This window comes from Burkholderia sp. RF4-BP95, from assembly GCF_001521985.1.
Taxonomy (GTDB): Bacteria; Pseudomonadota; Gammaproteobacteria; order Burkholderiales; family Burkholderiaceae; genus Burkholderia; species Burkholderia diffusa.
The window spans coordinates 1-56,984 of sequence record NZ_LOSX01000080.1; the positions used below are offsets into that span (position 1 = coordinate 1).

A 56,984-nucleotide genomic window follows, 5' to 3' on the forward strand; every position below is an offset into this window, starting at 1 on the left:
TGCGCCGTGGCTCTACAACCGCCCTCGACCGCACCGCTTCCCTTCTTCCTCCCGCGCTGCGTTTCCGTTAGCGCGAAGGAGGCGTGATTCTAAGCACCCACCCCGGTCTCCGCAACCCCTTTGTGAAAATATTTTGAAAAAGCCCCCGTGCGCTGCCGCGCACGGGGGCTTCGGGTTCACTGCACCGGGTGATCACGCTGGCGACCGACACCCGTCGCTCGCCAAGCACCACCCAGCCGCCGGCAAATCAGCGGTTCTTGAATACCGGCTTCCGCTTCTCGACGAATGCCGCCATCCCTTCCTTCTGATCTTCGGTCGCGAACAGCGAATGGAACAGTCGACGCTCGAAGTTGACACCTTCGGCCAGCGTCGTCTCGTACGCGCGATTCACCGACTCCTTGACCATCATGACAGCTGGCAGTGAAAACTCGGCAATCGTCGTCGCTGCGGCAATCGCTTCGTCGAGCAGTTTGTCGGCCGGCAGCACGCGCGATACGAGCCCTGCCCGTTCCGCCTCGGCCGCGTCCATGAAGCGCGCCGTCAGGCACATGTCCATCGCCTTCGCCTTGGACACCGCGCGCGGCAGACGCTGCGTGCCGCCTGCGCCCGGCATCACGCCCAGCTTGATCTCGGGCTGGCCGAACTTGGCCGTATCCGCTGCGAAGATGATGTCGCACATCATCGCGAGCTCGCAACCGCCGCCAAGCGCAAAGCCCGCCACGGCAGCAATGATCGGCTTGCGGATCTCGCGGACGCTCTCCCAGTTACGGGTGATGTAGTCGCCGCGATAAACATCCATATAGGAATAGGTCGCCATCATGCCGATGTCGGCCCCCGCCGCGAACGCCTTTTCGCTCCCCGTCACGACGATCGCGCCGATCGCGTCGTCTGCGTCGAACGCTTTCAGCGCAGCACCCAATTCATCCATCAGCGCATCGTTCAGCGCATTTAGCGCCTTCGGACGGTTCAGCGTGATCAGCCCGACTCGCCCCCGGGTCTCCACCAGGATGTTCTCGTAAGACATCTATTTCTCCTCGATCAATGAAATGAGAAACGCCTCGCACATGCGAATAGTTTGATGCTACCATTCTCCGACCAACCGGTCGGTTAATTAATCGATCCAACCCTTCCCTACGTCCATTAGGCCGCCGTCATGACCCATGCACTGTTCACGAAGCACGAAGACACGCTGAAACACGCCCTCGCCGCCATCGAGAGCCGCGGGTACTGGAGCCCGTTCGCGGAAATGCCGAGTCCCAAAGTGTACGGGGAAAGCGCCAACGCAGATGGCGAAGCGGCGTTCAAGGCACACCTCGGCAACACGTTCGTGCTCGACCAGCCGGCGTCCGCTGGAACCGTCGGCGCTGAGCAGTCGCCGTACGGGATCGCGCTGGGCATCCGCTATCCGAAATCGACACCCGACGAACTGATTGCCGCGGCCGCTAATGCCCAGCGTGCATGGCGCGAAGCCGGCCCGAGCGCCTGGATCGGCGTCAGTCTCGAAATCCTCGCACGGCTGAATCGCGCAAGCTTCGAGATTGCCTACAGCGTAATGCACACGACGGGCCAGGCGTTCATGATGGCGTTCCAGGCCGGCGGCCCGCACGCGCAGGATCGTGCGCTCGAAGCGGTCGCCTACGCCTGGGACGAGTTGCGCCGCATCCCCGCAGATGCACACTGGGAGAAGCCGCAAGGCAAGAACCCGCCTCTCGCGATGCACAAGCGTTATACGATCGTCCCGCGCGGCACCGGCCTCGTGCTCGGCTGCTGCACGTTCCCGACCTGGAACGGCTACCCCGGTCTGTTCGCCGACCTGGCGACCGGCAACACGGTGATCGTCAAACCTCATCCGGGCGCGATCCTGCCGCTCGCGATCACGGTCCGCATCGCCCGCGACGTGCTGCGCGAAGCCGGTTTCGATCCGAACGTCGTTACGCTCCTCGCGACCGAGCCGAACGACGGCGCCCTCGTGCAAGACCTCGCACTGCGTCCTGAAATCAAGCTGATCGACTTCACGGGCAGCACGCAAAACGGCACGTGGCTCGAACGCCATGCCCATCAGGCACAGGTGTATACCGAGAAGGCCGGTGTCAACCAGATCGTGATCGACTCGACCGACGACCTGAAGGCCGCGGCCAAAAACATCGCGTTCTCGCTGGCGCTGTACTCCGGCCAGATGTGCACGGCACCGCAGAACATCTACGTGCCGCGCGACGGCATCCGGACGGCGGACGGCCATGCAAGCTTCGACGAAGTCGCCCAGGCGATCGCCGTCTCCGTGCAGAAACTGACCGGCGACCCGGCTCGCTCGGTCGAACTGATCGGCGCGATCCAGAACGACGGCGTGGCCGCGCGCATCGACGACGCCCGCAAGCTCGGTCGTGTGCTCGCCGACAGCCAGACGCTCCAGCATCCGACGTTCGCCGATGCTCGCGTGCGTACGCCGCTCGTGCTGCAGCTCGACGTGGCCGACCGCGCGAAATTCACGCAGGAGTGGTTCGGCCCGATCTCGTTCGTCATCGCGACCGACTCGACCGCGCAGTCGCTCGATCTCGCCGGCGAAATCGCCGCGGAACATGGTGCACTGACGCTCTCCGTCTACAGCACCGACGACAAGGTCCTCGACGCTGCGCACGATGCAGCGGTGCGTGGCGGCGTCGCGCTGTCGATCAACCTGACGGGCGGCGTGTTCGTCAACCAGTCGGCCGCATTCTCCGACTTCCACGGCACCGGCGCGAACCCGGCCGCCAACGCGGCGCTCGCCGATCCGGCGTTCGTCGCCAACCGGTTCCGTGTGGTGCAAAGCCGCGTCCATGTTGCGCCGAAGGCCGTACCTGCGGAAGCCGGCCAGACGGCATAACCCGAATGGCCGACGTGCAAACGCCATCACGTTCTCTACCATGAACGAATCCGCCAACCGGCGGGTTCGTTGCACATCGACATCCCCATGACCGACGCCTACATCTGCGACGCGATTCGCACCCCCATCGGCCGCTACGGCGGCGCCCTGAAAGACGTTCGTGCCGACAATCTCGGCGCGGTGCCGCTCAAGGCGCTCATCGAACGCAACCGCAACGTCGACTGGTCGGCAATCGACGACGTCGTCTACGGCTGCGCAAACCAGGCCGGCGAGGACAACCGCAACGTCGCGCGCATGTCCGCGCTGCTCGCGGGCCTGCCGACCGCCGTGCCGGGTACGACGCTGAATCGGCTGTGCGGCTCGGGCATGGACGCCGTCGGCACCGCCGCGCGCGCGATCAAGGCGGGCGAGGCCCGCTTGATGATCGCGGGCGGTGTCGAAAGCATGACGCGCGCGCCCTTCGTGATGGGCAAGGCCGCCAGCGCATTCGCGCGCCAGGCCGACATCTACGACACGACGATCGGCTGGCGTTTCGTCAATCCGCTGATGAAACAGCAATACGGCGTCGATTCGATGCCGGAGACGGCCGAGAACGTCGCTGTCGACTACGACATCAGCCGTGCCGACCAGGACCTGTTCGCGCTGCGCAGCCAGCAAAAGGCCGCACGTGCGCAGCAAGACGGCACGCTCGCCGAGGAAATCGTCCCGGTGACGATTCCGCAGAAGAAAGGCGACGCGCTCGTTGTATCGCGCGACGAACATCCGCGCGAAACGTCTCTCGAAGCGCTCGCGAAGCTGAAGGGCGTCGTGCGACCGGACGGCTCGGTAACGGCCGGCAACGCGTCGGGCGTCAACGACGGCGCATGCGCCCTGCTGCTCGCCAACGCGGAAGCTGCCGATCAATATGGGCTGCGCCGCCGCGCACGCGTCGTCGGCATGGCAACCGCCGGCGTCGAACCGCGCGTGATGGGGATCGGACCGGCGCCGGCCACGCAGAAACTGTTGCGCCAGCTCGGCATGACGATCGACCAGTTCGACGTGATCGAGCTGAACGAAGCGTTCGCCTCGCAAGGTCTCGCGGTGTTGCGCATGCTCGGCGTCGCCGACGACGATCCGCGCGTGAACCCGAACGGCGGTGCGATCGCGCTCGGCCACCCGCTCGGCGCATCGGGCGCTCGGCTCGTGACCACGGCGCTTCACCAACTCGAGCGTACGGGCGGCCGGTTTGCGCTCTGTACGATGTGCATCGGCGTCGGCCAGGGCATCGCGATCGCCATCGAGCGCGTGTAACCGACGCGCCGCGCGCCTATAACGAAGTCATGAAGGAGACACTGCATGTCATATGAGGCGATCCAGCTCGATATCGATCAGACTGCCCGCGTGGCCACGATCACCCTCAACCGCCCGGACAAGCTGAACAGCTTCACGCGTGCGATGCACCGCGAACTGCAGTCTGCGCTCGATGAAGTCGAAACGGCCGGCGCACGAGCGCTGATCCTGACGGGTGCGGGGCGTGGCTTTTGCGCAGGCCAGGACCTGGCCGATCTCGACTTCACGCCTGGCGCGTCCACTGACCTCGGCACGCTGATCGACGAGCATTTCAATCCGCTGATTCGTCGCCTGCAACGCATGCCGGTTCCGGTGATCGCCGCCGTCAACGGCACGGCGGCCGGCGCCGGCGCGAATCTCGCGCTCGCCTGCGACATCGTCTTCGCAGCACGCTCGAGCAGCTTCATCCAGGCATTCGTCAAGATCGGGCTCGTGCCCGATTCCGGCGGGACATGGTTCCTGCCGCAACGCGTCGGCATGGCACGCGCGCTGGGGCTCGCCTTGACCGGCGACAAGCTCGGCGCCGAACAGGCCGAACAATGGGGCTTGATCTGGCGTGCGGTCGACGACGATGCGCTCGCCGTGTCGGTCCGTCAGCTCGCCAATCAGCTCGCGCAGCAACCGACGCTCGCGATCGCGTCGATCAAGCAATCGATGCGCGACAGCGTCACGAATACGCTCGACCAGCAGCTCGACCTCGAACGCGACCTGCAGCGCAAGCTCGGCCAGTCGTACGACTACGCGGAAGGCGTGAAGGCGTTCATCGAGAAGCGTGCCCCGCGCTTCGAGGGGCGTTGACATGACCACCGCCAACGACACGCTCGACCCCGACGCGCTCGCCCACGCGACGGCACGGGCCATGTACGACGCGGACGCCTGCAGCCGCGCGTTCGGCATGGAAATCGCCGAAGTGCGCGCCGGCTACGCACGTCTGCAGATGCGCGTACGGCCGGAATTCCTGAACGGACATCAGACCTGCCACGGCGGCATCATCTTCACGCTCGCCGATTCGACGTTTGCGTTCGCGTGCAATTCGTACAACCTGAATACCGTTGCGGCTGGCTGCTCGATCGAATACCTGCGTCCCGTATACGGTCACGACCTGCTGACGGCCGAAGCGATCGAGCAGACGCGCAGCGGCCGGTACGGCATCTACGACATCCGCGTCACGAACCAGACAGGCGAAACGGTCGCGATGTTTCGGGGCAAATCGGCCCAGATCAAGGGCACGGTGCTGCCGGAAGAGCATTGACGTCCACGGCTCGCTCATAACAATCACTGGAGACAGGCATGACTACCCCGCTACCGCTCGAGCCGATCGAGACCGCCTCACGCGACGAACTGACCGCACTGCAGCTCGAACGCCTGAAGTGGTCGCTCCGGCATGCGTACGACCACTCCCCCGTCTATCGCCGCAAATTCGACGAAGCGGGCGTGCATCCCGACGACCTGAAAACGCTCACGGATCTGTCGCGCTTCCCGTTCACGACCAAGAGCGACCTCCGCGACAGCTACCCGTTCGGAATGTTCGCGGTGCCGCAGGACCAGATCTCGCGCATTCACGCGTCGTCGGGCACGACCGGCAAGCCGACCGTCGTCGGCTATACGGCGCGCGACATCGACACGTGGGCCAATCTCGTCGCGCGCTCGATCCGCGCGGCCGGTGCGCGGCGTGGCGACAAGGTCCACGTCAGTTATGGATACGGCCTGTTCACCGGCGGGCTCGGCGCACACTACGGTGCCGAGCGTGCGGGCCTGACCGTGATCCCGTTCGGCGGCGGCCAGACCGAAAAGCAGGTGCAGCTGATCCAGGATTTCCGGCCCGACATCATCATGGTGACGCCGAGCTACATGCTGTCGATCGCCGACGAGATCGAGCGCCAGGGCCTCGATCCCGCACAAAGCTCGCTGCGCATCGGCATCTTCGGCGCTGAGCCGTGGACCAACGACATGCGCGTGGCCATCGAGCAGCGGATGGGCATCGACGCGGTCGACATCTATGGGCTGTCCGAAGTGATGGGCCCCGGCGTCGCATCGGAATGCGTCGAGACCAAGGATGGCCCGACCATCTGGGAAGACTACTTCTATCCGGAAATCATCGACCCCGACACCGGCGAAGTGTTGCCGGACGGTGAACTCGGCGAGCTGGTCTTCACGTCGCTGACGAAGGAAGCGCTGCCGATCATCCGCTACCGGACGCGCGACCTCACGCGTCTGCTGCCCGGCACCGCCCGCACGATGCGCCGGATGGAAAAGATCACCGGGCGCTCGGACGACATGATGATCGTGCGGGGCGTCAACGTCTTCCCGACGCAAATCGAAGAGCAGCTGCTGAAACAGCGTGCGCTCGCGCCGCACTATCAGATCGTGCTGACGAAGGAAGGTCCGCTCGACGTGCTGACGCTCAATGTCGAGCCGTGCCCCGACACTGCCCCCGACACGGCGGCAATCCATGCGGCGAGACAAGCGCTCGCGCACGACATCAAGTCGCTGATCGGCGTAACCGCCGTGATCAACGTGCTGCCCGTGAACGGAATCGAGCGTTCGGTCGGCAAGGCGCGCCGCGTGATCGACAAGCGCAAGGGCTGATACTCGCCCATCCCCCCGCTACCCGACCGCCGCCCGCAACAGCAATCGCGAAGCAAAAAAACAGCCCGACCGGCCAACGCCGATCGGGCTGTTTCACTTCGATGCCCGGCTACACGCATACGCCGGCACCACCGCGCATCACGAATTCGGGAACAGCAGCCACATCCGGCCGATCTGCTTCATCCGTCCGGCCTGGTCGCCGGCGTCGTCGCCCAGCCCCCAGAAATAGTCGGCCCGCACGCCGCCCTTGATCGCGGAACCCGTGTCCTGTGCGAACACGAGCCGGTTCATCGGCGTATTCGTCAGCGGACGCGTGGTCTGCAGGAATACCGGCGTGCCGAGCGGGATCGACGACGGATCGACCGCGATCGAACGCTCCGCCGTGAGCGGCACGCCAAGTGCGCCGATCGGGCCGTCCGCGCCGCCGTGCGGTGCATCTTCCTTGGTCGGCATGTCGCGGAAGAACACGAATCGCGGATTCGTGTCGAGCAACGCGTCCACGCGAGTCGGGTTCGCCTTCGCCCACGCCTTGATGCCCTGCATCGTCGCCTGTGCGGGCGTCAGCTCGCCGCGATCGAGCAGCCACTTGCCGATCGAGCGATACGGCTGGTTATTGGTGCCGCCGAAGCCGACCCGCATCACCGAACCATCGTCGAGCAGCACGCGCCCTGAACCCTGCACCTGCAGGAAGAACGCCTCGATCGGATCGTCGACCCACACGAGTTCGTTGCCGTTCAGGATGCCCGCCCGCTCGAGCTGCGCGCGAGCGGGCAGCGCGGCACCGGCGCGATAGCCGGCCGGCCAGCGGTACAGCGCGTACTGGTAAGGGCCGCGACGCACGCGGGAGCCGTGCAGCAGCGGCTCGTAATAGCCGGTCACGAGCCCGTCGAGCGTGCCGTCGGTATTCGCCAGCTGAAACGGCGTGAAATACGTTTCGAAGAATGCACGCGCGCTGCCGACGTCGAGCTCGTCGAGGCGATCGGCAGCCGCGCAGGCGCGCTGCCATGCCGGCTGGCGCGCGAGCCGCGCGCAGTTCTGCCGCAGCGCGGCCGTCGCGCCGATCAGCGAATCGTCCTGCCACCCCGGCACCTGCTGCCACGCCACCGGCGTAAGCCGCTTCGCGGCAACCTGTCCCGGCACGATCGCCGCGCCGGTCGGCGGCTTCAGCGCCGACGTCCGCGTCGGCGCGCCGCCGCACGCGGCAAGCAGCGCTGCCGTCGCGACCGCCGCAACCCAGCCGGCCGCCCGGGGCCCAAACCACATACAATGTTCGTTCTTGATGGAAACCGCCATGTCAGATTTTCTCGACCAATATCCGATGCTCATCTTCGCGCTCGAGGCTTTCGTAGCGCTTGCCCTGCTGATCTTCATCGTCGTGTGGACGTCGTCGGGCAGGAAGAAGCACGCCCGCGGCAACGACCGCCAGCCGCGCTGACCGGCCCCGCACGCTCAATGCAGCGTGCGCGGCATGTGCAGCGCGAATTCGTCGACCGGCGCGTCGAACCGCTCGCCGTCCTCCGCCACGCAGAAGTACGCGCCACGCATCGTGCCGACCGGCGTCGCGATCACGGCCCAGCTCGTGTATTCGAACTGTTCGCCCGGCTGCAGCAGCGGCTGGTGCCCGACGACGCCGAGCCCCTTCACTTCCTGCACGTGGTTTTCGCTGTCCGTAATGATCCAGTGACGCGCGATCAGCTGCGCCGCGACCTGCCCGGTATTGCGGATGGTCAGCGTGTACGCGAATGCGTATTGACGTCGATCGGGGTCGGATTGTTCCGGCAAGTAGCTGGTTTTCACCGAAACGGTGAACTGATACTGACTCATGGTGTTTCCGCTGTAGGTAACCGCCCGCGCCGACTCGAGCGGCGGGGCCGCGGGCGCGCCGCACTGGTTCGGCATTCTATGCGGAATCGGGCCGCAACCGCACGGCCCGTCGCCGCGCACCGGGTCGCCTGACGGTAGAATGGCGGTTTTGCGCCGCAGCGTCCCCGCTCCCCTGTCATGACTCAATTCCGCATCGCTCCCAGCATCCTGTCGGCCGACTTTGCACGGCTCGGCGAAGAAGTCCGCAACGTGGTCGCCGCCGGCGCCGACTGGATTCACTTCGACGTGATGGACAACCATTATGTGCCGAACCTCACGATCGGCCCGCTCGTCTGCGAGGCGATCCGCCCGCACGTGCAGGTGCCGATCGACGTGCATCTGATGGTGCGCCCGGTCGACCGGATCGTGCCCGATTTCGCGAAAGCCGGCGCGAACCTGATCAGCTTCCACCCGGAAGGCTCCGACCACATCGACCGCACGCTGTCGCTGATCCGCGATCACGGCTGCAAGGCCGGCCTCGTGTTCAACCCGGCGACGCCGCTGAACTATCTCGATCACGTGATGGATCGCCTCGACTTCGTGCTGCTGATGTCGGTGAACCCGGGCTTCGGCGGCCAGTCGTTCATTCCGGAAACGCTGAACAAGCTGCGCGAAGCGCGCGCCCGCATCGACGCATACACCGAGCGCACCGGCCGCGAGATCCTGCTCGAGGTGGACGGCGGCGTGAAGGCCGACAACATCGCGGAAATCGCGGCGGCCGGCGCGGACACCTTCGTCGCGGGTTCGGCGATCTTCGGCAAGCCCGACTACCGCAAGGTGATCGACGAGATGCGCGCCGCGCTCGCCACCGTCGAGCGGAGCTGACGCCGTGGCCGATTCCTCGCTGGCCGGTCAGGCACCGGCCGCAGCCGACGGCACGATCCGTTTCGCGAGGCCGCGCATCGACGCGGCGCTGATCGACCTCGACGGCACGATGGTCGACACGGCCGACGATTTCACGGCCGGGCTGAACGGGATGCTCGCGCAGCTCGGCGCGCCGGCCACGTCGCGCGACGAGGTGATCGGCTACGTCGGCAAGGGCTCCGAGCACCTGATCCAGAGCGTGCTGAAGCCGCGCTTCGCGCCCGACGAGGCGCACGCGCGCTTCGACGACGCGCTCGCGATCTACCAGACCGAATACGCGAAGATCAACGGCCGCCACACGCGCCTCTATCCGGACGTCGCAACCGGCCTCGACGCGCTGCGCGCAGCCGGCATCCGGCTCGCGTGCGTGACGAACAAGCCGCACCGCTTCGCGGTCGAGCTGCTCGAGCAATACGGGCTGATCGATCGATTCGGCGTCGTGCTCGGCGGTGACAGCGTCGCGCGCAAGAAACCCGATCCGCTACCGATGCTGACGGCATGCGACGCGCTCGGCGTCGCGCCGGACGCCGCCGTCGCGATCGGCGACTCGGAAAACGACGCGCTGGCGGGCCGCGCGGCGGGGATGGCGACGCTGACGGTGCCGTACGGCTACAACCACGGCAAAGCTATACAAACGATAAATTCGGATGGTATAGTCGATTCGTTGCTGGTCGCGGCCCGCGCGATTACCGCGCACAACGCCGGCCGGCCAACCATCTGATTATTTCTTCCATCCGCATGTTTCTGAATAAAAAACGGAGTCTGAGCAGCATCGACCGGGGAGCCTGGCCCTGGCGTCGCTGGTCGCGCTAACCTCTTCGATGAGGTACGCTGAGGCACGTCTTCAGCGCCGTTTTTTATCTCGCTGCGCATCCGCGCGCCGATCGTCGCACCACCTCGAGTTCTACCGCGTCCGAACGCTTGCGTTCAGGATCGGCCGCAGGCTCGCGACGTTCACGCCCGGAGTGCCGGCCGGCAACAGGCACTTCTCGATCGACCGCCCTTTCGCCGACGGCAACCCGCGCAGCGTCAAGTGATCCCTGGCGCACTCCGCCGCTCGTCCCGAACAGGACCGGAACATGACCGAACTCGAATTCCAATCGCTGGCGAACGAAGGCTACAACCGCATCCCGCTGATCGCGGAAGCGCTCGCCGACCTCGAAACGCCGCTGTCCCTCTACCTGAAGCTGGCCCAGCCTGAACGCGCGGGCGCCAACTCGTTCCTGCTCGAGTCGGTGGTCGGCGGCGAACGCTTCGGCCGCTATTCGTTCATCGGCCTGCCCGCTCGCACGCTGGTGCGCACCCGCAACGGCGTGTCCGAAGTGGTGCGCGACGGCCAGGTCGTCGAGACGCACGACGGCGACCCGTTCGAATTCATCGAGTCGTTCCAGGCGCGCTTCAAGGTCGCGCAGCGCCCGGGCCTGCCGCGCTTCTGCGGCGGCCTCGCCGGCTATTTCGGCTACGACGCGGTGCGCTACATCGAGAAGAAGCTCGCGAACACCGCGCCGCGCGACGATCTCGGCCTGCCCGACATCCAGCTGCTGCTCACCGAGGAAGTCGCGGTGATCGACAACCTCGCCGGCAAGCTCTACCTGATCATCTATGCGGATCCGGCCCAGCCCGAGGCTTATACGAAAGCAAAGCAGCGCCTGCGCGAACTGAAGCAGCGCCTGCGCACGACCGTGCAGCCGCCGGTGACGTCGGCGAGCGTGCGCACCGAGACGTTCCGCGAGTTCAAGAAGGAAGACTATCTGGCCGCCGTGCGCCAGGCGAAGGAATACATCGCGGCCGGCGAACTGATGCAGATCCAGGTCGGCCAGCGGCTGACGAAGCCGTACCGCGACAATCCACTGTCGCTGTATCGCGCGCTGCGTTCGCTGAATCCGTCGCCGTACATGTATTACTACAACTTCGGCGATTTCCACGTGGTCGGCGCGTCGCCGGAAATCCTGGTGCGCCAGGAAAAGCGCGGCGACGACCAGATCGTCACGATCCGACCGCTGGCCGGCACGCGTCCGCGCGGCAACACGCCCGAGCGCGACGCGGAACTCGCGACCGAACTGCTGAACGATCCGAAGGAAATCGCCGAGCACGTGATGCTGATCGACCTCGCGCGCAACGACGTCGGCCGCATCGCGGAAATCGGCTCGGTGCAGGTGACCGACAAGATGGTGATCGAGAAGTACTCGCACGTGCAGCACATCGTCAGCTCGGTCGAAGGCAAGCTGAAGCCCGGCATGACGAACTACGACGTGCTGCGCGCGACGTTCCCGGCCGGCACGCTGTCCGGCGCGCCGAAGGTGCGCGCGATGGAACTGATCGACGAGCTCGAGCCGATCAAGCGCGGGCTGTACGGCGGCGCCGTCGGCTACCTGTCGTTCTCGGGCGAGATGGATCTCGCGATCGCGATCCGCACGGGCCTGATCCACAACGGCAACCTGTACGTGCAAGCGGCGGCCGGCGTCGTCGCGGACTCGGTGCCCGAATCCGAATGGCAAGAGACCGAAAACAAGGCGCGCGCGGTGCTGCGTGCGGCCGAACAGGTCCAGGACGGCCTCGATAGCGACTTCTGACCGGAGACTGACCATGCTGCTCATGATCGACAACTACGACTCGTTCACCTACAACCTGGTCCAGTACTTCGGCGAACTGGGCGAGGACGTGCGCACGTATCGCAACGACGAAATCACGCTCGACGAGATCGCGCGCCTGAACCCCGACACCATCTGCCTGTCGCCCGGCCCGAGCAACCCGCAGCACGCGGGCATCACGCTCGACGTGCTGCGCGAATTCGCGGGCAAGAAACCGATCCTCGGCGTCTGCCTCGGCCATCAGGCGATCGGCGAAGCCTTCGGCGGCCGCGTCGTGCGCGCGAAGACCATCATGCACGGCAAGGTGAGCCGGATCGAAACCGACTGCCGCGGCGTGTTCGCCGATCTGCCGAAGCATTTCGACGTCACCCGCTACCATTCGCTCGCGATCGAACGCGAATCGCTGCCCGACTGCCTCGAGGTGTCCGCGTGGACCGACGACGGCGAGATCATGGGCGTGCGTCACAAGACGCTGCCGATCGAAGGCGTGCAGTTCCACCCGGAATCGATCCTCTCCGAGCACGGCCACGCGCTGCTCGAGAATTTCCTGAAGCAGAATCGCGCAACGGCCCGCGCGACCGCGCCGGCAGCCTGACGGGAGACACACGATGACGATTACCCCGCAGGAAGCGCTGCAACGCACGATCGAACACCGCGAGATCTTCCACGACGAGATGCTGCACCTGATGCGGCTCATCATGCGCGGCGACATGTCGCCCGTGATGGCGGCCGCGATCATCACCGGGCTGCGCGTGAAGAAGGAGACGATCGGCGAGATCGCCGCCGCCGCGACCGTGATGCGCGAATTCGCGAACCACGTCGAAGTGCAGGACAACTCGAACTTCGTCGACATCGTCGGCACGGGCGGCGACGGCGCACACACGTTCAACATCTCGACCGCGTCGATGTTCGTCACGGCCGCGGCCGGCGCGAAGGTCGCGAAGCACGGCAACCGTGGCGTGTCGAGCAAGTCCGGCAGCGCCGACGTGCTCGAGGCGCTCGGCGTGAACATCGACCTGCAGCCCGACCAGGTTGCCGCGTCGATCGCCGAAACCGGCATGGGCTTCATGTTCGCGCCGAACCATCATCCGGCGATGAAGAACATCGCGGCCGTGCGCCGCGAGCTCGGCGTGCGGACGATCTTCAACATTCTCGGCCCGCTGACCAATCCGGCCGGCGCGCCGAACCAGCTGATGGGCGTGTTCCACCCCGACCTGGTCGGCATCCAGGTGCGCGTGATGCAGCGCCTCGGCGCGCAGCACGTGCTGGTCGTGTACGGCAAGGACGGGATGGATGAAGTGTCGCTCGGCGCCGCGACGCTCGTCGGCGAATTGCGCGACGGCGAGGTGCACGAATACGAGATCCATCCGGAGGACTTCGGCCTGCAGATGGTGTCGAACCGCACGCTGAAGGTGGAAAATGCCGAGGAATCGCGCACGATGCTGCTCGGCGCACTGGACAACCAGCCGGGCGTCGCACGCGAGATCGTCACGCTGAACGCGGGCACCGCGCTCTATGCGGCCAATATCGCCGAATCGATCGCGGACGGCATCCAGCTCGCCCGCGAAGCGATCGCGAGCGGCAAGGCGCGCGCGAAAGTCGACGAACTCGTGCGTTTCACGCAGCAGTTCAAGCGCTGACTCCCTTTACGAATCAAGCAGGAACCCACATGAGCGACATTCTCGACCGAATCATCGCCGTCAAGCGCGACGAAGTCGCGGCGGCCATGCGCAGCACGCCGCTCGAGGCACTGAAACTGGACGCATCGACGCGCGACCTGCGCGACTTCGTCGGCGCGCTGCGCGCGAAGCAGGCGGCCGGCAACGCGGCGGTGATCGCCGAAGTGAAGAAGGCGAGCCCGTCGAAGGGCGTGCTGCGCGAGCATTTCGTGCCGGCCGACATCGCGCGCTCGTATGCGGCCCACGGCGCCGCGTGCCTGTCGGTGCTGACCGACGAGCAATTCTTCCAGGGCAGCGTCCGCTATCTCGAGGAAGCGCGCGCGGCCTGCACGCTGCCGGTGCTGCGCAAGGACTTCATCGTCGATGCGTACCAGATCCTCGAAGCGCGCGCGATGGGCGCCGACGCGATCCTGCTGATCGCCGCCGCACTCGACACGCCGCTGATGCAGGACCTCGAGGCGTATGCGCACTCGCTCGGCCTCGCGGTGCTGGTCGAAGTTCACGACCGCGACGAGATGGAACAGGCGCTGACGCTGAAGACACCGCTGCTCGGCATCAACAACCGCAACCTGCGCACGTTCGAGACGACGATCCAGACCACGCTCGACATGCTCGACATGATTCCGGCGGACCGCATGGTCGTGACCGAGTCGGGCATCCTGTCGCGCACCGACGTCGACACGATGCGCGCGGCGAACGTGAATGCGTTTCTCGTCGGCGAGGCGTTCATGCGCGCCGATCAGCCGGGCGAGGAACTCGCGCGGATGTTCTTCTGATGGCGATCGAAAGGGAAATCAAGCTCGCGCTGCCGGCCGGCGAGGCCGATGCGGCGCGGCGCTTTTTCGAGACGCTGACCGGCGAAGCCGGCGATGTCATCGCGCTCGCGAACGTCTACTACGACACACCCGATCTCGCGCTGGCCCGTTCGAAGAGCGCGGTGCGCGTGCGCCGCACGCCGCATGGCTGGCTGCAGACGTTCAAGACGGTCGGCAGCGCGGAAGCCGGCCTGCATCGCCGCCATGAATGGGAGTTGCCCGTCGCCGGCGATGCGCTCGAAATCGATGCGCTCGTCGCCGCGTGCGACGTGCCGAACGCTGCCACCGCGCTGCGCGACGCCGCGCCGGCGCTGCACGCGCTGTTCCGGACGGATTTTTCGCGTACGCTGTGGCGCATCGCAATCGGCGGCGCAACCGTCGAGGCCGCGGTGGACGTCGGCGAGATCGTCGTCCAGGCGGAAAACGATACGCGCCGCGAACCGATCAGCGAAATCGAACTCGAACTGATCGACGGCCCGGAAGCGGCGCTCGCGACACTTGCCGCCGAACTGCAGCAAGCGCTGCCGGGCCTCGCCCCCGAAAACATCAGCAAGGCGCAGCGCGGCTACCGGCTGCGCGCGCAATAAACCCGCATCACGCATGGCAACCCGCAAGACTCTCCGCACGCCGCAACAGGCGTCGCTGTTCGACGATCCCGTGCCCGAAACGGCGCAGGACGATGTTTCCGCCCCGGCGCCCGCGCCGGCCGCGGCCGGGCGCAAGCCCGCAAGGAAGGCCGCGGCAACCGCCCCGGCTGCCGCGGCGCCGCAGCCCGCTGCCGCGCACGTCCCCCACCTCGCCGCGCAGTTCGACGCGCTGCCGGCCGTCTGGCGCGACGTGCTGAAACCCTTCACCGACAGCGACGCGTATGCACCGCTGTGCCGCTTCGTCGACGACGAACGCGCGGCCGGCAAGACCGTCTACCCGACCGACGTGTTCCGCGCGCTGCGCCTGACGAGCCCGGACGACGTGAAGATCGTGATCCTCGGCCAGGATCCGTACCACGGCGACGACCGCGGCACGCCGCAGGCGCATGGCCTGGCTTTCTCGGTGCCGCCGGCCGTGCGCACGCCGCCGTCGCTGCGCAACATCTTCAAGGAAATCGCCGCGAATTTCGGCCACGACACACCGCGTCACGGCTGCCTCGATACCTGGGCGCGCCAGGGCGTGCTGCTGCTCAACACCGTGCTGACGGTCGAGCGCGGCGCGGCCGCGAGCCACGCGAGGCGCGGCTGGGAGCAATGCACGGACACGCTGATCCGCGAACTCGCCAGCCGCCATCGCGGCCTCGTGTTCATGCTGTGGGGCGCGCATGCGCAGGCGAAGCGCGCGCTATTCGATGCGAGCGCGCATTGCGTGCTCGAGGCGCCGCATCCGTCGCCGCTGTCCGCGCACCGCGGCTTCCTCGGTTGCCGCCACTTCGCGCTCGCGAACGACTATCTGGTCGAGGCGGGTCGCGAGCCGATCGACTGGCGCCTGCCGGAGGTGGCCGAAACGCTCGCGTAGCCGTTCCGCGTTCGGCTTCCCGCTTTCGTCTGCATCATGCGAAAACGCCGCGCCCCTTTCAGGACGCGGCGTTTTTTGTCTGGCGACGCAGCGGGTGCAACGCACCCGCATCGGCCTTACGCGGCAGCGATCGCTTCGCGGGCGCCGGCAAGCGCGGCGCTTTGCGCATCCGGCCCGAGATTCAGGCCTTCCGCGTGGATGAAGCTTACGTCGGTCAAGCCGATGAAGCCGAGGAACGTGCGCAGGAACGGCGTCTGGCTGTCGTTCGGCGTACCCAGGTACTTGCCGCCGCGCGCCGTCACCACGTGAACCTTCTTGCCCTTGACCAGGCCTTCCGGGCCGTTCTCGGTGTAGCGGAACGTGACGCCTGCGCGGGCGATCCAGTCGAAATACGTCTTCAGTTGCGACGAGACACCGAAGTTGTACATCGGTGCGCCGATCACGATGATGTCGGCGGCCTGCAGTTCGGCGATCAGTGCATCGCTCTTCGCGACGATCGCATTCTGTTCCGCGCTGCGCTGGTCGGCCGGCGTGAAGAATGCGCCGAGCACCGATTCGTCGAGGTGCGGCAGCGCGTCGGCCAGCAGGTCGCGAACCACGACGTTCGCGCCCGGGTTCGATTGTTGCAGCTTTGCCGTCAGTTCGTTGGCCAGCAGCGTGGATTGCGCACCTTGCGAGCGCGCCGCGGAATTGATTTGCAGAATGGTCGTCATGTCAGGCTCCGGTTTGGTTGCGCTTCGGTAGCGCGAGTGACGCCATTGTGCGTGGCCGCATGGTCGCGAAAAAGCGGGCTCAAGGCGACGGATTGTTGCAACAGCAGAACAATCATTGATCGCGCCCCGAAACCCGCTCGCGCATGCTCAGCCCTTCAGCCAGGCTTCCCGGGCCTTGTGCGCGGCAGCCGGCTTGGCGGCCGCCGTCAGCCGGTAGCGCGCGACTTCCGGGCCGTCGAGCTTCAGCTTCGCGGTCCGCAGCTCGTCGCGGCGGAATGCATGCACCTCGACCTTGTCGCCCGGGCGGTAGCGTGCGAGCAGCGTATCGAGGTTCGTGCCGGTGACGCGCAGCCCGTCGAGCGCGATCAGCGTGTCGCCGGCCGACAGCCCCGCACGACGCGCACCGCCGCCTTCATATACCGCCGCCAGCGTGCAGTCCGCGCCGCCGCGCAGGCGCGCGCCGATCGTCGGCTTCGCAGCCGCGCCAGGCGCGACCTCGGGCGCGAGCGTCACGCCGAACGGCGCGAACAGGTCGGCGAGCGGCAGGTCGCGCGTGCCGTGCACGGCGTCGGCGAACAGCCGGCCGAGCGCGACGCCCGTCGCTTCCTCGATCAGCGTCTCGACCTCGTTTTCCTCGACGCCCGCCTGCTTGCCGCGATAGAACTCGCGTCCGTAGCGTTGCCACAGCAAGCGCATCACGTCGTCGAGCGACTTGCGATTGCGCGTCTGCGCGCGGATCGCGAGATCGAACGCGAGCGCGACGAGCGAACCCTTCGTGTAGTAGCTGACGATCGCGTTGGTCGCGTTCTCGTCCTGGCGGTAGTACTTGATCCACGCATCGAACGAGCTTTCCGCGACGCTCTGCTTCAGCCGCCCCGTGCCGCGCAGCACGCCGCCGACGGTACGGCCGAGCGCCGCGAAATATTCGTCCTGCGACAGCAGCCCGCTGCGCACGAGCATCAGATCGTCGTAATAGGACGTGAAGCCCTCGAACAGCCACAACAGCGACGTGTAGTTTTCGCGCGCGAGGTCGTACGGCACGAACGCAGCCGGCTTGATGCGCTTCACGTTCCACGTATGGAAATACTCGTGGCTGCACAGGCCGAGGTACGTGCGATAGCCTTCCGTCGTTTCCGGCCGGCCCTTCACCGGCAGATCGGTGCGGTTGCAGATCAGCGCGGTCGACGCACGGTGCTCGAGGCCGCCGTAGCCGTCGCTGACCGCGAGCGTCATGAACACGTAGCGGTCCATCGGCGCCTTCTTCGATTTCGGCTCGAACAGCGCGATCTGCGCCTCGCACACGCGCTTCAGGTCGGCGCGCAGCCGCTCCATGTCGAGCTGCGTCACGCGCCCGGCGATCACGATGTCGTGCGGCACGCCGTGCGCGTCGAACGTCGCCAGCGCGAATTCACCGATCGTCACCGGATGGTCAGTGAGTTCGTCGTAGTTCGACGCGCGGTACGCGCCGAACCCGTAGCGCCGGGTGCCGCGCGCCTCGGGCAGCGACGTACCGACGCGCCACGCGCGGAACGCCGGGCCCGCCGGTTTCGCGATGTCGACCTCGCACGGCGCATCCTCGCGGCCGGCAACGCTCAGGAACACGGCCGTGGCATTGAAGAAGCCGCCCGATTCGTCGAGATACGCGGAGCGGACCGACAGGTCCCACGCGTACACGTCGTAGCGCAGCGTCAGCGCGCCGTTCACCGGCGCGGCCTGCCACGTGTTCTTGTCGGTTTTCGCGATCCGCACCTTGCGGCCCGCATCGTTGAACGCGGCAAGCGTCACGATGTTGCGCGAGAATTCGCGCACGAGGTAGCTGCCCGGAATCCACACCGGCAGCGAGAAGCGCTGGCCTTCGGGATCGGGATCGGCGACCGTCACCGACACTTCGAACAGGTGCGCGGCAAGATCTTTCGGGGCAATCGAATAACGGATCGGCTGGGTCATCGTGGGATTCGGACGAAAATCGGACGGAATACGGCGGCGGAAACGACGAGAGGCGCCGGCTGATGTCGCGGGCGCCCCTCGCTGGCCGGGCCATGCGGCCCGGCGTGTCGGTCGGTTACTTGCTCGACGCGAGCGCCTGGTTCAGCTGATCGGCCGACACCGCGCCCGGCAGGCGGCGGCCGTCGGGCAGGAAGATCGTCGGCGTGCCGGTGACGTTCATCCCGCGACCGAGCGCGAGGTTCTTGTCGAGCGCGGTCGTGTCGCAGGTGCCGGCGCCGGTCGGCACGCGATGGTCGAGCATCCAGCCTTCCCAGGATTTCGCGCGGTCGGTCGCGCACCAGATCGCCTTCGACTTCGCGGTCGAATCGGGCGACAGAACCGGGTACAGGAACGTGTAGACGGTCACGTTGTCGATCGACTGCAGCGTCGTCTCGAGGCGCTTGCAGTACGGGCAGTTCGGATCGGAGAACACCGCGATCTTGCGTGCGCCGTTGCCCTTGACAACCTTGATCGCGTTCGCGAACGGCAGGCTCGCGAAGTCGATCTTGTTGAGGTCGGACAGGCGCGCGTCGGTCAGGTTCTTGTGCGTCTTGGTGTCGACGAGATCGCCGAGCAGCACGTAGTCGCCGGCGGCATCGCTATAGATGATCTGCGTGCCGAGGTTCACTTCGTACAGGCCCGCGACCGGCGATTTCGACACGCTCTTGATCGGTGCGTCGTTGCCGAGTCGCGCTTGCAGCGTGGCTTTCAGCTTGTCGGTGGTCTGGTCGGCCTGCGCGGTGCAGCCGAGCGTCGCCATCGTGACGGCCAGCGCCAGCGATGCGATGCGGATCGTTTTTTTCATCCTGTAGTTCCTTCAGCTCAATCGGAGTGCACGTCACAGTGTACGCCGTAACGGAACCCAGTCCGACAGGCCGAAGGCGCGAAGGTTCGATCAGCCGAGCGCGGCCGACACGAGCCAGCGCTTCACGAGCGGTTGCGCACCGACGAACGCCATGCCCGCGTTGCGCACCGCCTTCGCAAGGGCGCCAGGCACCGCGAACAGCCGCTGCAGCCCGTCGGTCGCGACCATCAGCGCGCGGATGTCCTCGCGGCGCGAACGCTCGTAGCGGCGCAGCAGCACCGTGTCCCCGAGGTTGCGGAAGCTCTCCTTGTTCGCGATCGCATCGGCGAGCGCCGCGACGTCGCGCAGCCCAAGGTTCATCCCCTGCCCCGCGAGCGGGTGAATCAGGTGCGCGGCATCGCCGACGAGCGCGACACGCGGGGCGATCAGCTTGTCGACGGTCTGCAGCGCGAGCGGGAAGCCGGCCGCCGGCGTCACGCATTCGAGCGCGCCGAGCTGGCCGTGCGACACGCGCTCGACTTCGGCCGCAAGCTGCGCGGGATCGAGCGTGAGCAGTTCGTCCGCGTGCGCGGTGTGCGCGGACCACACGAGCGATACGTGACCGTCCGGCAGCGGCAGCAACGCGATGATCTCGCCTTCGTGAAACCACTGGCAGGCCGTCTCGCGGTGCGGCAGCGACGCCTTGAAGTTCGCGACGACGCCCGTCTGCCGGTAATCGCGCCGCTCGACCTTGGCCCCCATTTGCGAGCGCACCCACGAATGCGCGCCGTCCGCGCCGACCACGAGGTCCGCTTCGAGCACCTGGCCCGACGACAGCGTGAGCACCGCTGCGTCGTCGCGCACGTCGAAGCCCTGCGCGCGCGCATCGAACCACGTGAGGTTCGGCTGGAACCGCAGCGCGGCGTCGAGCGACGTCTCGATCAGCGACGATTCGGCGATCCAGGCGAGTTGCGGCACGGAAGCCTGGTACGCGGAGAAATGCAGTTCCGCGTGCGCATCGCCGTATACGCGCATGTCGTAGACCGGCGCGAGCCGGCCATGGTCGAGCGCCTGCCAGACCCGCAGCCGCTCCAGCAATGCCTGCGAGCTGGACGACAGCGCGTAGATGCGCGTGTCGAACGCGAGATCGGCGGGGCGCGGCGTGGCCGGCTGGGCGAGCAAGGCGGTCTTGTAGCCGGACTGGGTCAGCGCGAGCGCGGCCGTCTTGCCGACGAGCCCGCCGCCGACCACGGCGACGTCGAAGGTGTGGTGGGCAGTCATGGCGGGCATTATAGCTGCGGGGCCAATCCCTTACGCGGCCGGACTTTGCGGGAAATCAGCATAATCGCGGGCCGGCCCGGCAGCGCGGCGGCCCGTCGCATCGGGCATTCGGGGGAAGGCCGGAAACCGGGGCGTCGGCGCGGTACAATAGCGCCTTTGAACGTCGGCCCGCCGCGCCCCACGCGCCGGCCGTCCCTATTTTCCCGCGCCGCCGTGCCCTGTCCGGCCGCGCCGCCTTACCCGTCCGAAGGATTCCATGAGTCTCAAATGCGGCATCGTCGGCTTGCCCAACGTCGGCAAGTCCACCCTGTTCAATGCGCTGACCAAGGCCGGCATCGCCGCCGAGAACTACCCGTTCTGCACGATCGAACCGAACGTCGGCATCGTCGAGGTGCCGGACACGCGCCTGAAGGCGCTCGCCGAGATCATCAACCCCGAGCGCATCGTGCCGGCCGTCGTCGAATTCGTCGACATCGCGGGCCTCGTCGCGGGCGCGAGCAAGGGTGAAGGCCTCGGCAACCAGTTCCTCGCGAACATCCGCGAAACCGATGCGATCACGCACGTCGTGCGTTGCTTCGAGGACGACAACGTCATCCACGTCGCCGGCAAGGTCAGCCCGATCGACGACATCGAAGTGATCAACACCGAACTCGCGCTCGCCGACCTCGGCACCGTCGAGAAGGCGCTCACGCGCTACTCGAAGGCCGCGAAGTCGGGCAACGACAAGGAAGCGGTGAAGCTCGCCGCGGTGCTCGAAAAGGTTCGCGCGCATCTCGACCAGGGCAAGGCCGTGCGCGGCCTCGACCTGTCGGACGACGAGCAGGCGCTGCTCAAGCCGTTCTGCCTGATCACCGCGAAGCCGGCCATGTACGTCGCGAACGTGAAGGACGACGGCTTCGAGAACAACCCGCACCTCGAAGCGGTGCGCAAGTACGCTGAAAGCGAGAATTCGCCGGTGGTCGCGGTGTGCGCGGCGATCGAAGCGGAAATCGCCGATCTCGACGATGCGGACAAGGAAGCGTTCCTCGCCGACATGGGCATGGAAGAGCCGGGCCTCGACCGCGTGATCCGCGCGGGCTTCAAGCTGCTCGGCCTGCAGACCTACTTCACCGCGGGCGTGAAGGAAGTGCGCGCGTGGACGATCCACATCGGCGATACCGCGCCGCAAGCGGCCGGCGTGATCCACACCGACTTCGAGCGCGGCTTCATTCGCGCGCAGACGATCGCATTCGACGATTTCGTCGCGTACAAGGGCGAACAGGGCGCGAAGGAAGCCGGCAAGATGCGCGCGGAAGGGAAGGAATACGTCGTGCACGACGGCGATGTGATGAACTTCCTGTTCAACGTCTGATACGTGCAATGCCGATGCCGTGCGATACGCGCGGCATCGCGCGATGCGCATCCGGCACGAAAAGCAAATGGGCCGATCGGCAAATGCCAATCGGCCCATTTTTCATCCACGGACTTGCCCGTCGGCCAAAGACGAGCACCCTGCCCGCCTTCGGATCGTCACGTCATCACGTCGCCGACACCCGCCGCCCCGAACCTGCGCGCGCATCGCGACCGCGCTTGTTCAACCACGAAGCAAACAGCACGAGCAGCGCGAGCACGGCCGTCGCACCGACTTCCATCCGGCGTTCCTCGCTGACGAACATCACGGTCAGCGTGCCGCAGATGAACAGGATCACCGCCCACGTGAGCCACGGGAACAGCCACATCCGCAGCGTCAGGTCGGCGCCGCCCGATTCGAGCGTCTTGCGCATCCGCAGCTGCGAGATCGCGATCACGAGATACACGAGCAGCGCGATCGCGCCCGACGTCGCCAGCAGGAAGCCGAATACCTGCTCCGGCATCAGGTAGTTCGCGATCACGGTCAGGAAACCGAATGCGGTCGATGCGAGCACGGCCGCGCGCGGCGTGCCGGTCGAATCGGTGCTGTGCAGGAACGCGGGCGCGTCCTTGCGCTTCGACAGCGAGAACAGCATCCGCGACGCGGTGTACAGCGCGGAATTCAGGCAGCTCGCGACCGACACGAGCACGATCACGTCGATGATCGCCTTCGCGTTCGGAACGCCGATCAGCTCCATCGCGCGCTGATACGAGCCGTGCTTCGGCAGCAGCGGATCGTTCCACGGCACGATGGCCGCGACGACGAGGATCGAGCCGAGATAAAACAGCGTGATACGCCAGATGACGGAGTTCGTCGCACGCACGATCTGGCGTTGCGGGTTGTCCGACTCGGCGGCCGCGATCGTCACGATCTCGGTGCCGAGGAACGAGAACATCGTCGTCAGCATCGCCGCGAGCACCGCGCCGGCGCCGTTCGGCATGAAGCCCTGGTGCGCGAAGAGGTTCGACACGCCCGATACGGCCGGCGCGGGCACGATACCGACGATCGCCGCGCCGCCGATGCACAGGAACACGACGATCGCGACGACCTTGATCAGCGCGAACCAGAATTCGAATTCGCCGTAGTTCTTGACCGAGAAGAGGTTGGTGATCGTCAGCAGCAACGTGATGCCGAGCGCGAAGATCCAGGTCGCGACGCCGGGGAACCACGCATTGAGAATGGTCGCGGCGGCCGTCGCCTCGATCGGGATCACGAGCACCCAGAACCACCAGTACAGCCAGCCGATGGTGAAGCCGGCCCAGTGACCGATCGCGCGATCGGCATAGGTCGAGAACGAACCGCTGTCCGGATGCGCGACGGCCATCTCGCCGAGCATGCGCATCACCAGCACGACCAGGACGCCCGCGATCGCATACGCGAGGATCGAAGCCGGGCCGGCTTCCGCGATCGCGTGGCCGGAGCCGACGAACAAACCGGCCCCGATGACGCCGGCAATCGACATCATCGTCACGTGACGCTGCTTCAGACCCGTGCCGAGGCCTGTGTTGCTTCCACTCATGTGTCTCTCTCCAAAAAACGGTTCCGATATGACCGGGTGTCGCGTGAAGGCGGCGCGGGATTTGTCGTTGTTGAATCCGGCAGCCCGCCACGCATGCGCGGCACGCGGGCAGGGAGCCGGATCGAGCCTGTTCCGGTCGGTGCGCGACGCAGTCTGCGAAGCTGCGGGTGCGATGCGGCACATGGGGCGCCGGCGCATCGCGTGCGCCCTTTCCGTCGGCTGTCGGTCAGCCGCCTTCGAAGCGAAGGAGTGTAAGCATCAAACGGTTCTTGACTAAGAACCAATTGAAGAATTTCGATGGAACCACTTGTTGCATCGACGCGAACCGATGCAACGCTTGGTCCGGCTCGGCGTCCGCTTGCGCGGCGCCGGATGGGGAAATGTGCGGTGAGACACGCCCGCGCGACATCGCAACGAACGCATTCCGTCAACGAGGCTTGCGCGCCGCGCAGGCGCTGCGCCGGATGCTCAGGTCGCGCCGCCCGGCCCTGCATCCCGCCATTTGGCCGGCACGATCGCGTGCCATTCTCGCAGGAGCAGGTTTTTCACGGCGTCAGGATGCGCGGCCGACAGGCGCACCAGCACGATCGGCCAGCCCGCATAGTGGTCGGTCACGTAATACACGTCGGGCTCGGATTCGATCAGCCACGCGCGCTCGTCGGGGCCGACGCCCTTCACGACGAGCGTGTCGCCGTCCTCGCGCAGGCGCGCGAGCATCTTGCCCTTCACCCTGAGTGCGGGCGTGCCGTACGACGTGCCCTCCTCGACACCCCGCCATGCCAGCGCGATCCGCCGAACTTCATCGAATGTCACGATGCGCCTCCGCCCGTTGGTGATCGACGTCCCGGACAACGTAGCGGAAATCGTGGTGGACGCCTAGCCGAGCGGCGTCCGGCCTCGCGCCCGGCGACGCGCGTCTAGCGGCCGGCCGCGTGCGCCGCCACCGGCGCGCGACCGGTGGCCGCAACGATCGCGAACGCGATCGCATTCGCGGCCGCGCTGGCGAGGATCGGCACGAGATAGCCGCCGCCCGCGTCGTAGATGAAACCGGCGGTGGCAGGCCCGATCAACGTGCCGAACGCGACGCTCGTGTACAGCATGCCGATGATCGCGCTCACGTTGCGGCCGCCGAAGTAGTCCATCACGACGGCCGGCAGCACGGCGACCCAGCCGCCGTAGAACACGCCGAACACGAGTGCGAACGCGGCCAGCGTCGCGACGCTCCCGGCGCCGGCCCACGCGACGAGCGCGGCCGCCATGCCTGCGAACATCGCGAGCAGCGACGCGCGGCGGCCGAAGCGGTCGGCGACGCCGCCGAGGAAGAAGCGCCCTGCCGTGCTGCCGACACCGATCGCGCCGAGCAGCAGCACGGCCGTCGACGGCGCGACGCCATGATCGAGCGCGTACGGCACGAGATGCACGAACGGCACGAACACGCCGAACGAGCAGACGAGGCATGCCGCATACAGGCTCGCGAACGGCCGCGACGTGACGGCTTCGCGCACGGTCGCGCCGGCAGGCGCGGACGAAGCGGCACCGGGCAGCCCGTCGCCCGATTGCGCACGCGCCGCATCGCCGTCGGGCAGCAATCCGCGCCCGCGCGGATCGTTCTCGATCAGCAGCGACATGCCCGCGCCCACGACCACCGCGATCGCCGCGAGGGTGACGTACGCGCCGCGCCAGCCGACGTGCGCGATCAGCGCGGATGCGAGCGGCGGCATCACGAGCGTGCCGACGCCGATCCCCGCGACCGCGAGCCCCGACGCGAAGCCGCGCCGCCGCACGAACCAGCGTTGCACGGCGCCGACGGCCGGCACGTACGCGCAGCCGACGCCGAGGCCGACACCGAGCCCGTACGCGACATAGACCTGCAGCAGCGTATGCGCGGCACCGGCCGCCGCGAGACCGGCGGCCGTCAGCAACATGCCGGCGACGGCGAGCCGCCGGGAGCCGAAGCGATCGGCAAGCGGGCCGCTGACGATGCCGAAGCCGAAATACAGGAAGCCGGCCAGCGAGAACACGAGCGAGATCTGCCCGCGCGATGCCGCGAAATCACGCTGCAGCGATTCGACGAACGCGCTGAACGTGTATGCACTGCCGAAGCCGACGAACGTGACGGCGAACGCCGCCGCCACCACATACCAGCCGTAGAAGACGCGCGATGCGCGCAGGCCGCTCATGACGATCCTCCTCTCAGGTTCCGCCGGACGCCGCACGGCGCCCGGATTGCCTCATGGATATAGTTGAACTATGTTGATCGCATCGACAGCGCAAAACCCGCTCACGACGATACGATCCAATGCAACAACGGTACTCGTGCATGCTCGTCGCCTCAAACGATATTTCGTCGGTCTTTCGATTTAGAAAAACTCAATGATCCGTTCCCGCCTGCCACCGCTCAACGCGTTGCGTGCGTTCGAGGCGGCCGCCCGCCACCTGTCGGTGAAATCGGCGGCCGAGGAGTTGTCGGTCACGCCAGGTGCGGTGAGCCAGATGATCCGCACGCTCGAGGCGCACCTCGGCGTACAGCTGTTCGAGCGCGTGAATCGCGGCATCCTGCTGACCGCCGCGGGCCGCGACTACTTGCCGCCCGTGCGCAACGCGTTCCGGCAGATCGCCGACGCGTCGCAGCGCGTGTCGGGTGCCGCCGACAGCAGCGTGCTGACGGTGAGCGTCACACCCTTTTTTGCGTCCGCGTGGCTCGTGCCGCGCCTCGCGCAGTTCCGCGACGCGTGCCCGGGCGTCGACCTGCAGATCGTCACGAGCCACGCGCTCGCCGATTTCTCGCGCGACGGCGTCGACGTCGCGATCCGTCACGGTCTCGGCCGCTACATCGGCCTCTGCAGCGAACGGCTGCTGACCGTGGAGATCGTCGCGCTCGCGGCGCCGGCACTCGTCGCGCGGCTGGGCATGCCGGCCACACCCGCCGACCTGGCCGGATGGCCGCATCTGCACGACGCCGAGCGCAAGGGCTGGCACATCTGGTTCGACGCGCAGCGAATCGCCGATTTCGGCCCGCCGCGCGGCCCCGCGTTCGACGATTCCGGCCTGTTGCTGCAGGCGATTCTCGCCGGCCAGGGCGCCGGCCTGCTGCCGGCGGCGATGGTGCGCAACGAGCTCGCGAACGGCCGGCTCGTGCAGCTTGCCGACGTCGCGTGGCTCGACGATTTCGCGTACTACCTCGTCTATCCGCCGCATCATGCGGAGCGCGCGAAAGTCGCCGCGTTCCGCCGATGGATTCTCGAGGCCGCGCTGGCCGACGGAGCGGCGTCGATGACCGGCGCGGCGTAGCGTCGCTGCCCCGCAGGGCGGCGACGACGATCTTCGGCCGATCGGCTAACATGCGGCCCGCAACCGACAACGACATCCGGAGAGCGACCATGCCTGCCCTGCTTCGCCGCATGATGCGCATCGCGACCCTGTCGGCCGCGCTGTTCGTCGCGTGCGCCGCCCTGCCGCCCGCGGCGCATGCGTATCGCGCGTCGCCCGGCTACGCCAACGAGGCCGACCTCGACCGGCACGACACGTACCGCAATCGCGACGGCGACACCGTCCATGCGCCGGCCCACTCGAAATCGGGCCGCGTGCCCGAGGGCGCGAGCGCGCGCTGCCGCGACGGCACGTACAGCTTCAGCCGCCATCGGCGCGGCACCTGCTCGGGGCACGGCGGCGTCGCCGCGTGGCTGTGAACGCGGGTCGGCCGGATGGCCTGCGCGGTGCCAGCGGCAGCCGGCGGCGAAGTACAATACGCGTTCGCGCCGCCAACCTGCGGCGACACCGCCGCGCCCCGCGCGGCACGCTCCGTACCGAATCACCCGACGCCACGCACGCCCGCGCGCTGCGCGGCAGTCTCAACCCTTTCTGACTTTCACACCCAAATGGCCCAATACGTTTTCACGATGAACCGGGTCGGCAAGATCGTGCCGCCCAAGCGCCAGATCCTGAAGGACATCTCGCTGTCGTTCTTTCCCGGCGCGAAGATCGGCGTGCTCGGCCTGAACGGCTCGGGCAAGTCGACGCTGATCCGCATCATGGCGGGCGTCGACAACGAAATCGAAGGCGAAGCAACGCCGATGCCGAACCTGAACATCGGCTACCTGCCGCAAGAACCGCAGCTCGACCCGACGAAAACCGTGCGCGAAGCCGTCGAGGAAGGCCTCGGCGACCTGTTCCAGGCGAACAAGAAGCTCGAGGAAATCTACGCCGCATACGCGGAACCGGACGCCGACTTCGACGCACTCGCGGCCGAGCAGGCGAAGTACGAAGCGATCCTCGCGTCGAGCGACGGCGGCAGCCCCGAGCAGCAGCTCGAAGTGGCCGCCGACGCGCTGCGCCTGCCGGCCTGGGACGCGAAGATCGAGCACCTGTCGGGCGGCGAAAAGCGCCGCGTCGCGCTGTGCAAGCTGCTGCTCGAGAAGCCCGACATGCTGCTGCTCGACGAACCGACCAACCACCTCGACGCCGAATCGGTCGACTGGCTCGAGCAGTTCCTGGTGCGTTTCCCGGGCACGGTCGTCGCCGTCACCCACGATCGCTACTTCCTCGACAACGCCGCCGAGTGGATTCTCGAACTCGATCGCGGCCACGGCATTCCGTGGAAGGGCAACTACAGCAGCTGGCTCGACCAGAAGGAAGAGCGCCTGAAGCAGGAAGAAGCGTCTGAATCGGCGCGCCAGAAGGCGATCAAGAAGGAGCTGGAGTGGGTGCGCCAGAACCCGAAGGGCCGCCAGGCGAAGTCGAAGGCGCGTATCGCGCGCTTCGAGGAGCTGAACAGCCAGGAATACCAGAAGCGCAACGAAACGCAGGAAATCTTCATTCCGGTCGGCGACCGCCTCGGCAATGAAGTGATCGAGTTCAAGAACGTCAGCAAGTCGTTCGGCGACCGCCTGCTGATCGACAACCTGAACTTCAAGATTCCGGCCGGCGCGATCGTCGGCATCATCGGCCCGAACGGCGCCGGCAAGTCGACGCTGTTCAAGATGCTGACCGGCAAGGAACAACCGGATTCGGGCGAAGTCGTGATGGGTCCGACCGTGAAGCTCGCGTACGTCGACCAGAGCCGCGACGCGCTCGACGGCTCGAAGACGGTGTTCGAGGAAATCTCGGGCGGCGCCGACGTGCTGACGGTCGGCAAGTACGAAACGCCGTCGCGGGCATACATCGGCCGCTTCAACTTCAAGGGCGGCGACCAGCAGAAGATCGTCGGCAACCTGTCCGGCGGCGAACGCGGCCGCCTGCACCTCGCGAAGACGCTGATCTCCGGCGGCAACGTGCTGCTGCTCGACGAACCGTCGAACGACCTCGACGTCGAAACGCTGCGCGCGCTGGAAGACGCGCTGCTCGAATTCGCGGGCTCGGTGATGGTGATCTCGCACGATCGCTGGTTCCTCGACCGGATCGCGACGCACATCCTCGCGTTCGAAGGCGATTCGCAGGTCACGTTCTTCGACGGCAACTACCAGGAATACGAAGCCGACAAGCGTGCGCGCCTCGGCGAGGAAGCCGCGAAGCCGAAGCGTCTGCGCTACAAGCCGATCAGCCGCTGAACGGCGCGGCCCGTGCACCCGGCAGCGCGGCAACGCGGAGCCGGATGCGGAAAGCGGCCGCTGCCGGCTCGGCAAAACAAGAAAGCGGGCTCAAGGCCCGCTTTTTTTGCATCCGTCTGACGTCGTCTGCCGGGAGACTACGCGAGCGCGCCCAGCTCGCGCAAACGCGCCTCGGTCGCGGCCGCGCTCGTGTGATGAATGCCGTGCCAGCCGAGCGCCGTCGCGGCCGCCGCGTTCTTCGCGTTGTCGTCGATGAACACGAGTTCGTGCGGCGCGATGCCCGGCAGGAACGGATCGATCCGCGCATGCATTTCGCGGTAGATCGCCGGATCGGGTTTCACGAGCTTCACGCGGCCGGACACGACGATGTCCTTGAAGCGCCGCAGCACCGGGAAGTTGTCCCACGCATACGGAAACGTCTGCGCGGACCAGTTGGTCAGCCCGAAGAGCGGCATGCCCTGCGCATCGAGCCGGTCGACCAGCGCGGCGCCTTCGTCGAGCACACCGCCGATCATCTCGTGCCAGCGCGCGTAAAACGCGCGGATCAGCGCCTCGTGCGCCGGAAACTTCGCGACGAGCTCGCTCGTTCCTTCGTCGATCGTCTGCCCGCCGTCCTGGCGGATCACCCAATCCATCGCGCACACGTGCGTGAGGAACCAGCGGCGCTCGGCTTCGTCCGGAATCAGTTGCCGGTACAGATACTCGGGGCTCCAGTCGATCAGCACGCCGCCGAAATCGAACACCACCGCCTTGATCGTCATGCGAACTCCGTGGCGAGCACGTCGGCAAGCGGACGCGGCGTCACCGAATTGCCCGACAGCGTATTGTTTTCCCACACGAAGTGGTGATGCGCGACGATCTGCGCGGCCGACAGGTGCGTGCGCTCGTTCGTCGTGTGCAGGTCGGACACGACGGTCGTCCGGTAGCCGAGCAGTGCCGCGCGGCGCGCGGCCGAATCGACGCAGAACTCGGTCGCATAACCGCAGATCAGCACCGAGCGGATGCCGTGGCCGTCGAGCTGCGCGGCGAGCGGCGTGTCGTGGAACGAATCGCTCATCTGCTTGCGGATGCGCCAGTCGGCACGACCGACGATCAGTTCCTCATGCAGCGCCCAGCCTGGCGTGCCGGGCACGATATCGTCGTCCGCGTCGCCGTCGTGCTGCACGAAGCACACGGGCGCGTTCGCCGCGCGCGCCGCCGCCGTCAGCCGGTTGATGCCCGACACGACGTCGTCGAGCCGGTACGCGGGCCGCGCCCGCTGCACCAGTCCGCGCTGCATGTCGATCACGATCACTGCGGTGTCTGCCATCGGTTGCCCTCTCGATCATGGTCCGGCCGTCGCGCGGCCGTTGTCGCTCGTTGCGCGTCGCGTCAGATCGGCTGCGTGCGCGCGTCGAGCCACGCCTTCGCGTCGCCGCTCACGTGCCGGCCGACGCGCTCGCGCACGGTCGCGTGATACGTGTTCAGCCACGCGCGCTCTTCTTCATGCAGCATCTCGACCAGCACGCAGCGCGTGTCGATCGGACACAGCGTCAGCGTCTCGAACGCGAGGAAGTCGCCGAACTCGGTCTGCCCGCCCGCGCGGTTCACGACCAGGTTCTCGATCCGGATGCCCCATTTGCCGGGCCGGTACACGCCCGGCTCGATCGACGTGATCATCCCCTCTTCCATCGCGGTGTACGGCTCGGCCGGCGCGTAGTGCGAGATGACCTGCGGGCCCTCGTGCACGTTCAGGAAGTAGCCGACGCCGTGGCCGGTGCCGTGGCCGTAGTCGAGCCCGGCCGCCCACATCGGCGCGCGCGCGATCGCGTCGAGCATCGGCGAGCGAATGCCGCGCGGGAAACGTGCACGCGACAGCGCCATCATCGACTTCAGCACGATCGTGAAATCGCGGCGCTGCAGGTCGCTGACCGTGCCGACCGGCACGACGCGCGTGATGTCGGTCGTGCCGGTCGTGTACTGGCCGCCCGAATCGACGAGCAGCAGGCCGTCGCCGGCGATCGTCGCGTGCGACTCGGGCGTCGCGCGATAGTGCGGCATCGCGCCGTTCGCGTTGAAGCCGGCGATCGTCGCGAAGCTCGGCGACACGTAGCCGGGGCGCCGCGCGCGCGCGGCCGTGAGCTGCTCGTCGATCGTCAGCTCGGTGATCTTCTCGCGGTTCACCGCCTGCTCGAACCACGCGAAGAATTCGGCGAGCGCGGCGCCGTCGTGCTCCATCGTCACGCGCACGTGCTCGATCTCGGCGGACGTCTTGCGCGACTTCGCGAACGTCGACGGGTTCACGGCCTCGACCAGCTTCACGCCGGCCGGCACGGCCTCGAGCGTGCCGAACGTCACGCGGCGCGGGTCGATCAGCAGCGTCGCGCCGTCGGGCAGCGCCGCGAGCGCCGCGCGCGCGGCGTCGTACGCGCGGACCTCGACGCCGTCCCGCGCGAGCGACGCGGCCAGCGCCGGCGACACCTTGCCGTCGGCGACGAACAGCGTCGCGCGGTCGGCGCCGATCATCGCGTGCGCGACGAACACGGGGTTGAAGTTGACGTCGGCGCCGCGCAGGTTGAACAGCCACGCGAGATCGTCGAGCGTGGACACGAAATGCCATTGCGCGCCCTGCGCGTGCATCGCGCGCCGCACTTCGGCGAGCTTGCTTGCGCGCGTCGTGTCGGCCTGCGGCGCCACGTGCTCGAACACCGCGTCGCCCGGCAGCCCCGGGCGCTCCGGCCAGATCGCGTCGAGCAGGTCGAGATCGGTGCGCAGCGCGATGCCGCGCGCGCTCAGCGCGGCCGTCAGCGCGCGTGCCGCCGCGACGCCGAGCACGGCACCGTCGACGCCGACCGTCGCACCGGCCGGCACGTTCTGCGCGAGCCAGTCGACATGCGGCGCGCTTTGCTGCCCGCCCGTCATCTTCATCAGCTGGACGCCCGTGCCGGCGAGTTCCGCCTCGGCCTGCACCCAGTAACGGCTGTCGACCCACAAGCCCGCGAAATCCGCGGTCACGACCAGCGTGCCGACCGAGCCCGTGAAACCGGACAGCCAGCGGCGCGCCTGCCAGCGTTCGGGCAGGTACTCGGACAGGTGAGGATCGGCGGACGGCACGAGATAGGCGGCCAGGTCCTCGCGGACCATCGCGCCGCGCAGCAGCGCGAGGCGAGCCGGCACCGACGAGACTTCGGGGAGACGGGCATTCATGATTTCACCTGAGAGCTTTCAGCGACGGGCAGACACCGCGACCGTCACGGCTACGGCGAGGAACGCGACACCGGTGCAGATCGGCCATTCGAGCGTTTCGCCATCGTAAAACAGTCCAGAGAGATTGCCGGCCATGCGCGCGGCGCCGGCGCCTGCGATGCCGACGAGCACCGCGATCCACCATGCCGGCCGGCCCGTGCGCCGCATCGGATGCAGCCACCGGCCGAACAGCCCGACGGCCGCTCCCAGGACAAGGATTCCAAACCAGTTCATTCGACGCCTTCTATAAATTCAGATTCGTCCCATAGGCGTGAACGTTGCCAGCGACTAGCATCGATTCATCCATGAACCCGAGACCAGCCGGGCGCCGCGAACATTCGAGTGTAGGGGCCGACCCGACGTTATGGCAAGCGCGCACCGGCAGCCGTATTGAAGAAATCCTCATGCGAATCGCCCTGATCGATCCGGAGGCACGTCATGCTGCGCTCCTGAACCGCCTGCTCTTCGCCGGCGGTCACGTGTGCCACGCGTTTCCGTCCAGCGCCGCGTTCTTCGAGTGGCTCGCCACCGATACCTGCGACATGCTGATCACCGGCAACTGGGCCGGCGATCAGCCGGCCGAGGAAGTCATTCCGCGTGCGCAAGCGATCCTGCCCGGCCTGCCGGCCATCGCCGTGATGCAACTGCCGCGCGAAAGCGAAGTCGTGTCATGCCTGCACGCGGGCGCCGACGACTGCCTCGTGCGCCCGGTGAGCGGGCCTGAGCTGCTCGCACGGGTGAATGCGCTGAGCCGGCGCGCCGGCGTCCGGCGACCGCCGAATCGGTCGCGCGAAATGTACGGCGAATACGCCTTCGATGCGACCCACGGCCTCGTGCGCTTCGGCGACGTGGTCGTCGCGCTCACGCCGAAGGAGTTCCGCTTCGCGCAACTGCTGTTCGCGAACCTGTCCCGGCCCGTGTCGCGCGCCCATATCCTCGAAACCGTGTGGGCCCGCCGCCGCGACATGAAGTCGCGCACGCTCGACACGCACGCGTCCCGGCTGCGCAGCAAGCTGCAGCTGCTTCCGGAGCATGGCTACCGGCTTCTGCCGCTCTACGGCTACGGCTATCAGCTCGACCGCGTGCCGATCGAGCCCCCAAATTCGAGGCCACGCCACGCTGATGCCCGGTATGCCGCGAGTGAGGAAATCACCGAAACGCTATAATATGCGGCTAAACGATAGCCCTCGATATGCAACTCCTCACGATCGGAATCAACCACCACACTGCGCCTGTCGCCCTGCGCGAACGCGTGGCGTTTCCGCTCGAGCAAATCAAGCCGGCTCTCGTCACGTTCAAGAACGTGTTCCTCGGCCCCCAGGCGCCCAACGCGCCCGAAGCGGCGATCCTCTCCACCTGCAACCGCACCGAACTCTATTGCGCCACCGATGATCGGGCCGCACGCGAGGGGGCGATTCGCTGGCTGTCGGAGTACCACCGGATTCCGGTCGACGAGCTCGCGCCGCACGTCTATGCGCTGCCGCAGTCGGAAGCAGTCCGGCACGCATTCCGCGTCGCGTCGGGCCTCGACTCGATGGTGCTCGGTGAAACGCAGATTCTGGGCCAGATGAAGGACGCGGTGCGCACCGCGACGGAAGCCGGCGCGCTCGGCACCTACCTGAACCAGCTGTTCCAGCGCACGTTCGCCGTCGCGAAGGAAGTGCGCGGCACGACCGAGATCGGCGCGCAGTCGGTGTCGATGGCCGCCGCCGCCGTCCGCCTCGCGCAGCGCATCTTCGAAAAGGTTTCGGATCAGCGCGTGCTGTTCATCGGCGCCGGCGAGATGATCGAGCTGTGCGCGACGCACTTCGCCGCGCAGAGCCCGCGCGAGCTCGTCGTCGCGAACCGCACGGCCGAACGCGGCCAGCGGCTCGCCGAACGCTTCAACGGCCGTGCGATGCCGCTGTCGGATCTGCCCGCCCGCATGCACGAATTCGACATCATCGTGTCGTGCACCGCGTCGACGCTGCCGATCATCGGCCTCGGCGCGGTCGAACGCGCGGTGAAGGCACGCCGCCATCGGCCGATCTTCATGGTCGACCTCGCGGTACCGCGCGACATCGAGCCGGAAGTCGGCAAGCTGAAGGACGTGTTCCTCTACACCGTCGACGATCTCGGCGCGATCGTGCGCGAAGGCAACGCATCGCGCCAGGCCGCGGTTGCGCAAGCCGAGACGATCATCGAGACGCGTGTGCAGAACTTCATGCAGTGGCTCGACACGCGTAGCGTCGTGCCGGTGATTCGTCACATGCATACGCAGGCCGACGCGCTGCGCCGCGCGGAAGTCGAGAAGGCGCAAAAGCTGCTCGCGCGCGGCGACGATCCGGCGGCCGTCCTCGAAGCGCTGTCGCAGGCGCTCACCAACAAGCTGATCCACGGCCCGACGAGCGCGCTCAACCGCGTGAACGGCGCCGACCGCGATTCGCTGATCGACCTGATGCGCGGCTTCTACCAGCACGCGCCGCGCTCGAACGACCAGTCCGGCCACTAGCGCCGGCCGGTTGCCCTGCCGCCGGCCGCGAGCCGGCCTATCCTTTCCGAATACCCTTGCCCGGGAGCGCCGCTCCACACCATGAAGACGAGCATGCAACGCAAGCTCGACCAGCTGTCTATCCGGCTGGCCGAACTGAACGACCTGCTGAGCCGCGAAAACGTCACGGCCGACCTCGACCAGTACCGCAAGCTGACGCGCGAACACGCGGAACTCGGCCCGGTCGTCGAGCAGTACGCGCTGTGGCGCCAGTCGCGCAGCGACGAGACGGCCGCGCAGGAACTGCTCGCCGATGCGTCGATGCGCGATTTTGCCGAAGAGGAAATTCGCAGCGCGCGCGAACGCATGGTTCGCCTCGAAGGCGAATTACAGAAGATGCTGCTGCCCAAGGACCCGAACGACGACCGCAACATCTTCCTCGAAATCCGCGCCGGCACCGGCGGCGACGAATCGGCGCTGTTCGCGGGTGACCTGCTGCGCATGTACCTGCGCTTCGCGGAACGTCAGCGCTGGCAGGTCGAGATGATGTCGGAGAGCCCGTCGGACCTCGGCGGCTACAAGGAAGTGATCGTGCGGATCGCGGGCCAGGGCGCGTACTCGCGCCTGAAGTTCGAATCGGGCGGCCATCGTGTGCAACGCGTGCCGGCGACCGAGACGCAGGGGCGCATCCACACGTCCGCCTGCACGGTCGCGGTGATGCCGGAAGCCGACGAGATCGGCGAGGTCGAGATCAATCCGGCCGACCTGCGGATCGACACGTTCCGCGCGTCGGGCGCGGGCGGCCAGCACATCAACAAGACCGATTCGGCGGTGCGCGTCACGCACATCCCGACCGGGATCGTCGTCGAGTGCCAGGACGATCGTTCCCAGCACAAGAACAAGGATCGCGCGCTGAAAGTGCTCGCCGCGCGCATCAAGGACAAGCAGTATCACGAGCAGCACGCGAAGGAAGCGGCGACGCGCAAGAGCCTGATCGGCTCCGGCGACCGCTCGGAACGGATCCGCACGTACAACTTCCCGCAGGGCCGGATGACCGACCACCGGATCAACCTGACGCTGTACCGGCTCGAGGCGCTGATGGACGGCGATCTCGACGAACTGATCGGCGCGCTCGTCACCGAACACCAGGCCGAACTGCTCGCGTCGCTCGGCGACACTGACTGAGGTCGCGATGCCCGACACCACCGCCGACGAACTGCTGCGCGCGTCGCCGCTCGACCCGGTCGATGCGCGCGTGCTGCTCGCATACGCGCTCGGCTGGACCCGCACGCAGTTGATCACGCGCGGCGACGCCCCGCTCGAGCCGGCCGCGATCGCGCGCTACCGCGCGCTCGAAGCGCGCCGCGCGGCCGGCGAGCCGGTCGCGCAGCTCGTCGGGATGCGCGAATTCTTCGGCCGTCCGTTCGACGTGACGCCCGACGTGCTGATCCCGCGCCCGGAAACCGAACTGCTCGTCGAAGCCGCGCTCGACGCGATCGACGGACGGCCGCATCCGGCGGTGCTCGATCTGGGCACCGGCAGCGGCGCGATCGCCGTGTCGATCGCCGCCGAACGGCCCGATGCGCGCGTGTGGGCGCTCGACCGTTCGCCGGCCGCGCTCGAAGTCGCGCAACGCAACGCGAACAAGCTGCTCGACGCGCGCCGCCCCGGCGGCCCGCTGCACTGGCAGCAGAGCGACTGGTACGCCGCGCTCGATCCGCTGCTCGCGTTCGACGCGATCGTCAGCAACCCGCCGTACATCGCGCAGCACGATCCGCACCTCGCGCAGGGCGACCTGCGGTTCGAGCCGCGCGGCGCGCTCACCGACGATGCCGACGGTCTCAGCGCGATCCGCACGATCATCGCCGGCGCCGGTGCCTATCTGAAACCCGGCGGCACGCTGTGGATCGAGCACGGCTACGACCAGGCCGAAGCCGTGCGCGCATTGCTCCTGTCACGCGGCTTCATCGCGGTCGAATCGCTCGCCGATCTGGCCGCGATCGAACGCACGACGGGCGGCCGCCGGCCCGGCTGATGGCCGGCCCGCCCGGTTGAAATCCGCTATCATTTCGTTCTAACGCCCCGCAAACGCAAGGTCAGTCATGGACACCCAACAACGTATCAAGCAAATCGTCGACGAAAACCAGGTCGTGCTCTTCATGAAGGGCAACGCACAATTCCCGATGTGCGGCTTCTCGGGCCGCGCCGTGCAGGTGCTGAAGGCCTGCGGCGTCGACCAGTTCAAGACGGTCAACGTGCTGGAAGACGACGAAATCCGCCAGGGCATCAAGGAATTCTCGAACTGGCCGACCATTCCCCAGCTGTACGTGAAGGGCGAATTCATCGGCGGCTCGGACATCATGATGGAGATGTACCAGTCCGGCGAACTGCAGCAACTGTTCGCCGCCGCGTAACGTCCCCTTCCCGATGGCATCTCCCAGCGCGCCGCCACGCCGGCTGATCGTCGCGATCACCGGCGCCACCGGCGCGGTCTATGGCGTGCGGCTGCTCGAACTGCTGCGCGCCGCCGGCGGCGTCGAAACGCATCTGCTGGTTTCGAACGCCGGCTGGCTCAATATCCAGCATGAACTGAAGCTGTCGAAGGCCGAGGTCGAAAGCCGGGCGGATGTCGTGCATTCGGTGCGCGATGTCGGCGCGACGATCGCATCCGGTTCGTTCGCGACCGACGGGATGGTGATCGCGCCCTGCTCGATGAAGACGCTCGCGAGCGTCGCGCATGGCCTGTCGGACAACCTGATCACGCGCGCGGCCGACGTCACGCTGAAGGAACGCCGCCGCCTCGTGCTGATGGTGCGCGAAACGCCGTTCAACCTCGCGCATTTGCGCAACATGACCGCCGTGACCGAAATGGGCGGCATCGTGTTTCCCCCGCTGCCCGCGTTCTACGCGATGCCGAAGACGATCGAGGAACTCGTCGACCAGACCGTCACCCGCGTCCTGGATCTGTTCGCACTCAGTGCACCGATGACGACGCCGTGGGCTGGCATCCGGCCGGCGGAGTAAGCCGCTCGACACGGCGCTTCGGCGCCGTTCTTCATGCATCTTCGCCGATTCAGCCGCCTTCCCGCTCGATCCGGCAATCTCAAGCCTCGACCTGCCATCGAAGGCCCGAAACCGCCCAATTATCAACAAGCAAGATTCAATCAAATTCCATTTAGCCGGTTTATCAATGTTTGGTGTGCGCCTATAGTCACAGAAATCCCTTTTGCAGGCTCCCCACCATGAACCGCTTGCCCTCGCTTTACCTGTCCCACGGCGCCCCGACGCTGCCGATCGACCCGACACTGCCCTCCGGTGCGTTCACGCACCTCGGCGCCGAATTGCCTCGCCCGCGCGCGGTGCTGATGCTGTCCGCGCACTGGGGCACGCAACAGCCGGTCGCGAGCGTGGCCGCGCATCCTGAAACGATTCACGACTTCTACGGCTTCCCGCGCGCGCTGTACGAAATCCAGTACCCGGCGCCAGGCGCGCCCGAGGTCGCCGAACGGGCGGCCGCGCTGCTGAATGCAGCCGGCATCGCGACCGCGACGACCGAGCACGGCCTCGACCACGGCGCGTGGGTGCCGATGCTGCTGATGTTCCCGGAGGCCAACGTGCCCGTCGCGCAGTTGTCGATCCAGCCGCGTGCGGACGCCGCCCATCACTTTGCGCTCGGCCGCGCGCTGCGGCCGCTGCGCGACGAAGGCGTGATGGTGATCGGCTCGGGCCAGATCACGCACAACCTGCGCGCGGCCGATTTCGGCGCGGCGCCCGAGGATGCGGACCCGCGCGTCGCGGAATTCACCGACTGGTTCGAGGCGAAGCTCGCCGCGCGCGATGTCGACGCGCTGCTCGACTATCGCCGGCAGGCGCCGCATGCGGCGCTGATGCATCCGACCGACGAACACCTGCTGCCGGTGTTCACCGCGCTCGGCGCGGCCGACGACGACTACCAGCTCGGCATCCAGTCGCTCGGCACGTATCAACGCGTGCTCGCGATGACGAACTACGTGTTCGGAAGCGCGGCCGCCTGAATCCGGCGACACGGCCGGCGGCAGCAAACAAAAAGCCCGCCCGAGCAGCGCTCGGACGGGCTTTTTCAACGCTTTCCGCCACCGCCGATTCCGGTGGCGGGTCAGGCGTCAGGCACCGACCCCTTCGAGGATCTCGTCGTGCGACTCACGCTCGTCGAGATACTGGGTCCGGTAGCCCGTATTCACGCCCCAGAAGTAGAACACCAGCGAGATGGCCGCGACGATCAGCATGTCCCAGCCGTACGGCAGCACACCGTAACCGCCGAACTCCTTGCTGCCGATCAGCGACAGCACGGCCATCGTCGGCAGGTACGCGACCAGCCACCACGCGGCCTTCAGGTCGGCGCCCCAGCCGGTCCAGCCCGACTTCGCCTGGAAGTAGAAATACACCGGCAGCGCGACGATCATCAGCAGGATGATTTCGCCCGTCAGCGGCCATTTCGCCCAGTACAGGATCAGCGACGCGCAGACGAACGCGAACGGTGCGATCAGCTTCATCAGCGGGATCGACAGCGGACGCTCGATGTCGGTCGCCGCGCGGCGCAGCGCCATCAGGCTGATCGGGCCGGTCAGGTACGAGATCACCGTCGCGACCGAAATCACCGCCGCGAGCGAGCTCCAGCCGCGGAAGAAGAACAGGAAGATGAACGACACGAGCAGGTTGAACCACATCGCCTGGCGCGGCACGCCGTAGATCGGGTGCACGTTGCCGAACATCTTCGGCATCGTGTTGTTGCGTTCCATCGCGTAGATCATGCGGGTGGTCGTCGCCATGTAGGTCGTACCGGTGCCGCTCGGGCTGATGAACGCGTCGACATACAGCAGGATCGCGAGCCAGTTCAGGTTCAGCGCGATCGCGAGTTCCGCGAACGGCGACGAGAAGTTGAAGTGCGCCCAGCCCTTCGCGACGTCGGCCGGGTTCACCGAGCCGATGTACGCCATCTGCAGCAGCACGTAGATCACGAGTGCGATCAGGATCGACGTGATCACCGCGAACGGCACGCTGCGCGACGGATTGCGCGCTTCACCGGCCAGGTTCACCGGGCTCTGGAAGCCGTTGAACGCGAACACGATGCCGCTCGTCGCGACCGCGGTCAGCACGGCCGACCAGCCGTACGGCGCGAAGCTTGCATTCGACGCGGTGCCGAGGTTTTCCGAATGGAAGCTCGACATCATCAGGCCGAGGATCGTGAGGCCGGGGATCAGGAACTTGAAGATCGTGATCGCGGTGTTCGCACGCGCGAAGGCCTTGACGCCCCAGTAGTTCAGCATGAAATAGATGACGACCAGCACGGCCGACAGCAGCAGGCCGGGTGTCGTCAGCTCGCCGTTCACGAACAACGCGTGCGCCCACGGATACTGCCACGTGCTCATGTACTGGATCGATGCTTCCGCCTCGATCGGAATCACCGATACGATCGCGATCCAGTTCGCCCATGCGCTGATGAAGCCCACCAGCGAACCATGCGAGTAGCGCGCGTAGCGCACCATGCCGCCCGACTCGGGGAACATCGCGCCCAGTTCGGCATACGTCAGTGCAATCGCGAGAATCACGACCGCGCCGATGACCCATGCGCAAATCGCCGCCGGACCGGCAATCTTCGCAGCCTTCCAGGCGCCGAACAGCCAGCCCGAGCCGATAATCGAACCCAGTCCCGTCAGCATGAGTGCAAACGGGCCGATGTTCCGTTGAATAGAACTCTTCACATCCTCTCCTATGTCTCAAAAAGCATGGTCGGCCCGCTGTCCGGGATCGGCTCGGATAGCACCGCGCATGCAATTTTGGGGGGAAGGATCACCCGATCGGGGCAACCCTTCCACGCGGCGCGTAGTTTAACGGTTGCACCTCCAAGTTGGCGCCAAAATCGTTCGGCCCCTACAAAAAATTCGCGTCGTTTGCAAGGTTTGTAAACCTTAACTCCGCAATAACCCTGAGTGCATGGAAATACGGTTGACCGCGCGCCCGAATAGCCGTATAAACAACGTTGCAGGATTTCAAGCGGCGAGTGAATTGGTTCTTTCGTAGTTCGCCCATCAACGGTACTCCGGTTGGTCCCATTACCCCCTTCCTTGATTTTCCGCACCCATGGGCCTCGGCCCCGTTTTATCTTTTTAGGAACAAGTAACATGGCAACCGGTACCGTCAAGTGGTTCAATGACGCAAAGGGCTTCGGCTTCATCACCCCGGAAGGCGGCGGCGACGATCTGTTCGCGCACTTCTCGGAAATCCGCGTCGAAGGCTTCAAGACGCTGCAAGAAAACCAGAAGGTTGAATTCGAAGTGAAGACGGGCCCGAAGGGTCTGCAAGCTGCGAACATCCGTCCGGTCTAAGTTCGGCGCGATATTTCGTGTAAAAAAGCCCCGCTTCGGCGGGGCTTTTTGTTTTCCGGCGCGGGCAGCCTTGCGGCCGCCGCCGGTCCGAATGGCGTTCGGTCAGCCGAACAGCCGCTGCGCGTGAATACCGAGCCCGGTCGCCACGCTCGCGAGGCGATCGCCGAACACCGGCTGCGCGTCCGGGAACGCGCCGGCAAGTGCACCCGACAGGAACGCGAGCCCGGTCGAGCCGCCGGTGAAATACAGCGCGCCGACGTCGCGCGGCGCAACGCCCGCAAGCCGCACCGTTTCGCGCGCGGCATCCACGATGCGCGCAGTGTCGTCGACGCTCGCATCGACGAGACGTTCGGCGTCGAACGCGATCTGCAGATCCTCTTCCACGTCGTTCAGGTCGATCATCGTCTCCCCGCCCGCCGCCACGCCGATCTTCGCTTCTTCCGCGCGCGCCATCAGCGCATGCCCGAGCCGTTGCTCGACCACGCGCGTGAGCCGGTCGTACTGTCGTACGTCCTGGTACAGATGCTTCATCAGCTTCAGCTCGCCCAGCCGCTTCGGCGTATAGACCGTGTTGATCAGATGCCAGGTCGCCAGGTCGAAATAGATCCGGTTCGGCAGCTCGCGCCCCTCGGGATCGAGCGAGCGGTAGCCGAACGCCGGCAGGATCGCCGCCAGCTCGACGCGACGGTCGTAATCGGTACCCGCGACGTGCACGCCGTGGTGCGCGAGCACGTCATCCTTGCGCTCGAGGCGCGCCATGCGCTCCGGCCCGACGCGCACCAGCGAGAAGTCCGACGTGCCGCCGCCGATGTCGGCGACCAGCACGAGCCGCTCGGCCTGCTGGCGCGACTCGTAGTCGAAAGCGGCCGCGATCGGTTCGTACTGGAAATGCACGTCCGTGAAACCGACCGACCGCGCGGCGGCTTCGAGCTGGTCCTGCGCGAGGCGGTCGGCGCGCGGATCGTCGTCGACGAAGAACACCGGCCGGCCGAGCACCGCGCGCCCGATCGGCGCGCCGGCGCGCGCTTCGGCCTTGCGCTTCAGGTGCGTCAGGAAGCGCGCGATGATCTCCGTGTACGCCATCGCGCTGCCGTCGCCGAGATCGGTCGTGGTTTCCGCGAGCGGCGAGCCGAGGATGCTCTTCATCGAGCGCATCAGGCGGCCGTCGAAACCGTCGATATAGGATGCGAGCGCCGCACGGCCGTATTCGACCGTCTGCTCGTCGTTGTTGAAGAAGATCGCGGTGGGCAGCGTCAGGTGGTCGCCCTCGACGGGCGCGAGGCGCATGCCGTCGCCGTCGGGCAGCGCCACGGCGGAATTGGACGTGCCGAAATCGATCGCGCAGTAAGTCATGGGAAGGTGCCGCAGCATGGCCGGCGCGAAAACGGAAAGGACGGGCTTTTTAACATGAAGCCCGCCGGATCACAACCGGATCGCCCACCGATGCCGGTGCAACCGGCCCGGGGCCGCGATCGGGCGCACCCGCGGCGCGCCGGCGACGGGTGCGGACAGGGGATCGATCGTACGCCACGCCTCTGCGCCGCCCGCTTGCGGCGCGCCGGCAACTGACGCGGACCGGGGGCTCGACGAGCGCCTGCCGGCTTGCGGATCAGGCTGCGGCGTCGAAACCCTTCTTCCATGCGCCCGCATAGACGACTTCGCCGATCGCATGACGCGTGCGCGGCGCCTTTTCGCGATCGCGCAGCACCGGATCGAGCTTGTCGACGTTGCCGTAGTGGCCGAGCGAGATGATCGCCGGAATCGCGACGTCGGCCGGAATCTCGAATGCGTCGCGGAACGCCTTCGCGTCGAAGCCGCTCATCTGGTGTGCGGCGAGACCCAGCGCATGCGCCTGCAGCACCAGCGACATCGCGGCGGCGCCCGCGTCGTACAGCGCGGTCGGCGCCGGCTCGCCCTTCGGCGTGAGCGTGTGCGCGGTCACGGCGATCAGCACCGGCGCCGGCGCGTTCCAGCCCTGGTTGAACGGCACCAGCGTCGCGAATGCGCGCTTGAACGCCGCTTCGTCCTGCGTGCGGTCGAACACGATGAAGCGCCACGGTTGCGCGTTGTACGCGGACGGCGCCCAGCGCGCGGCTTCGAGCACCGCATGCAGATCGGCGCCGCTGATCGGCTCGTCCGAATACGCGCGCGGGCTCCAGCGGCCCGCGATCAGGTCGTGAATCGAAACAGTGGTGGGTGCAGGTTTGACGGACATGCGGTTCCTCGCTGACATCGATGAAGGGGCGCGAACGCCTGGCGAACCGCAAGCATAACCGCTTGAGGCGTCACGCGCCCGGTCATCCCGCGCAATGCAAATCACCGATTCCGCATTGACCGGCCGCGCCCGCGCACGGGCCGGCCGGAGCGCCGCGCTCAGGCGGCCTGCGCGGCCGCGCGGGACGGGCCGCGGTTGATCCGCAGCACGATCAGCGCGCCGAGGATGCAGAGCCCGCCCGAGATCATCGACGCGATCGTATAGGTGCCGAGGCTGGCACGCAGCAGCCCCGCGCCGAGCGCCGCGAATGCCGCGCCGAGCTGATGGCCCGCGACGATCCAGCCGAACACGACCGGCGCCGCGGCCTTGCCGAACACGTCGGTGGCGAGCCGTACCGTCGGCGGCACGGTCGCGATCCAGTCGAGCCCGTAGAACATCGCGAACAGCGGCAGCCCGAAGAAATCGATGCCGAACGCATGCGGCAGGTAGATCAGCGACAATCCGCGCAGCCCGTAGTACCAGAACAGCAGCACGCGGTTGTCGTAGCGGTCGGACAGCCAGCCCGACAGCGTCGTGCCGAACAGGTCGAACACGCCCATCGCGGCGAGCAGCGATGCGCCCTGCACTTCGGTCATCCCGTAATCGCTGCACATCGCGATCAGGTGCGTGCCGACATAGCCGTTGGTGCTCGCACCGCAAATGAAGAAGCTGAAGAACAGGAGCCAGAAGTCGCGCGAGCGGCTCGCCGTCAGCAGCGTGCGGAACGCGACCGCGAGCGGGTTCTCCTTCGTCGCGTCGGGCGCGGCCGGCGCATCGGCCGGCTCGCCGTACGGGCGCAGCTTCACGTCGGCCGGCCGCTCGGGCAGCAGGAACGCGACCAGCGGAATCACGATCGCGGCCGCCACCGCGACGACCAGCACGACCGGCCGCCAGCCGTGTCGCTGCGCGATCGCCGCGAGCATCGGCAGGAACACGAGCTGGCCGGTGGCCGTGCTCGCCGTCAGGATGCCCATCACCAGGCCGCGCCGCGCATGGAACCAGCGCGTGACGAAGGTCGCCGACAGCGTCAGCGCGACGACACCCGTCGAGCAGCCGACCATCAGCCCCCAGATCACGACCATCTGCCAGCTCTGCGTCATCATCGACGACAGCGCGACGCCCGCGCTCATGGTCACCAGCGCGGTCAGGATCGTCGGCCGCAGCCCGAAGCGCTGCATCGCCGCGGCCGCGAACGGGCCCGTCAGGCCGTACAGCGCGATGTTCACCGAAATCGCCAGCGAAATCGCCGCGCGGCTCCAGCCGAGTTCGCGCTCGAGCGGCACCATCAGCACGCTCGGTGTCGCGCGCGTGCCGGCCGCGGCCAGGAGGATCAGGAAAACCACCGCCGCCGCGAGCCATCCGTAGTGGAAACGCCCGCCGATTCGTGTCACTGCCCAGTTCATGTCATCGCTCTCCAGTTGGCGGCCCGGCGCCCGCGCGCCTGCCCCGCCTCACCACCAGGCCACCTCCGCCGCACGCTGCATCGGCTGACCCGGGCCGATACCTGGCATTCGTCTGTCGATCCGGTCGGCATTGTTACCGCTCGGTCACAAGTGTGTTGCGATCGTAGTTACCAGTCGGTAACATGTCAAGCAATTCACCACGCAGTCGAGGGTCATCATGTCGGGCATCGAAGCCGCCAACAAGCCGCCGGCACGCCGCACGCGCCAGCCGATCGCCGCGGCCGCCGCGCACGAACACCTGCTGCGCGCCGCCGAGGAGCTGTTTTACAAGGAAGGGGTGCGCGCGGTCGGCGTCGAGGCGGTCGTGGAACGCGCGGGCGTCAACAAGATGAGCCTGTACCGCCAGTTCTCGTCGAAGGACGAGCTGATCCTCGCGTATCTCGAACGGATGGATGCGTGCTTCTTCGAGCGCTTCGATTCGAGCGTCGCGAAGCATCCGGGCCAGCCGAAGGCGCAGTTGATCCAGTATTTCGTCGATCTCGCGGAGCGCGCGACGCAGAAGGACTATCGCGGCTGCCCGTTCGTCAACGTCGCGGCCGAATTTCCCGATGCGTCGCATCCGGCGCGCGAGCGCGTCGCGCAGAACAAGGAGCAGTTGATGAAGCGGCTCGTCGAGCTATGCGAAGGCGCAGGCGCCCGGCAGCCGCAAGCGCTCGCCGACGCGCTCGCGCTCGTGGTCGAGGGCATCTACGCGGCCAGCCAGACCTACCGGCACGGCGAAACGCCGATCGGCACCGCGCCCGCGCTGGTCACTCAATTGATCGAAGCCGCCTGCGCGTGACGGGCGGCGCATGCGCAAACCTCGCGTGCCCGCTCCGCTACAATGCGGCCCTCGCTGCCGCCTGACCCGACTGCCCTCGCCATGACCGATACCCGCCCCGATTCGCACGACGACATCCTCGCCGCCACGCGGCACTGGCTCGCGCGCGCGGTGATCGGGCTCAATCTGTGCCCGTTCGCGAAGAGCGTCTACGTGAAGGAGCAGGTGCGCTATGCGATCAGCGAAGCGACGACGCTCGAGGACGCGCTCGCCGACCTCGAAACCGAGTTGCGCGCGCTCGAAGCGGCGGATCCGCAGCAGGTCGACACGACGCTCGTGATCTATCCGCGCGCATTCGCGGATTTCGTCGACTACAACGATGCGCTGTTCTTCGCCGACCGGCTCGTGCGGCAACTGCGGCTCGACGGCGTGCTGCAGATCGCGAGCTTCCATCCCGAGTACCGGTTCGAAGGCAGCGAAGCCGACGACATCGAGAACTACACGAACCGCGCGCCGTATCCGATCCTGCACCTGCTGCGCGAGGACAGCATCGCGCGCGCGGTCGACGCGTTCCCGGACGCGTCCGCGATCTACGAGAAAAATCAGGAAACGCTGCGCCGCCTCGGCCACGACGGCTGGCGCGAATGGATGCGCCGGCCGGGCGACGACGTCTGACGCGTCGCGCGTCGGCCGGCTGCCGCGCGGCAAACGGGCCGCGCGTCCGCCGGCGTCAGTCCGAAGCCGGCTCGACGGCCTCGCCCGCCGCCGCCGCGGACGCCGGCGCGAAGAAGCGCTCGTTCAGTTCGGCGAGCCCGAACATGCCGAGGATCTCGTTCAGCCGCTCGGCGGGCTTGCGGCGCGGCAGGTTCTTGTACTGCGCGATGATCAGCTCGTTCTTCATCGAATGTTCCCAGCCGACCAGCTCGGTCACGCTGACCTGGTAGCCGTGCGCCTCGAGCTGCAGGCAGCGCAGCACGTTGGTGATCTGGCTGCCGAATTCGCGCGTATGCAGCGGATGCCGCCACACTTCCGTCAGCGCGTTCGCGAGCGACTTGCCCTTGTTCTTGCGCAGCACGCCCGCGACTTCCGCCTGGCAGCATGGCACCAGCACGATGTGCTGCGCGCGTTTCGCGAGGGCGAAACGGATCGCGTCGTCGGTCGCCGTGTCGCATGCATGCAGCGCGGTGACGACATCGACCGTTTCGGGCAGCTTCGGCGACGTGATCGAATCGGCGACCGACAGGTTCAGGAACGACATGCCGCCGAACCCGAGTCGCGCGGCGAGTTCGGTGGAACGCGTGACGAGCTCCTCGCGCGTCTCGATCCCGTACACGTGCGACGCGAACGCCGGCGTGCCGTGGCCCGGCTGCTGCTTGAAGAACAGGTCGTACAGGATGAAGCCGAGATACGACTTGCCGGCGCCGTGATCGACGAGCGTCACGCCGCCCTTGTCGGCCTGCACGCTCGCGAGCAGCGGCTCGATGAACTGGAACAGGTGATAGACCTGCTTCAGCTTGCGGCGGCTGTCCTGGTTCAGCTTGCCGTCGCGGGTAAGGATGTGCAGTTCCTTCAGCAGCTCGACGGACTGCTCCGGACGGATTTCGTAGGTCTTGTTCGACATCGTGAAGCGGCGCCGGGCCACGGTCGGTCGACCACGGCCCGGCGGCGGGAATTCGTGAGGAATGGCGACAGTTTACCGAAAATACGCGATCAGGCCCGCGCGCCGAGCCGCCAGAGCGACGTAACCTCGGCGCGGCGTGCCGCGTACAGTGGGTCGTCCGCGTCGGCGGACTTCGGGTGCGCGGGGCGGATGTCTTCGCGGCCGAGCACGACGAGACCGGCTTCGTCGATCCATTGCAGCAGCGTATCGCGCGGCCGCAGGCCGAGATGCTCGGCAAAATCGGACAGGATCAGCCAGCCTTCGCCGCCCGGTTCGAGATGGTCGGCGAGCCCCGCGAGGAAACCGCGCAGCATGCGGCTGTCGGGATCGTAGACCGCATATTCGATCGGCGCGCTCGGACGGGCCGGCACCCACGGCGGATTGCAGACGACGAGCGGCGCGCGTCCGGCCGGAAACAGGTCGGCTTCGACGACCTCGACGCGCTCGGCATGACCGAGCCGCGCGACGTTCTCGCGGGCGCACGCGAGCGCGCGCGGATCCTGATCCGTCGCGACGATGCGCTCGACGCCGCGCGACGCGAGCACGGCCGCGAGCACGCCGGTGCCCGTGCCGATGTCGAACGCGAGCGACGTCGCGGGCAGCGGCGTGCGCGCGACGAGTTCGACGTATTCGCCGCGCACCGGCGAAAACACACCGTAATGCGGATGGATCGGCGCGCCGCCGAGCGCCGGAATCGGCACGCCCTTCTTGCGCCATTCGTGCGCGCCGACGAGGCCGAGCAGCTCGCGCAGCGACACGACCGACGGCGCGCCGCCCGGGCCGTATGCTTCCTCGCACGCGGCCCGCACGTCGGGCGCGCGGCGCAGCGGGATCGTGTAGTCGGCGTCGAGCGGGATCAGCAGCATCCCGAGCGTGCGGGCACGCTGCGATTGCGCGAGGCGGTGCAGGTTGAATGCGTCGACGCCCGCCGCGGCCTTCGCCTTCTTCGGCTTGCGTTCGACGCGCCGCGCCATCGCCTGCACGAGCTGGCGCGCGTTCTGGAAGTCGCCCTGCCAGACGAGCGCCGTGCCCTCGCACGCGAGGCGGTACGCGGCGTCGGCGGTGAGGCGGTCGTCGGCGGGCACGGCGCGCCTGGGCGGCTGCACGCCGGCTTCGGAGCGCCAGCGCACGGCATGTTCGGCGCCGTCGGCGTCGGTCCAGTGGAAAACGGGGAAATCGGTCACGCGAGCTCGGCTACGGTTGGCTTCAGACAGGCGGCGCTACAGGAGCGCGCCGCGCGGACCACACCATACCGCGCTTTGCCCGCGCGGCAAAGCGCGCGCGACCGCCCCGGCGTCGCGCGGGCAACCTACCCGCCCCACCCCGGCATCGGAGGCATGCGCAACGTGCCCGCATCGCTGAAGCGCACGGTGCCGAGCACGCCGCCCGCGAGCCGGCCGCGCAGCGCGTACGGCAACTCGCCGTTGGCCGCCGCGCCGGGCAGGTTCCACGCCTGGCGCGCGGCGGCGAACGCCGACACCGAAACGGGCACGTCGATCACGGCCTCGCCGAAGCGCGGCACGACGCCCGTGCGATCGCTGACGCCGCTCGCGAACGGCGTGCCGTTCAGTTCGAGCGCGACCGAAATGCCGTCGTATTCGATCGGCGTGTCATTCGGGTTCTGCACGCGCAGTTTCAGGCTGAAGCGCATCTCGAGGCCCTGTCCGACCAACGGATCGAGCCCGGCGACGGTCACGCTCACCGGCTCGCGCGTCAGGCCCGCGCAACCGCCGAGCACGAAGACGGCGGCGAACAGCAGCAGCATGGCGCGCAGCGGCGCGATACGGAACAGGGCTCGTGGCATGGGCAGGCCTCCTTGCGGCAATCGATTGACGGATCGTCGCTGCATTGTACCGAGCGCGCCACGCTGCGCCCTGATTCGTAGTTTCCGCGCGCCGCCGAGATCGTTAATAGATTAAAACTACGGAAACAAGCAGTCGAACGGAGAGCGAATTAATGCCTCCCAGCATTCAATGGCGCGCAAAAAATTCAATCGAAGCACTTTCTAATTTTTTCGTTTCCTTTACCCAAAACCATCAAGTATATTTACGCATCCTTCGAGCAGGCCGACAAACCTTCAAGCCGCATGACGGCGATTTTACGGAACGGCGACATGCCGTCCTTCCGTCCTGCGGCCTGGTACGGCCAGCCCCGTGGGCTGTCGGTTCAAAGGGAATGCACGCCCCGTGCAGGGCGGGCGGCCCCGTGTCGTGCGCGCGAAATCAATTCAGTACAACACGCGCCCGGCCATTTTGAACCGGCAAGTTAACCGACATCCGGAAACACAGAGGGGGCAGTAAACCATGATTACCTTCACGTAGTCGGCCGCCGTCTTTTCGAATAATCCGTCATTGGAATTTCTCATCGCCGTTGATTAACGGCGAGGGATTTCTTTTGCCGGCGTTTTCGCAGCACTGAACGATTCTTTCAACAATCGAGGTTTCAGTCATGTCGATCAACATTCACAAGATGCGTTACCTGCCGCTGGTCGCCGCGCTCGCGCTCGCCGGGTGCGGCGGCGACGACAGCGGCGTCGGCTCGGCTTCCGCGCTCAGCTCCGCCGGCGCGCCGCACTCGAGCTCGTCGCCCGCGGCCAACACGCCGCCGAGCGCGTCCAACGTCGACAAGAGCGTGTCGCCTGTCGAGCTGCCGGACACCGTGGTACCCGTCAACTACCGGCTGTGGTTCCGCCCGAACGAAGCGCTGAACGCGTTCGACGGGCGCGCCGATGTCGAGATCAAGGTGCTGAAGCCGGTCAACAACATCGTGATCGCCGGTCACCGCATCAAGTTCACGAATGGCCGCATCACGCTGCAGCCGGGCAACATCCAGCTGATCGCGACGCCGCAGGACAAGGGCGACTTCTACCAGCTGCGCCCCGTCGCCGGCACCATCGCGCCGGGCAACTATTCGCTGCACATGGAGTGGTCGGGCATCATCAACTTCAAGTCGTACGACGATCCGGCCACGCAGACGGGCGGCAGCTGCGGCGACGATCCGTATCCGGGCTGCTCGGCCGCGGAAGGCGTGTTCCGTGTCGACCTGAAGAGCACCGACGGCACGACGAGCGGCGCGATCCTCACGCAGGGCGAAACCAACCTGTCGCGCCAGTGGTTCCCGGGCTGGGACGAGCCGGCATTCCGGCCGACTTATGAAGTGACGGCCGAAGTGCCGCAGAACTGGCGCGTCGTGTCGAACGCGGCCGAGAAGCCGTCGACCAACGTCGGCGGCGGCTACAAGCTCGTGCAATTCGAGAAGACGCCGCCGATGCCGTCGTACCTGCTGTTCTTCGGCGGCGGCATGTTCGACACCTACGAGGACGATTTCTCGAGCCCGCTGCCGGGCGGCAAGGGCGGTCTGCACCTGCGCGTGTTCACGCCGCCGGGCATGAGCGACTGGGCGAAGCCGGCGATGGACCGCACCAAGCAGGCGCTCGACTTCTACTACCGCTACACGGGCATCCCGCTGCCGCTGACGAAGTTCGACACGGTCGCCGCGAACGACGCGTTCAAGGAGCAGAAGGACCTGAACTTCGGCGGGATGGAGAACTGGGGGTCGATCCTCGAGTTCGCCGACGACATCCTGCCGCAGCCGGGCCAGCCGATGTCGCGCTACGGTAACGAGGTGCTGACGCACGAAGTCGCGCACCAGTGGTTCGGCGACCTCGTCACGACCGACTGGTGGGACAACGTCTGGCTCAATGAATCGTTCGCGACGTTCTTCGAGACGAAGACGACGATCCAGTTCTTCCCCGACGAGTTCAGCTGGCTCGATCAGGTGAAGAACAAGTATCGCGTGATCAATCGCGACATCGGCCCGAACGCGTTCCCGGTCGCGCCGAACTTCAACGACTGGGCGTCGAACGACTTCGTGCTGAGCGCGAGCGCGTTCACGTACGACAAGGGCGGCCACGTGCTGAAGACGCTCGAGAACTATCTCGGCGAGCAAACCTTGCGCAAGGGCCTGCAGCAATACCTGGTCGACTACTCGTTCGGCAACGGCACGCCGAAGCGCCTGTGGGATGCGCTGTCGAAGGCGAGCGGCCAGCCGGTCGGCCCGATCGGCGACAGCTACGTGCGCCAGACGGGCGTGCCGCTGATCTCGCTCGATACGCAGTGCGACATGACGAAGAACCAGACGATCGTCACGCTGAAACAGCAGCCGTTCCCGAACAAGAACGCGTATCCGGGCCTGCAGTGGACGGTACCGATCACGCTCGCGTACGGCCAGGGTCTCGCGAAACACACGACGCTCGCGCTGAAGGATACGCAGACGCAAACGCGGATCGACGGCTGCACGGGCGTGGTCGCGGATCCGAGCGGTCTCGACTACTACGTCGTGAACTACAGCGACGCCGCGTGGAGCGGCCTGCTCACGCAGGTCAACGGCTCGACCGATCCGGTGCTGCTCGCGAACCTGAAGAGCGAGGCCGCGCTGCTGGTCGCGAACAACCTCGCGCCGGCTTCGCGTTCGACGTCGATCGGCTCGGTCGCCTCGCCGGCCGCGATGAAGCTGCGTCAGACGCCGAGCTTCGGCGGCATCGCGCCGACGGTGAAGGAACGTCCGTCGCTGCGCTACCAGGGCATGTTCAAGCCGCGCAAGACGCTGGTTCAGTAACGTCGTCCGGCCGACCGGTGCCGCGCAGTTCGCGGCGCCGGCCGGCGTTCGATCTTTCACGTCCTTTGGCAGGCCCCGGATACGGGGCCTGTTTTTTCGTGACCGCCGCTAGCGATCGTCGCGCCGGCGAAACGCCCACCACGCGGCGAGCGCGGTAAAGCCCGCGACCAGCAGCACCATCAGCCAGAACCCGTGCTTGTTCTCCGAGAACGGCACGCCGCCGACGTTCATCCCGAAGAAGCCCGCGACGATGTTGATCGGCAGCGCGATCACGGTCACCAGCGTCAGCGTGAACAGCGTCCGGTTGTTCTGCTCGTCGAGCCGCGAACCGATCTCTTCCTGCAACAGCTTGATCCGCTCGTTGAGCCCCGACAGATCGGCGAGCACCAGCGAGAACTCCTCGGTCGACTCGCGCAGCTCCTGCACGTCTTCGGCATGCAGCCACGCGGGCGGCTTCGCGAGCAGCCGGAAGATCGACCCCGGCTCGGGCGCGAGCATGCGCTGCAGCCGCGTGAGCGTCCGGCGCATCGCGCCGAGTTCGACGCGATTCGACGTGAGCCGTTGCGACAGGAAGCGATCCTCGATGCGGTCGACGTCGATGCTCGTGCGCCGCATGATCTGGATCAGCAGGTCGGCCTGGTCGCGCAGCAGGTGCACGAGCAGTTCGGCCGGCGAGCGGAACCGCTCGCCGTCGCGCACGCAGGCGCGCAGCGTGTCGACCGAGCGCAGCGGCTTGAGCCGCGCGGTGACCATGATACGCCGCTCGACGTGGACGAACAGCGTCGCGATTTCCGACGGCGTCAGCTCGAGGTTGAACATCACGTCGTTGACGATCGCGCGCAGCGCGCCGTCCTCCTGCTCGATGCGCGTCGAGCGCGATCCTTCGTGAAGGAATTCGAAGAAGCTGTCGGGCAATCCGAGGTGCGTGCGCATCCAGCGCTCGCTTGCGCCGTGCGCGAGATTGAAGTGCAGCCAGACGAAATCGTCCGAGGCGGCCGCATCGCGCTCGCGGCACGTGCGCAGCCATCCAGCGGCCGCGTCGGCGTCGAGCATCGCACCCGAGCCGCCCGGGACGAAGCGGAATCCGCACACCATGCCGGACGTATCGGCGCCGTAAGTCTGTACGATCAGGTCCATCGTGTCGAAGGTGGTGCGGCGCGCACCGCGCCGCGCATCGCGCATTGCGGCGCCACGCCGGGAAATTGAAAGGAAACGTATGCCCGACGCATGCGACATTTTCGTGACGGTGTCGCATACGGACGTCCGGTGTCGGGTGTCCGGCGGCCCCAAAAACAACGCGCCGCCCATTGGGCGGCGCATGTGCGACGAGCAGGCCGGCGTGACGCGTGGTTACTGCCGCGTCTCCGACTGCGCGGCGGTCGGGCAGGCCGGATCCTTGCCCCAGTGGCCGTCGCAGACGCGCCAGCGGCACAGCTGATCCTCGAAGAAGCCGCGCTCCGAGCACTCCTTCACGCGCGCCGCGAGCGAACCGCCCGTCGTGGCGGCCGTCTTGGTCGGCACGGCCTGCCCCTTCTGCGCGGCGACTTTCTTGTCGGCCGGCTTCGTGCGTGCGACGAGCGCGGCGAGCAGGTCCGCATCCGGGTCGTCCTTCCCGGCGGCCTTCGCGCTCGCGGTACGGGTCGTCGCGTCATGACGCTTCTTCGCCTGCGCGAGTTCCGCCTGCTGTTCCTTGTGGTGCTTGCGGGCCTCCGCCTTCGCGTCGGCCTTCGTGTCGGCCTTCGCATCGGCCTTGCCGCGTGCGGCGACCTTGCCGCTCTGCGCGGCGTCGGCCTTCGCCGATTTCGTCGTCGCAGCCGCGGCGGCGGCCGTCGCGGCGACGGCGCCTGCCGTGGCCGCGCCCGACGCGTCGTCGGCGCCGTTCGCGAGCGCGCGCGACAGGCGGCTGTTGTCCGCGCCCGATGCGCCCGATGCGGACGCAACGGTCTGGGACGCCGCATCGTCATTGACGATCGTGGCCGGTTGCGCGGCGGGAGCGGCCGACGCGGCATTCTGCGCGACCTGCACGGCGGCGCCGCTGGCTGCCTCGGCCTTTGCCGCTGCCTGTGCGGGCGCGGCGGCCACGACGGCCTGCTCGCCGGATTGCTGCTGCCAGCGCCATGCCCCCCAGCCGCCGACGGCGACCACGAGCGCGACGACGGCCGCGATCGGCCCTTTCAGCGAGCGGCGCGGCGCTTCGGCCGGCGGCGTGACACGTCCTTCCAGATTCGCGAGAATGCGCGACTGCTGCGGTCCGCCCTCGCCTGCCGGTTTGGTATCGGACAGCAGGCTCGGCGGGGTTTTCGAATTTGAATTTTCCGGCGCACTCATTCAGCGTCTCATTGAATCCTGGTTTAATTCACCGCGATAATATAGCCCGGCCTCTCAAAGCAGCCTGATTCTAAGAGCAAGCATTGCAAAACACAATCAATTCCAATTTCCGGGGATTTCGTTGATTGCCGTCGCACTCGTCGCCTATTTCGCCCTTGCCGTCGCGGTCGCGGCACTGTTGCTTTTACCGGGTATCCGCACGGCGGTTTTCGAATCCGTCGCCCAGTTTCACGGCCGTCTGACACGCCGTGCGAACGCTCGCGCCGCACGCACGCGAAGTCAAATTGTTAAATCGGCAACCGTTACGCGCGGCGCATTAAGCGATGTGCAAAATTTACTGATTCGGCGGCGCTTGATGATTATGGTATCGGCAGGTATTCTTGCGACGCCGCCATTGGTGGCCATTGCGTTACGCGGTCGGCAATTGTTTCAGTACGACGACACGGCGCGCGTGCCCGACGAAAAGATCGCCGCGCTGCTGCAGGGCGAACAACTCGTGCCGCCCCCGCCGTTGCCGCCGGAAGTCTTTGCCACGAAGGAAGTCGAACAGGTGCGGCCGGCACTGAAGGATGCAAGCCGCGACTGGAACCTGCTGGATCCCGATTTCCGTACGCGTTTGTTGCTGGTCTACAAGATCATGCACGAACAATATGGTTACGAGATGGCGCTGCTGGAAGGTTATCGGAGCCCGGAACGACAGAATCGGCTCGCGCAGATGGGCACCAACGTGACCAATGCGGCGGCCTTCCAGAGTTATCACCAATTCGGGCTCGCGGCCGACAACGCGTTTCTGCGCGACGGCAAGCTGGTCATTTCCGAGAAAGATCCCTGGGCGATGCGCGGCTACCAGTTGTACGGACAGGTTGCCGAGCAGGTCGGCCTGACCTGGGGGGGCCGATGGAAAATGATGGATCTCGGGCACGTGGAATACCATAAACCCGGTTTTAAACTGGGACGCGGCAGCTAGTCAGGGCTGCCGGACAAGAAATAATGAGGGCGGCATGGGGCTTTTTAATCATCCGGCAGGAAACGATTTGAGCGGCGCAATCGATCGGGCATTCCGTTGCACGATTTTTTCCGATCGCCGCTTCCGTTTTAATTCTCACAGCGTCCTTTCATTATTGCGCGCGCCTTCTCCGATGCCGCGGGCGCATTGATGCCAGCCCCCTTCATCCCGTTTGACAGCATGGCGACACACCGCGGCGCCACGCTTGCCGCTCGGCGCGCCTGCGTCGCCTCACCGAATCGCACCGGAACCTGAACGTCCTATGCAACGCATCCTCAACGTGCTGACTCATCCGCGTACGCTCTCGATTGTCGGGATCATCGCGCTAGCGGCGATTCTCTTCATCGTCGCCGACATGCTGCAGCTGCCGCTCCTGTGGGCGGCGATCGCCTTCGCGGCGATCCTCGTGCTGTGGCTCGGCGTCGCGCTGGTGCGCCGCTGGCGCGTGAAGCGCGCGAACCAGCAGCTCGGCCAGGTGCTGGAAGAGCAGGCGGAAAGCGGCAAGATCGCCGCGCCGGCCGCGGCCGCGCTCGCACCCGACACGAAGACGGCCGACCTCGACGTGCTGCGCACGCGCCTCTCCGACGCGGTCAAGACGATCAAGACGTCGAAGATCGGCCAGGTGTCGGGCGGCTCCGCGCTGTACGAGCTGCCGTGGTACATCGTCATCGGCAACCCGGCCGCCGGCAAGAGCAGCGCGGTGCTGAACTCCGGCCTGCAGTTTCCGTTCGCGGACAAGAACAGCGCCGTGATCCACGGCATCGGCGGCACGCGTAACTGCGACTGGTTCTTCACGACCGAAGGGATCCTGCTCGACACGGCCGGCCGCTACTCGGTGCACGAGGAAGACCGCAGCGAATGGCTCGGCTTCCTTGGCCTGCTGAAGCGCTATCGCCCGAAGGCGCCGATCAACGGCATCATCGTTACCGCGAGCATCGCCGAACTGACGGGCAACCGCCCCGAATTCGCGATCAACCTCGCGAAAAACCTCCGCCAGCGCGTTCAGGAGCTGACGGAAAAGCTCGAGGTGTTCGCGCCGGTCTACGTGATGTTCACGAAGGCCGACCTGATCACTGGCTTCACCGAATTCTTCAGCAGCAGCGACAAGCACGAATACGACCGCGTGTGGGGCGCCACCCTGCCCTACGAGCCTGACGACAAGCGCGACGTCGTCGCGCAGTTCGATACGCACTTCGAGGAACTCTACGAAGGGCTGAAGGAAATCAGCGTCGCGCAGCTGTCGCTGTCGCGCGGCAACCAGCTGTCGCCGGGCCAGTTGAGCTTCCCGCTCGAATTCTCGACGATCAAGCCGGCGCTGCGCGCGTTCCTCGCGACGCTGTTCGAGAACAACCCGTTCCAGTACAAGCCGATCTTCCGCGGCTTCTACTTCACCAGCGCGCTGCAGGAGGGCGAAACCAACAGCGCCGCCGCGCAGCGCATCGCGCACCGCTTCGGCCTCGACGCGAGCGCGCTGCCCAAGCCGCACAGCGCGTTTTCGAAGAACGGCTTCTTCCTGCGCGA

54 protein-coding genes (1 of these 54 running past the window's edge) are annotated in these 56,984 nt (G+C 66.8%); 31 read left to right on the forward strand and 23 right to left on the reverse strand.

The annotated features are described in order from the left end of the window. Positions 1-247: 247 nt before the first annotated feature. Positions 248-1,024, reverse strand: coding sequence for an enoyl-CoA hydratase (locus WS46_RS26810; protein ID WP_059692314.1), 777 nt, complete (start codon positions 1,022-1,024; stop codon positions 248-250). A 129-nt stretch (positions 1,025-1,153) separates the two neighbouring features. Between WS46_RS26810 and paaN the strand changes: the two genes are divergently transcribed. The 5 genes from paaN (at position 1,154) to paaK (ending at position 6,778) form a co-directional block, all read left to right on the forward strand. Continuing rightward, complete coding sequence (paaN, locus tag WS46_RS26815) at positions 1,154-2,860, forward strand: phenylacetic acid degradation protein PaaN (protein WP_059692315.1); 1,707 nt, start codon at positions 1,154-1,156, stop codon at positions 2,858-2,860. 87 nt (positions 2,861-2,947) lie between these two features. After that, entirely contained in the window at positions 2,948-4,150 is a 1,203-nt protein-coding gene (pcaF, locus tag WS46_RS26820; protein ID WP_059692316.1) for a 3-oxoadipyl-CoA thiolase, read from the forward strand. 45 nt (positions 4,151-4,195) lie between these two features. Further along, a complete protein-coding gene (gene paaG, locus WS46_RS26825) occupies positions 4,196-4,987 on the forward strand; it encodes a 2-(1,2-epoxy-1,2-dihydrophenyl)acetyl-CoA isomerase PaaG (protein ID WP_059692317.1) in 792 nt (263 codons plus the stop codon). Position 4,988: 1 nt separating this feature from the next. Further along, a complete protein-coding gene (gene paaI / locus WS46_RS26830) occupies positions 4,989-5,441 on the forward strand; it encodes a hydroxyphenylacetyl-CoA thioesterase PaaI (RefSeq protein WP_059692318.1) in 453 nt (150 codons plus the stop codon). Between the two features lie 38 nt (positions 5,442-5,479). Next, entirely contained in the window at positions 5,480-6,778 is a 1,299-nt protein-coding gene (paaK, locus tag WS46_RS26835; RefSeq protein ID WP_059692319.1) for a phenylacetate--CoA ligase PaaK, read from the forward strand. A 138-nt stretch (positions 6,779-6,916) separates the two neighbouring features. Here the strand turns inward: paaK and WS46_RS26840 are convergent, their stop codons facing one another. Further along, positions 6,917-8,041 (reverse strand): murein transglycosylase A, encoded by a 1,125-nt coding sequence (locus tag WS46_RS26840; protein ID WP_244135304.1) that lies wholly within the window; start codon positions 8,039-8,041, stop codon positions 6,917-6,919. A 28-nt stretch (positions 8,042-8,069) separates the two neighbouring features. Between WS46_RS26840 and WS46_RS36590 the strand changes: the two genes are divergently transcribed. After that, on the forward strand, positions 8,070-8,213 hold the full coding sequence (locus WS46_RS36590) for a hypothetical protein (RefSeq protein WP_006758475.1): 144 nt from the start codon (positions 8,070-8,072) through the stop codon (positions 8,211-8,213). A 14-nt stretch (positions 8,214-8,227) separates the two neighbouring features. On the opposite strand, the gene apaG is transcribed toward WS46_RS36590, so the two are convergent. Next, positions 8,228-8,602 carry a Co2+/Mg2+ efflux protein ApaG gene (apaG, locus tag WS46_RS26845; RefSeq protein ID WP_057924835.1) on the reverse strand — a complete coding sequence of 125 codons (375 nt, stop codon included), beginning with the start codon at positions 8,600-8,602 and terminating at the stop codon, positions 8,228-8,230. 177 nt (positions 8,603-8,779) lie between these two features. Between apaG and rpe the strand changes: the two genes are divergently transcribed. The 8 genes from rpe to WS46_RS26885 all read left to right on the forward strand — a co-directional run bounded on the left by rpe (position 8,780) and on the right by WS46_RS26885 (position 16,096). Beyond that, positions 8,780-9,466, forward strand: a complete 687-nt coding sequence (rpe, locus tag WS46_RS26850) for a ribulose-phosphate 3-epimerase (RefSeq protein WP_006482066.1) — start codon at positions 8,780-8,782, stop codon at positions 9,464-9,466. 4 nt (positions 9,467-9,470) lie between these two features. After that, positions 9,471-10,226, forward strand: coding sequence for a phosphoglycolate phosphatase (locus WS46_RS26855; RefSeq protein WP_059532689.1), 756 nt, complete (start codon positions 9,471-9,473; stop codon positions 10,224-10,226). A gap of 358 nt (positions 10,227-10,584) precedes the next feature. After that, positions 10,585-12,078, forward strand: a complete 1,494-nt coding sequence (trpE, locus tag WS46_RS26860) for an anthranilate synthase component I (protein ID WP_059532692.1) — start codon at positions 10,585-10,587, stop codon at positions 12,076-12,078. A gap of 13 nt (positions 12,079-12,091) precedes the next feature. Then, on the forward strand, positions 12,092-12,691 hold the full coding sequence (locus WS46_RS26865; RefSeq protein WP_059532695.1) for an aminodeoxychorismate/anthranilate synthase component II: 600 nt from the start codon (positions 12,092-12,094) through the stop codon (positions 12,689-12,691). A 13-nt stretch (positions 12,692-12,704) separates the two neighbouring features. Beyond that, positions 12,705-13,736 (forward strand): anthranilate phosphoribosyltransferase, encoded by a 1,032-nt coding sequence (gene trpD / locus WS46_RS26870; RefSeq protein ID WP_059692320.1) that lies wholly within the window; start codon positions 12,705-12,707, stop codon positions 13,734-13,736. 29 nt (positions 13,737-13,765) lie between these two features. Continuing rightward, positions 13,766-14,551 (forward strand): indole-3-glycerol phosphate synthase TrpC, encoded by a 786-nt coding sequence (gene trpC / locus WS46_RS26875; RefSeq protein WP_059532701.1) that lies wholly within the window; start codon positions 13,766-13,768, stop codon positions 14,549-14,551. Next, positions 14,551-15,177 carry a CYTH domain-containing protein gene (locus WS46_RS26880; protein WP_059692321.1) on the forward strand — a complete coding sequence of 209 codons (627 nt, stop codon included), beginning with the start codon at positions 14,551-14,553 and terminating at the stop codon, positions 15,175-15,177. Before trpC ends, WS46_RS26880 begins: the two co-directional genes overlap by 1 nt. Positions 15,178-15,190: 13 nt before the next feature. After that, complete coding sequence (locus tag WS46_RS26885) at positions 15,191-16,096, forward strand: uracil-DNA glycosylase (protein WP_059532705.1); 906 nt, start codon at positions 15,191-15,193, stop codon at positions 16,094-16,096. Between the two features lie 116 nt (positions 16,097-16,212). Here the strand turns inward: WS46_RS26885 and WS46_RS26890 are convergent, their stop codons facing one another. The 4 genes from WS46_RS26890 to WS46_RS26905 all read right to left on the reverse strand — a co-directional run bounded on the left by WS46_RS26890 (position 16,213) and on the right by WS46_RS26905 (position 20,869). Beyond that, the gene (locus WS46_RS26890) at positions 16,213-16,809 is read right to left on the reverse strand and encodes an FMN-dependent NADH-azoreductase (protein ID WP_059692322.1); all 597 of its coding nucleotides are present in this window, start codon (positions 16,807-16,809) and stop codon (positions 16,213-16,215) included. 147 nt (positions 16,810-16,956) lie between these two features. Beyond that, positions 16,957-18,756 carry a M61 family metallopeptidase gene (locus tag WS46_RS26895; RefSeq protein WP_059692323.1) on the reverse strand — a complete coding sequence of 600 codons (1,800 nt, stop codon included), beginning with the start codon at positions 18,754-18,756 and terminating at the stop codon, positions 16,957-16,959. Between the two features lie 115 nt (positions 18,757-18,871). After that, positions 18,872-19,600, reverse strand: coding sequence for a DsbC family protein (locus tag WS46_RS26900; RefSeq protein ID WP_059532711.1), 729 nt, complete (start codon positions 19,598-19,600; stop codon positions 18,872-18,874). Positions 19,601-19,690: 90 nt separating this feature from the next. Beyond that, positions 19,691-20,869 (reverse strand): UbiH/UbiF family hydroxylase, encoded by a 1,179-nt coding sequence (locus tag WS46_RS26905; RefSeq protein ID WP_059532713.1) that lies wholly within the window; start codon positions 20,867-20,869, stop codon positions 19,691-19,693. 247 nt (positions 20,870-21,116) lie between these two features. On the opposite strand from WS46_RS26905, the gene ychF reads away from it, so the two are divergent. Further along, a complete protein-coding gene (gene ychF, locus WS46_RS26910) occupies positions 21,117-22,211 on the forward strand; it encodes a redox-regulated ATPase YchF (RefSeq protein WP_059532716.1) in 1,095 nt (364 codons plus the stop codon). Positions 22,212-22,377: 166 nt separating this feature from the next. Here ychF and gabP read toward each other — a convergent pair whose 3' ends face one another. From gabP to WS46_RS26925, 3 genes are all read right to left on the reverse strand, one after another. Then, positions 22,378-23,769 carry a GABA permease gene (gene gabP / locus WS46_RS26915; protein WP_059692324.1) on the reverse strand — a complete coding sequence of 464 codons (1,392 nt, stop codon included), beginning with the start codon at positions 23,767-23,769 and terminating at the stop codon, positions 22,378-22,380. Positions 23,770-24,237: 468 nt separating this feature from the next. Continuing rightward, entirely contained in the window at positions 24,238-24,582 is a 345-nt protein-coding gene (locus WS46_RS26920) for an MmcQ/YjbR family DNA-binding protein (protein ID WP_059692325.1), read from the reverse strand. A gap of 104 nt (positions 24,583-24,686) precedes the next feature. Then, a complete protein-coding gene (locus WS46_RS26925) occupies positions 24,687-25,949 on the reverse strand; it encodes an MFS transporter (RefSeq protein WP_059692326.1) in 1,263 nt (420 codons plus the stop codon). A gap of 193 nt (positions 25,950-26,142) precedes the next feature. On the opposite strand from WS46_RS26925, the gene gcvA reads away from it, so the two are divergent. From gcvA to ettA, 3 genes are all read left to right on the forward strand, one after another. After that, on the forward strand, positions 26,143-27,060 hold the full coding sequence (gene gcvA / locus WS46_RS26930; protein ID WP_059692327.1) for a transcriptional regulator GcvA: 918 nt from the start codon (positions 26,143-26,145) through the stop codon (positions 27,058-27,060). 89 nt (positions 27,061-27,149) lie between these two features. Beyond that, positions 27,150-27,458, forward strand: a complete 309-nt coding sequence (locus tag WS46_RS26935; protein ID WP_059692328.1) for a DUF3761 domain-containing protein — start codon at positions 27,150-27,152, stop codon at positions 27,456-27,458. Positions 27,459-27,647: 189 nt separating this feature from the next. Next, positions 27,648-29,315: an energy-dependent translational throttle protein EttA gene (gene ettA / locus WS46_RS26940; protein WP_059532730.1), complete on the forward strand. Its 1,668-nt coding sequence runs from the start codon at positions 27,648-27,650 to the stop codon at positions 29,313-29,315. 137 nt (positions 29,316-29,452) lie between these two features. Here the strand turns inward: ettA and WS46_RS26945 are convergent, their stop codons facing one another. The 4 genes from WS46_RS26945 to WS46_RS26960 all read right to left on the reverse strand — a co-directional run bounded on the left by WS46_RS26945 (position 29,453) and on the right by WS46_RS26960 (position 32,774). Next, positions 29,453-30,076: an HAD family hydrolase gene (locus WS46_RS26945; protein WP_059532732.1), complete on the reverse strand. Its 624-nt coding sequence runs from the start codon at positions 30,074-30,076 to the stop codon at positions 29,453-29,455. After that, complete coding sequence (locus tag WS46_RS26950) at positions 30,073-30,624, reverse strand: cysteine hydrolase family protein (RefSeq protein WP_059532735.1); 552 nt, start codon at positions 30,622-30,624, stop codon at positions 30,073-30,075. The genes WS46_RS26945 and WS46_RS26950 overlap by 4 nt, the downstream gene beginning before the upstream one ends. Before the next feature lie 62 nt (positions 30,625-30,686). Continuing rightward, entirely contained in the window at positions 30,687-32,501 is a 1,815-nt protein-coding gene (locus WS46_RS26955; protein WP_059532737.1) for an aminopeptidase P family protein, read from the reverse strand. Between the two features lie 18 nt (positions 32,502-32,519). Further along, a complete protein-coding gene (locus WS46_RS26960) occupies positions 32,520-32,774 on the reverse strand; it encodes a hypothetical protein (protein ID WP_059692329.1) in 255 nt (84 codons plus the stop codon). A gap of 170 nt (positions 32,775-32,944) precedes the next feature. On the opposite strand from WS46_RS26960, the gene WS46_RS26965 reads away from it, so the two are divergent. The 7 genes from WS46_RS26965 (at position 32,945) to WS46_RS26995 (ending at position 39,044) form a co-directional block, all read left to right on the forward strand. Further along, positions 32,945-33,706, forward strand: coding sequence for a response regulator transcription factor (locus WS46_RS26965; RefSeq protein WP_059465274.1), 762 nt, complete (start codon positions 32,945-32,947; stop codon positions 33,704-33,706). A 26-nt stretch (positions 33,707-33,732) separates the two neighbouring features. Further along, positions 33,733-35,031 carry a glutamyl-tRNA reductase gene (gene hemA / locus WS46_RS26970; RefSeq protein WP_059465273.1) on the forward strand — a complete coding sequence of 433 codons (1,299 nt, stop codon included), beginning with the start codon at positions 33,733-33,735 and terminating at the stop codon, positions 35,029-35,031. Between the two features lie 81 nt (positions 35,032-35,112). Next, positions 35,113-36,195, forward strand: coding sequence for a peptide chain release factor 1 (gene prfA, locus WS46_RS26975; RefSeq protein ID WP_059532743.1), 1,083 nt, complete (start codon positions 35,113-35,115; stop codon positions 36,193-36,195). Positions 36,196-36,202: 7 nt separating this feature from the next. Next, positions 36,203-37,045 (forward strand): peptide chain release factor N(5)-glutamine methyltransferase, encoded by an 843-nt coding sequence (prmC, locus tag WS46_RS26980; protein WP_059692330.1) that lies wholly within the window; start codon positions 36,203-36,205, stop codon positions 37,043-37,045. Between the two features lie 67 nt (positions 37,046-37,112). Further along, positions 37,113-37,424, forward strand: a complete 312-nt coding sequence (gene grxD / locus WS46_RS26985; RefSeq protein ID WP_011883132.1) for a Grx4 family monothiol glutaredoxin — start codon at positions 37,113-37,115, stop codon at positions 37,422-37,424. 13 nt (positions 37,425-37,437) lie between these two features. After that, on the forward strand, positions 37,438-38,034 hold the full coding sequence (locus tag WS46_RS26990) for a UbiX family flavin prenyltransferase (RefSeq protein WP_059692331.1): 597 nt from the start codon (positions 37,438-37,440) through the stop codon (positions 38,032-38,034). A 218-nt stretch (positions 38,035-38,252) separates the two neighbouring features. Further along, the gene (locus WS46_RS26995) at positions 38,253-39,044 is read left to right on the forward strand and encodes a class III extradiol ring-cleavage dioxygenase (RefSeq protein WP_059692332.1); all 792 of its coding nucleotides are present in this window, start codon (positions 38,253-38,255) and stop codon (positions 39,042-39,044) included. Between the two features lie 108 nt (positions 39,045-39,152). Here WS46_RS26995 and WS46_RS27000 read toward each other — a convergent pair whose 3' ends face one another. Next, positions 39,153-40,751 carry an APC family permease gene (locus WS46_RS27000; protein WP_059532754.1) on the reverse strand — a complete coding sequence of 533 codons (1,599 nt, stop codon included), beginning with the start codon at positions 40,749-40,751 and terminating at the stop codon, positions 39,153-39,155. Positions 40,752-41,171: 420 nt separating this feature from the next. On the opposite strand from WS46_RS27000, the gene WS46_RS27005 reads away from it, so the two are divergent. Continuing rightward, on the forward strand, positions 41,172-41,375 hold the full coding sequence (locus WS46_RS27005; RefSeq protein WP_006477070.1) for a cold-shock protein: 204 nt from the start codon (positions 41,172-41,174) through the stop codon (positions 41,373-41,375). Between the two features lie 102 nt (positions 41,376-41,477). Here the strand turns inward: WS46_RS27005 and WS46_RS27010 are convergent, their stop codons facing one another. The 3 genes from WS46_RS27010 to WS46_RS27020 form a co-directional block, all read right to left on the reverse strand. Then, positions 41,478-42,728, reverse strand: a complete 1,251-nt coding sequence (locus WS46_RS27010; RefSeq protein WP_059692333.1) for an Hsp70 family protein — start codon at positions 42,726-42,728, stop codon at positions 41,478-41,480. Between the two features lie 256 nt (positions 42,729-42,984). Beyond that, complete coding sequence (locus tag WS46_RS27015; protein WP_059692334.1) at positions 42,985-43,590, reverse strand: nitroreductase family protein; 606 nt, start codon at positions 43,588-43,590, stop codon at positions 42,985-42,987. A gap of 158 nt (positions 43,591-43,748) precedes the next feature. Continuing rightward, the gene (locus WS46_RS27020; protein WP_059692335.1) at positions 43,749-45,032 is read right to left on the reverse strand and encodes an MFS transporter; all 1,284 of its coding nucleotides are present in this window, start codon (positions 45,030-45,032) and stop codon (positions 43,749-43,751) included. Positions 45,033-45,249: 217 nt separating this feature from the next. Between WS46_RS27020 and WS46_RS27025 the strand changes: the two genes are divergently transcribed. Both WS46_RS27025 and WS46_RS27030 read left to right on the forward strand, forming a co-directional pair. Beyond that, positions 45,250-45,873 carry a TetR/AcrR family transcriptional regulator gene (locus tag WS46_RS27025; RefSeq protein WP_059532763.1) on the forward strand — a complete coding sequence of 208 codons (624 nt, stop codon included), beginning with the start codon at positions 45,250-45,252 and terminating at the stop codon, positions 45,871-45,873. Positions 45,874-45,954: 81 nt separating this feature from the next. Next, the gene (locus WS46_RS27030) at positions 45,955-46,527 is read left to right on the forward strand and encodes a DUF1415 domain-containing protein (protein WP_059692336.1); all 573 of its coding nucleotides are present in this window, start codon (positions 45,955-45,957) and stop codon (positions 46,525-46,527) included. Positions 46,528-46,582: 55 nt separating this feature from the next. Here the strand turns inward: WS46_RS27030 and WS46_RS27035 are convergent, their stop codons facing one another. The 3 genes from WS46_RS27035 to WS46_RS27045 form a co-directional block, all read right to left on the reverse strand. Further along, positions 46,583-47,473 carry an SAM-dependent methyltransferase gene (locus tag WS46_RS27035; RefSeq protein WP_059692337.1) on the reverse strand — a complete coding sequence of 297 codons (891 nt, stop codon included), beginning with the start codon at positions 47,471-47,473 and terminating at the stop codon, positions 46,583-46,585. Between the two features lie 89 nt (positions 47,474-47,562). After that, positions 47,563-48,696 carry a class I SAM-dependent methyltransferase gene (locus WS46_RS27040; RefSeq protein WP_059692338.1) on the reverse strand — a complete coding sequence of 378 codons (1,134 nt, stop codon included), beginning with the start codon at positions 48,694-48,696 and terminating at the stop codon, positions 47,563-47,565. A gap of 125 nt (positions 48,697-48,821) precedes the next feature. Further along, a complete protein-coding gene (locus WS46_RS27045; protein WP_059692339.1) occupies positions 48,822-49,316 on the reverse strand; it encodes an LEA type 2 family protein in 495 nt (164 codons plus the stop codon). A gap of 644 nt (positions 49,317-49,960) precedes the next feature. Between WS46_RS27045 and WS46_RS27050 the strand changes: the two genes are divergently transcribed. Next, the gene (locus WS46_RS27050; RefSeq protein ID WP_059532774.1) at positions 49,961-52,129 is read left to right on the forward strand and encodes a M1 family metallopeptidase; all 2,169 of its coding nucleotides are present in this window, start codon (positions 49,961-49,963) and stop codon (positions 52,127-52,129) included. 108 nt (positions 52,130-52,237) lie between these two features. On the opposite strand, the gene WS46_RS27055 is transcribed toward WS46_RS27050, so the two are convergent. After that, on the reverse strand, positions 52,238-53,266 hold the full coding sequence (locus WS46_RS27055) for a transporter (RefSeq protein ID WP_059692393.1): 1,029 nt from the start codon (positions 53,264-53,266) through the stop codon (positions 52,238-52,240). Between the two features lie 213 nt (positions 53,267-53,479). Next, positions 53,480-54,457, reverse strand: coding sequence for a hypothetical protein (locus WS46_RS27060; protein ID WP_059692340.1), 978 nt, complete (start codon positions 54,455-54,457; stop codon positions 53,480-53,482). 121 nt (positions 54,458-54,578) lie between these two features. Between WS46_RS27060 and WS46_RS27065 the strand changes: the two genes are divergently transcribed. Next, complete coding sequence (locus WS46_RS27065) at positions 54,579-55,424, forward strand: M15 family metallopeptidase (RefSeq protein ID WP_059532780.1); 846 nt, start codon at positions 54,579-54,581, stop codon at positions 55,422-55,424. Positions 55,425-55,725: 301 nt separating this feature from the next. Continuing rightward, positions 55,726-56,984: the 5' end (the start) of a type VI secretion system membrane subunit TssM gene (gene tssM / locus WS46_RS27070; protein ID WP_059692341.1), read on the forward strand. Its footprint extends 2,695 nt past the window's final position; only the first 1,259 of its 3,954 coding nucleotides appear in the window; its start codon is at positions 55,726-55,728; its stop codon lies off the right edge, out of view.

Coding starts and splice junctions, on each gene's coding strand:
- WS46_RS26810 (WP_059692314.1), bottom strand. CDS start 1,024: ATGTCTTACGAGAACATCCTGGTGGAGACCCGGGGGCGAGTCGGGCTG.
- paaN (WP_059692315.1), top strand. CDS start 1,154: ATGACCCATGCACTGTTCACGAAGCACGAAGACACGCTGAAACACGCC.
- pcaF (WP_059692316.1), top strand. CDS start 2,948: ATGACCGACGCCTACATCTGCGACGCGATTCGCACCCCCATCGGCCGC.
- paaG (WP_059692317.1), top strand. CDS start 4,196: ATGTCATATGAGGCGATCCAGCTCGATATCGATCAGACTGCCCGCGTG.
- paaI (WP_059692318.1), top strand. CDS start 4,989: ATGACCACCGCCAACGACACGCTCGACCCCGACGCGCTCGCCCACGCG.
- paaK (WP_059692319.1), top strand. CDS start 5,480: ATGACTACCCCGCTACCGCTCGAGCCGATCGAGACCGCCTCACGCGAC.
- WS46_RS26840 (WP_244135304.1), bottom strand. CDS start 8,041: ATGTGGTTTGGGCCCCGGGCGGCCGGCTGGGTTGCGGCGGTCGCGACG.
- WS46_RS36590 (WP_006758475.1), top strand. CDS start 8,070: ATGTCAGATTTTCTCGACCAATATCCGATGCTCATCTTCGCGCTCGAG.
- apaG (WP_057924835.1), bottom strand. CDS start 8,602: ATGAGTCAGTATCAGTTCACCGTTTCGGTGAAAACCAGCTACTTGCCG.
- rpe (WP_006482066.1), top strand. CDS start 8,780: ATGACTCAATTCCGCATCGCTCCCAGCATCCTGTCGGCCGACTTTGCA.
- trpE (WP_059532692.1), top strand. CDS start 10,585: ATGACCGAACTCGAATTCCAATCGCTGGCGAACGAAGGCTACAACCGC.
- WS46_RS26865 (WP_059532695.1), top strand. CDS start 12,092: ATGCTGCTCATGATCGACAACTACGACTCGTTCACCTACAACCTGGTC.
- trpD (WP_059692320.1), top strand. CDS start 12,705: ATGACGATTACCCCGCAGGAAGCGCTGCAACGCACGATCGAACACCGC.
- trpC (WP_059532701.1), top strand. CDS start 13,766: ATGAGCGACATTCTCGACCGAATCATCGCCGTCAAGCGCGACGAAGTC.
- WS46_RS26880 (WP_059692321.1), top strand. CDS start 14,551: ATGGCGATCGAAAGGGAAATCAAGCTCGCGCTGCCGGCCGGCGAGGCC.
- WS46_RS26885 (WP_059532705.1), top strand. CDS start 15,191: ATGGCAACCCGCAAGACTCTCCGCACGCCGCAACAGGCGTCGCTGTTC.
- WS46_RS26890 (WP_059692322.1), bottom strand. CDS start 16,809: ATGACGACCATTCTGCAAATCAATTCCGCGGCGCGCTCGCAAGGTGCG.
- WS46_RS26895 (WP_059692323.1), bottom strand. CDS start 18,756: ATGACCCAGCCGATCCGTTATTCGATTGCCCCGAAAGATCTTGCCGCG.
- WS46_RS26900 (WP_059532711.1), bottom strand. CDS start 19,600: ATGAAAAAAACGATCCGCATCGCATCGCTGGCGCTGGCCGTCACGATG.
- WS46_RS26905 (WP_059532713.1), bottom strand. CDS start 20,869: ATGCCCGCCATGACTGCCCACCACACCTTCGACGTCGCCGTGGTCGGC.
- ychF (WP_059532716.1), top strand. CDS start 21,117: ATGAGTCTCAAATGCGGCATCGTCGGCTTGCCCAACGTCGGCAAGTCC.
- gabP (WP_059692324.1), bottom strand. CDS start 23,769: ATGAGTGGAAGCAACACAGGCCTCGGCACGGGTCTGAAGCAGCGTCAC.
- WS46_RS26925 (WP_059692326.1), bottom strand. CDS start 25,949: ATGAGCGGCCTGCGCGCATCGCGCGTCTTCTACGGCTGGTATGTGGTG.
- gcvA (WP_059692327.1), top strand. CDS start 26,143: ATGATCCGTTCCCGCCTGCCACCGCTCAACGCGTTGCGTGCGTTCGAG.
- WS46_RS26935 (WP_059692328.1), top strand. CDS start 27,150: ATGCCTGCCCTGCTTCGCCGCATGATGCGCATCGCGACCCTGTCGGCC.
- ettA (WP_059532730.1), top strand. CDS start 27,648: ATGGCCCAATACGTTTTCACGATGAACCGGGTCGGCAAGATCGTGCCG.
- WS46_RS26945 (WP_059532732.1), bottom strand. CDS start 30,076: ATGACGATCAAGGCGGTGGTGTTCGATTTCGGCGGCGTGCTGATCGAC.
- WS46_RS26950 (WP_059532735.1), bottom strand. CDS start 30,624: ATGGCAGACACCGCAGTGATCGTGATCGACATGCAGCGCGGACTGGTG.
- WS46_RS26955 (WP_059532737.1), bottom strand. CDS start 32,501: ATGAATGCCCGTCTCCCCGAAGTCTCGTCGGTGCCGGCTCGCCTCGCG.
- WS46_RS26960 (WP_059692329.1), bottom strand. CDS start 32,774: ATGAACTGGTTTGGAATCCTTGTCCTGGGAGCGGCCGTCGGGCTGTTC.
- WS46_RS26965 (WP_059465274.1), top strand. CDS start 32,945: ATGCGAATCGCCCTGATCGATCCGGAGGCACGTCATGCTGCGCTCCTG.
- hemA (WP_059465273.1), top strand. CDS start 33,733: ATGCAACTCCTCACGATCGGAATCAACCACCACACTGCGCCTGTCGCC.
- prfA (WP_059532743.1), top strand. CDS start 35,113: ATGAAGACGAGCATGCAACGCAAGCTCGACCAGCTGTCTATCCGGCTG.
- prmC (WP_059692330.1), top strand. CDS start 36,203: ATGCCCGACACCACCGCCGACGAACTGCTGCGCGCGTCGCCGCTCGAC.
- grxD (WP_011883132.1), top strand. CDS start 37,113: ATGGACACCCAACAACGTATCAAGCAAATCGTCGACGAAAACCAGGTC.
- WS46_RS26990 (WP_059692331.1), top strand. CDS start 37,438: ATGGCATCTCCCAGCGCGCCGCCACGCCGGCTGATCGTCGCGATCACC.
- WS46_RS26995 (WP_059692332.1), top strand. CDS start 38,253: ATGAACCGCTTGCCCTCGCTTTACCTGTCCCACGGCGCCCCGACGCTG.
- WS46_RS27005 (WP_006477070.1), top strand. CDS start 41,172: ATGGCAACCGGTACCGTCAAGTGGTTCAATGACGCAAAGGGCTTCGGC.
- WS46_RS27010 (WP_059692333.1), bottom strand. CDS start 42,728: ATGACTTACTGCGCGATCGATTTCGGCACGTCCAATTCCGCCGTGGCG.
- WS46_RS27015 (WP_059692334.1), bottom strand. CDS start 43,590: ATGTCCGTCAAACCTGCACCCACCACTGTTTCGATTCACGACCTGATC.
- WS46_RS27020 (WP_059692335.1), bottom strand. CDS start 45,032: ATGAACTGGGCAGTGACACGAATCGGCGGGCGTTTCCACTACGGATGG.
- WS46_RS27025 (WP_059532763.1), top strand. CDS start 45,250: ATGTCGGGCATCGAAGCCGCCAACAAGCCGCCGGCACGCCGCACGCGC.
- WS46_RS27030 (WP_059692336.1), top strand. CDS start 45,955: ATGACCGATACCCGCCCCGATTCGCACGACGACATCCTCGCCGCCACG.
- WS46_RS27035 (WP_059692337.1), bottom strand. CDS start 47,473: ATGTCGAACAAGACCTACGAAATCCGTCCGGAGCAGTCCGTCGAGCTG.
- WS46_RS27045 (WP_059692339.1), bottom strand. CDS start 49,316: ATGCCACGAGCCCTGTTCCGTATCGCGCCGCTGCGCGCCATGCTGCTG.
- WS46_RS27050 (WP_059532774.1), top strand. CDS start 49,961: ATGTCGATCAACATTCACAAGATGCGTTACCTGCCGCTGGTCGCCGCG.
- WS46_RS27055 (WP_059692393.1), bottom strand. CDS start 53,266: ATGGACCTGATCGTACAGACTTACGGCGCCGATACGTCCGGCATGGTG.
- WS46_RS27060 (WP_059692340.1), bottom strand. CDS start 54,457: ATGAGTGCGCCGGAAAATTCAAATTCGAAAACCCCGCCGAGCCTGCTG.